Source organism: Saccharopolyspora mangrovi, assembly GCF_035320975.1.
In the GTDB taxonomy this organism is placed as follows: Bacteria; Actinomycetota; Actinomycetes; order Mycobacteriales; family Pseudonocardiaceae; genus Saccharopolyspora; species Saccharopolyspora mangrovi.
The window spans coordinates 57672-115342 of the sequence record NZ_JAWLNX010000019.1; the positions used below are offsets into that span (position 1 = coordinate 57672).

Below are 57671 nucleotides of genomic sequence, written 5' to 3' on the forward strand. Positions count from 1 at the left end.
GCCGAGGGAAAGGTCGGCCTCGCCGACCCGTTCGTCGCCGAGCGGCTCGGTGTACACATAGGACTCGCACGAGCGCGGAAGCTGGTACTCACCGCCGAGCAGATCGACGCGGCCACCGCTCTGCAGTACGGAATGATCAGTGAGGTCGTCGGGCACGACCAGCTCGAGGAACGCACGACCGGCTTCGTCGATTCCCTCGCCGAGATCTCACCGCACTCGCGAGCGCTGTTCAAGCGGTCGCTGAACCGACTACTCCCGCGCTTTGACCGAGAGGTGATGCTGCGTGGGAACACCGGCGCGGACGCGACTGAGGGCCTCACGGCCTTCGTCGAACGACGCACACCCCTCTGGCCGTCGTTCAACCCCGCGTCGGGGTAGGGCACGCGATGCACATCGGCGAACTCGTGCTCGAGCCGCGGTCACCGGAAAGCGTCGGCGACCGATGGTCAGTCGTCTATCGCCGCGAGCAGCCGCTTGACGCGCGCCTTGTTGCGTTCGAGGTGATGTGTCGCTTCGGTGGCCGCGAGTTCGAGGTCGCCGGCGCGCAGCGCCTCCATGATGCTGCGATGGTCACCGATGATGACCGCTGGGTCGTCGAAGATGTGGTCGCGGGCTATCAGGTGCATCAAGTAGAAATGCAACTCGCGAGCGAGTTGCTCGTAAAACGCCTGAATACGGCTGTTGTTCAGCATTCCGACGATCGCCGTGTGAAAACCCAGGTCCGCCGACACGATTCGGTTCGGATCCTTCGAGTCGGCTACGCCGACCAGTTTCACGTAAGCGGTCTCCACGTGCTTGAGCTGATCCGGGCTGGTGGCGCACCGAATGGCCGCCGTCTCCAGAACGACCCGGGACGCGTAGAGCTCCTCGATCGCCTCGGGTGTCGGGGACACCACGACGGCGCCACGGTTGACCTCGTGTCGCACCAGCCCCGCGATCTCGAGGATGCGGACCGCCTCGCGGACCGTGTTGCGCGCGACCCCCAGTTCGGCCGCGATCGCACTCTCCCGCATCCGCTGGCCGGGTGCTATCGCCCCAGAAAGGACCCGGGCGGACAGCGCGTCGGCGAGCTGCTGAGCCGTCGTGGTCCGCTGAAAGCTCAGCCCGTCGATCAATGCCATACCACAAAGTGTAGCGCACTTAATCACTTGCTGTTATCGCACCCCACTCCGGAGGGACTACCGTGCGTATCGTCGACTTCTCGACGCACCTGCCTGGGCCACTGGCCGCGCATTTGCTCGCCGAGCTGGGCGCCGATGTCCTCAAGGTTGAACGTCCGGGCACCGGAGACGGCAACCGCGACCGGCGAGCTACCATCGCCGGGCTCGGCGATTTGCACGTCGCGTTGAACAGCGGAACACGGAGCCTGGCCGTCGACAGCCGGTCCGCCCGGTGGCCGGAGATCGTGGGCGCCTGCGCCCGCTGGGCTGATGCGGTCATTGTCGGCGCGAGGCCCGAGAGCGCGCGCCGTCTGGCGCTGGACTTCGCGTCCCTCACCACGCACAACCCGAGCTTGGTCTACTGCGGGATCAGTGGATACGGGGCAAGGGGCCCATGGAGTTCGCTGCCCGCACACGGTCAGAACGTGGACGCACGCGCCGGCGCCGTCCCACTCAACCAGGACGGGCGCCGCTTCTTCACCAGGCCCGGATGGCGGCCAGTGGGTGCACCTCTCGCTGGTGTCTTCGCCGCGCTCGGCGTATTGGCTGGCCTGCAGCGACGAAGCGAGCGCGGCGACGCACAGTGCGTGCACGTCTCCCTGTGGCACTGCGCGATGTGGTGGAACTGGCGCGAACTGACCTCGCTGGCCAACGACGAAGCACCGTTCCCGGACCACTGCGCGATTGGCCCCAGGTACGCGGTGTACGCCTGCTCGGACGATCTGCCGCTGCTCGTCTGTCCGATAGAGGAGAAGTTTTGGCGGCGGTTCGTTGAGCTCACCGATCTGCCGGCGAGCCTGGCCTCGCGCGGGACGTGGCAGGTAGGCGGCACGGATTTCGGGTATCCGGATGAGGAGAACCTCATCGCCGCGGCGATGACAGCAAAGAGCAGCCAGGAGTGGTCGTCCGTGCTGGCCGACGCAGACATTCCGTTTGCTCCTGTTCTCGACGCGGCCGAGGCGCTGGCCAGCGAGCATGCCGCGGCAAGTGCGCTGTTCCGGACCACGGCCGTCTCCGGCGGGCAGGTCAACCTCGTGTCCGCGCCCTTGACGTGGGGCGGAGACGCCGCTTTGCCGCCGCCTCTCACGCCCCCTCCGGAGCTAGGCGAACACACCGCTCAAATCCTCGCCGAGCTGGGTCTCGTCGCGGACACCGAAGACAACGGCTCGACTGTTTCCCGCTGACAACAAGGAGTGTGCACATGACGATCACCCGGCCACCGTTGATCACAGTCGAAGGAAGTTATCGCGAGATGGGGGGCAGGTTGGGGGAACGCACGGCGGACCTAGTGGGGCAGAGCATCGACAACTACTTCCACCGGTTCCGGGCGGACGCAGGGCTATCCGCTGACGACATCGTGCGGTGGGGCCGGAAGTTCCACGACGCAGCACGACAGTACGACCCCAACATCGCTGACATGCTCGAGGGTCTGGCAGAGGGCGCCGGACGGCAACCATACGAGGTGGGCGCACTCAACGCTCGCACGGAGATCATGTACGGGAGGGAGTACGGCGATGGTGGATGCACCTCTCTGTCCGTGCTACCCCGCTATACCGCCAGCGGTCACACGCTGCTCGCACAGAACTGGGATTGGCACCCTGAGCAAGCAGACGTCACCTTCCTGCTGGCGACGAGGGATGCCTCCGGGTTCTCAGTCGTTTCGCTGACCGAGGCGGGCATGCTGGCCAAGAGTGGGCTTAACTCCGCCGGCATCGGCATCTGCTTCAACGCACTTGCCTCCGACCGCGACAAGGCCGGCGACGGCGTACCGATGCATGTCCTACTGCGCGGGGCGCTCCAGTCCATGACGATGTCGAAAGCGCACAAGCGCTTGCTGCCCATCGAGCGCATTTCGTCCGGGAATGTGCTCATCGCCGACGCCGGCGGCGAATCGATCAACTTCGAGCTGGCACCGGGCATGTTCGGCACCCTCTTGCCCCGCGATGGGCTCATCGCCCACGCAAACCACTTCGAGACCGGGCTCCCACTGCACGACTTCAAGGCAACCAGCAGCGCGCTGACCCAGCTCCGGGCCGCGCACGTACGCCATCTGCTCGAGCCGGCCCTGGAACGCCACATGGTGACAGTCGAAGACATCGCAAACGTACTGCGCGACGACTACTCGCATCCCGACGGGCTCTGCCGCTACCCGGACCCCGACGTCCCGGAGAGCGCGAAGTTCTGCACGGTGTACTCGCTGATCATCGATCTCGACCTGCGCACGATGTGGATTGCGCCCGGACCGCCGAGCGAGAACTCCTACACCCGGATCGAGCTCGACTCGATCTTCGACACCGATCAGGCCGGTCTCGCGGTCGATCTGGCACCCACCACAGTCGGGGCGTGATCACATGCCGAGCAAGGGAAGTGTGTGCCTGACTTTCGACTTCGACGCCATCTCGTTGTGGGCCGCTCGCGGCTTGGTCAGCCCTGGTCCAGTGTCGCGGGGAGAGTTCTGCGCCTACGCCATCGCCCGGATCCTGCGTCTCCTCGATCGACACGGCATCATCACGACCTTCTTCGTTCCCGGGCACACGTTGGAAACCTATCCGGAGCAGTGCGCCGCGATCCACGAGGCCGGTCACGAGATCGGGCTGCACGGCTACCTGCACGAGTCCGTGTCGAGTCTCGACCGGGACACCGAGCGGAGCGTCCTGCACCGGTCGGCCGATCTGATCGAGAAACTGACCGGCACCCGTCCGCTCGGGCACCGAACACCGAGTTTCGACTTCAGCCCGCACACCGTGGAGCTGCTCGAGGAGCTCGCGATCGAGTACGACTCTTCACTGATGGGCACCGATCACGAGCCTTACTACGCCAGAGTGGGGGACCAGCACCAGGACGACGGGCCTTACCTGTGGGGCCGGCGCAGCTCTGTCGTCGAGGTCCCGGCTTCGTGGACTCTCGATGACTATGTCCACCTGGAGTATGTCCGTTTCAACGGCATGGTGATGCCCGGCCTGCAGGACCCTCGCTCGATGTTCGCGCGTTTCCTCGACGAGGTCCGCTACATGGCCGAGCACATCGAGGACGGCGTCACGAACATCACCCTGCATCCCCAGGTCATCGGGAGAGGCGGTCGAATGCTCGCGTTGGAAGAGTTCATTGACCGGTGCCAGGGCTTCGGAGTCGAGTTCCGGACGTGTCTCCACGTCAGCCGGGCGTTCCGGGCACGAGCACTGGCGGCGACCGGGTGACAGCGCGCCGGCAGGATCGACGGCCACGCTGGCATGCGGGGCACCTTCGACGGTCGCCATTGGGCGGTGGTGAACGGCCGCGGTCAGCTGACGACGGAAGCGAGCAGGGCCTTTACTCTTGCCTTGTTGTGCTCGATGTGGCTCGCGGCCTCGGCGGCAGCCTGCTCCAGGTTCCCGGCTCGAAGCGCGTCCATGATGGTTCGGTGGCCACTGACCACAATGGACGACTGTTCGAACTCTCGATCGCGAACGACCAGATACATCAGGTAGAAATGCAGCTCGCGAGACAACTGCTCGTAGAAGGAGAGAACGCGGCTGTTGTTCAACATGCCGATGATGGCGCCGTGAAAGGCAAGATCAGCGGACACTATTCGGTGGGCGTTCCCCGAGTCGGCCACTTCGAGAAGCTGAGCGTAAGCCTTTTCGACTGGCCCGATCTGCTCGGTGGTGGCCGAACGGAGCGCCGTACACTCCAGGATGACACGGGATTCGTAAAGATCATCGAGGACTTCAGGAGTTGGCGAGACCGCCACCGCTCCGCGGTTCACCTCGTGACGCACGAGCCCGCCGAGCTCGAGGATTCGCACTGCCTCCCGGACGGTGTTTCGAGCGACGCCCAACTCCGCGGCCACTGCGGACTCGCGCAGTCGCTGACCTGGTGTTATCGCCCCCGACAGGATCCGCTCGGCCAACCAGTCGGCGAGCTGTTGAACAGTCGTCGTCCTGCGGAAACTCTGCCCTTCTATCAAGGTCACTCCAGAAATGTAGCGCACTTGATCAGCTGATTGCCGCTTGGGTATGGGCGCGCACCCACCTGACGGTCGCTTGAGCAGCCTGCGCGTGGTGACGCTCTTGCTTCGACGGTTCCAGGTCAACCAAAAGTGTAGTACTGTTCAACAGTACGACATCCTGCGTCGAGGTTTCAGCGTTTGCCATTCCCTGTCCATCTCTGATCACTGGAGCGCGAATGAAGAAAGCCTTCTTCGCCAGCATCGTCGGCACACTCATCGAGTGGTTCGACTTCTTCCTCTACGCCGCCGCCGCGACACTGGTCATCAACGAGGCGTTCTTCCCGAATGTCAGCCCGACGGTGGCGTCGATCGCGTCGCTGTCGACATTCGCCGTCGGTTTCGTGGCGCGGCCTCTCGGCGCGGCGATCTTCGGACACTTTGGTGACAGGATCGGCCGCAAGCGAGTCCTCACGATCACGCTGGTCATGATGGGAGTGGCCACGCTCGTTACCGGCCTGCTCCCGACGTATTCGTCGATCGGAATCGCCGCCCCGATCATCTTGGTGATCATCCGCTTCGTCCAAGGTGTCGGTGTGGGCGGTGAGTACGGCGGCGCGGTCCTCATGGTCTTCGAGCACAGCCGCCGGGATGATCGCAAGGGACTGTTCGGTTCTTTCCCGCTCGCAGCCGCATCCGCTGGTTTCCTGCTGGCCTCGGCATGCCTCGCGCTGATCAACGCCGTCGTCACCGATGAGCAGTTCCAGTCGTGGGGCTGGCGCATCCCGTTCGTGCTGAGCGTGCTGCTCCTGGCCTTCGGCTACTGGATCCGGCGCAGCGTTGACGAATCGCCCGAGTTCGAGCATGCCCAGGAGACCAACAAGGTCACGAAGCTTCCGATGGTGGAAATGTTCCGTGACTATCCCCGGCAGGTACTGATCGCCACCGCGATGCCGATCTGCATCGCCGTGAGTTACTCGCTGATCATGGTCTACATGGTCAGCTATGCCGCTGGCCAGGGTGTGGACCGGGGAGACCTCCTTGTGGTCACCACGATTGCCCAGTGCCTTTATATTCCGCTAATTCTGACCTCCGGCTACCTCTCCGACCGGATCGGGCGGCGCGCTCCGATGGTGGTCGGGATGATCGGCACCGGCGTCTGGGCTTTCGCCTTCTGGCCGTTGATCAGCACGGGGTCGTCCGGACTGATCTTCCTCGGTGTCGCTGTCGCCCTGGCTTTCGCCAGTGCCACCTACGGCCCGCAGGCCGCGTTCCAGGCGGAGCTCTTCCCCTTGCATGTTCGGTACAGTGGCGTGACATTCGGGTATCAGCTTGCCCAGGCGATCGCCGGCGGGCTTAGCCCGGTGCTGGCCGTGACGTTGATGGCTGGTTTCGGCACCTGGGTGCCCATCGCCATTGTCACCGCCATTGCCGCCGCGATCTCGCTGTCCGCGCTGTGGCTGAGTAGGAATTCCATGGCCGCTACCGAGGCCGGCTCGCTGTCGGTGGTCAACGCTCGTGAGTGAAAGACGTACCAGTCAGCATGGTTGTACGTGCAGATCGCACCGTCCGGACCGCCTCGGTCCGCACCTGACATTGCACAGGTAGAACGCGGTAGCATCGGCACACACCTGCCCTGGGTCCACACCCAAGGCGTCAGCACCCACTAGCTCCGCCACACCACCCTCACCTGGGTGCAGGGGCACGGTGACGGCGTTCACCGTGCCCCTGCACATCTCCGGCCCCCAGGAACGGGCCGCCTCCGATGCTGCTGGTCAAGAGGCGATCGTGCCTGTCGCGGTCTGGGCGAACGCCCAGTTGGAGTGGACGATGCGCCACTCACTGTCGATCAGTCGGTACGCCTCGGTGGCGTTCCAGGCACGCAGCTGCTGTTCGTCGCCGTTGTCGTCGAGCACGTAGGTGTTCAGGTTGTAGGCCAGGAGCGCGAAGTCCCCGCTGTCGCTGACGTGCACGACGGGGTTGAGGTACTCGCTGCGCACGATGTGCGGGTTCGAGTAGATGGCATCGATGTGCGCGACGACCGCGTCCCTGCCTGCCAGCAGGTCCTCGAGGACGGGATCGAAGTAGCTCAGTTCCTCGGCGTAGTTGTCGAGGTAACCGCGGCTGTCGCCAACGCTGAACCGCTCGTTGAAGGACTTCTCCAGCTCGATGATGGTCTTGCTGATTTCGTCCTTGTTGACGCCCATGACAGTTCCTTTCGTGCATGCCGCACGCCTGCTTCGGTGCGCATGCCGTGGCTGGTTCCTCTTGCTGGTCGGCCTGGTCGCCCACGTGGACGCCCTCGCCGCAGGGTTGCGCGGTTAGGTGAAGTCCGGGGCCAGGGCCGCATGCTGCGGCCGCGGCGACTCGCTCACCGCGGCTCCTCTCCACCTTCGACCAGACTCCGGGCAATCGCTTCGGCGCATGCGGACATCTGATGGTCAGTGGAGGACAGCGCCTGGCCACCACGACCGCGGTCACATCACCAGACCCCGCACCGGGGCTGAATCACCAAAGCCCCCAACGACCCCACCGAACGGCGATGGGGTCGATTGGAACGCCCACGACCGACGCTGCCCCGACTTGGGCATGAACCGATGGCGGTGCATGACCACCGGCGCAACAGTGTTCGCAGAACGCCCGCCAAACCTGGCTGTGCTGGCGAGAATCATCGGCGCTCTGAGCACGTCAACGGAGCCGCACGGTGAACGGGGCCCGTTTTGCCACGGCGAGGCACAGGAGGCCCGATCGACCAGTCAGCGCGATCACCGGGCGCGAGGAACTCGACACTCACCAGGCGTGCGCGGTTGCGGACCGAACACGCCACACACCGAGGAGGTAGCCGATGGAGTTCGGCGTGTGCTATTTCCCCACGGACTACGGCATGGGTCCGGATGCCCTGGCCGCCGCCGCAGAAGAGCGCGGCTTCGAAGCCCTGCTCTTCAGCGAGCACACTCACATTCCCGCCAGCAGGCAATCCTCCTACCCCCTCGGCGGTGATCTGCCAAAGATGTACGTGCACACCTACGACCCGTTCGTGGCTTGCACCGCGGCCGCGGCAGCGACGACCACGCTGAAGATCGGAACCGGGATTTGCCTGGTCGTGCAGCGGGACCCGATCACGACCGCCAAGGAAGTGGCCAGTGTGGACCGTCTCAGCGGCGGCCGGTTCCTGTTCGGAGTGGGAGCCGGCTGGAACCGCGAGGAGATGATCAACCACGGCACAGATCCGCGAACGCGGATGGCGCTCATGCGCGAGCGCGTTGAGGCCATGCGAGAGCTCTGGACGGCCGAAGACAGCGAGTACCACGGAAAGTTCGTGGATTTCGACCCGGTCTGGTCCTACCCGAAACCCCTGCAATCACCGCTCCCGGTACTCGTGGGTGGGATGGGGCCGACCGTGGAGGACCGCGTCTTGGCCTTCGGCGACGGATGGATGGCGGAGTGCGTCACGCCGGAAGAGGTGGACGTCTTCGCCGCTCGCGTGGACAAGCTCCAGCAACGCGCGGCTGACGCTGGACGAGCGCGAGTTCCGATCAGCCTGTTCGACGCGTCAACCGAGGACGGCATGCCCGAGCGATACGCCGCAGCCGGGGTCGATCGGTGCCTCTTCCAGCTTCCCGACGGCGATGCGTCGGAGGTCACCCGGGAACTCGACCGGCTAGCCCATCAGATCGAATCTGCGCGATGACCCCCACGACCGCCGTGGACGCCGAGGAACCGCCGTCGTGTCTGGGAGTCGTGACACGACGCCCAGACACGCGGTGGACGGCGCCACGAGTCCGAATCTTGCTCCGTTCGTGGCTCGGGGAATTAGCTCCTCGCGGCAGAGGCGGCTCGTTGTTCGGCTGAGCCGGGGATCTCACGTCCCTTGATCGACACGCCCTTGGTCTCGATCACGAAGCGCAGCGCGATCATGCCGATCAGGCAGGAACCCATCATGTAGTAGGCGGGGACCAGTGGATCGCCGGTGACCTGGATCAGCGATTCGTTGATGAGTGGCGCAGTACCGCCGAATCCCGAGGCTGCCAGGTTGTACGCCACGGCCATACCCGCATATCTCACGTGCGCTGGGAACATCGCGGGGAACGTCGCCGAGATCGTGCCCAGCTGCAGCACGTAGATCAGCCCGAGCACCGTGAATCCGACGATCGCCCAGACCAGGCCCTGCGCCATCAACAGGTACATCGGGATGGCCAACACGAAGACACCGACCAGTGAGATCCACCAACAGGGCTTGCGGCCGATCCGGTCTGACAACGAACCGGCGAGCGGAATGAAGACCATCGCGACGACCTGGCCGACGATCGCGAGCGTGTTGGTGCTGGCCGAGTCCATGCCGATCGTGCTCTGCAGGTAGGTCGGCATGTAGGTCATCAACGTGTAGTTGGTGACGTTCAGGGCGATGGCCAGGCCGAACAGTGCCAGACTCGGCTTCCAGTACTGGGTGAGCACCTGTTTGAGCGCGCTGGTCGCGGCGGCCTCGGACTTCCCGGTCTGCGCTAGGTCGCGAAACACCGGGGTGTCCTCGAGCTTGGTTCGGATGTAAAAGCCGATCAGCGCGAGTGGCAGCGCCAGCATGAACGGGACGCGCCATCCCCACGCTTCCATGGCGGTTTCGCCGATCAAGGCCTCCAGTCCGTAGACCGCCACAACCGCGAGGGTGATTCCAGCCCACGTGCCGAATTCGAGGAAGCTCCCCCAGAACCCACGCTGGCGGTCCGGGGCGTACTCGGCCATGAAGGTGGCGGCCCCACCGTACTCGCCGCCGGTCGAGAAGCCCTGCACCACACGAAGAGCGATCAACAGCATGGGCGCGTAGACCCCGACGCTTTCGAACGTAGGAAGAACACCGATGAGGAAGGTGGCCAGACCCATCAGGATGATGGTCATCGCCAGCACCTTCTGCCTGCCGATGCGATCCCCCAGCGGACCCCACACGATCCCGCCCAACGGGCGCAGGACGAACGAAACCGCAAGCCCCAGCAGAGTCCCGAGCGTGCCGAATTCACCTGGGAAGAAATTCGTCGTGATCTCGGTAGTGAGGTAAGCGTAGACGCCGTAGTCGAACCATTCCGTGGCATTGCCGATCGCCGAGGCCGCGACCGCCCGACGCAGCGATGACTGCGGTGTTTCCTCCTCATTGCCTGCTGTTTTCTGACCGGCTGGGAACGATGCCATCCGACACCTCCTGTTGCGGAACGGTTCAGTCGCCGAATAGTACGGATGCACAACGAGGCGGGCTTCAAGAGCGCCGACGGTTATTCGGCGAATTGCAAGCACTCTAGGCCCGCGGAAGGGCGGATCACATCAGGAGATGAACAACCACAAGAGCCCATATTGTGACAAATTCAGCAGCACACCGAGGAAAACTTTAGACCGCCATGAAGACGCGACCGCAATCATTCCATTCCGATTACGCGGAAAGAAGTTCTGCGATGCCGTCGCCACAGGAGGGTTCGGCCGACCCGGAGGCCCGGGCTTCGGCACAACCTCAGGGGCGCAGGACGATGCGACCGGGAGCAGTACGTGCGGCGAACCGCTCGTGCGCTGCCGCCGCCTGCCGGAGCGGCATGATGTCGTGGATCACCGGTGCGACGACGCCGCGCTCGATGAAGCGCAAGCAGTCCTCCAGCTCCAGCAGGCTGCACGCTTTCGAACCGACGAGGTGGATCTCGCGGATGATGAACGCGCCGGGCAGAACTTCGACCGGTCCACTATCCAGGTTTCCGACGATCACCACCGTGCCGCCGCGCCGGACCGCCCGGAGGCTCTCCGGAAGCGTGTACCGAGCGGACAGGTCGAGGACCACGTCGGGCTGGAGGCGCTGCTCCCGCACCTGCTGTGCGAATCGCCCCTCCTCCAAAACCAGGACCTCGTCGGCGTAGCCCTTGAGCAGATCGACCTTCGCAGGCGTCGATGTCACGGCGACGACCTCGGCGCCCATGCCGCGAGCGAGTTGCGCGGCATGGATCCCAACACCACCGCCGGCGCCGGTGATCAGCACCCGCTGCCCGGCCTGGGCCTTCCCAAGACGCAGCGCGTGGTAGCCCGTGCCGACAGCGCAGGCCGCAATCGCCGCAGCTGCGAAGCCAACGTTATCCGGGATTCTGGCCAAGCTCAGTTCATCGATGACGCAGTACTCGGCATATCCGCCATCGAGCGTCTCGCCGTAGAGCACACCGGTCTCGCACAGAACTTCTTCTCCTCGAAGACAGGCGGGACAGCTGCGACACGCACGGCGCTGCATGCACGCCACCCGGTCCCCCGCCACGAAGCGCGTCACGTCATCGCCGACACACACGACCGTCCCGGCAATCTCGTGTCCCATGATCGCCCCGAGCAGCCTGTCGGCCTTGCCGGCGCGCCGCATGACGTCCTGACCGCACACGCCGCAGGCCGCGACCTGGACGAGTACCCCGTGCCGGTCGGGCGTCGGCACGTCAACGACGCGCTCGGCGAGCACATCCGAATCACCGAACCGCTCGAGCGGCCACGCGCGCATCGTCCTGCCGGTCATGTCTCGCTCCTCTTCGTCGCTATGCCGCGATATCGGTAGCAACGTAGGTAGAAGCAAACCCGAGCGCGATTGTGATACTCACGAATCTTGGTATGCGCACGGGCAAAGTTCCCATACCGCATCGCCCCACCGGTACGCATGAGTGGAGGGGACCGCACATCGCAGTCGGGGCGACGGATCTCACCACCGGTTGATGCCTCCGTCGTCGATCGCCAGACCCGGCCGATCGTAGGCAAGTTCCTTGATCGACAGTGAGGTGTCCTCACCAGAAGCCAGCTCGGACACGAGCTTGCCGGTGATCGGCCCCGTCACGTTGCCGTAGGAATGGCCCGCGGCCAGAATCAGTCCTGGAACCTGCGGAACGCGGTCAACGATCGGCAGCGAGTCAGCGGTCCCCGGCAGAACACCGGTCCAGGCTCCTTCCACGGGCAATTCCCGGTACTGCGGAAACGTCTCGAGCAAAGCGCCGATGGCGAGGTGCAGTCCGATGGTGGAGATTCGGTGCTCGACCAGGTCGACCCGATCCATCGGACACCCGATGAACAGGTTCCCGTCCTCAGTTCGGCAGATCGACTCAAGGTGCTCGACGCCGCCGTCGGGGTCTTCGTAGGAGGACGTGAAGTACTCGTCGCGGTAACTCGGCAGCTCCCGGATGCACGCGTAGTTCTTCGCAGCCAAGGGCCCGTTGAGGATCTTGTCGAGCCGTTCCTCGATCTTGCCGAACATGACCGCTCCGAGTCGCTGCTTGACGATGGGAACCCCCACCCCGTCAGCGGCCAGCATCGTCGCCCACGATCCGGTGCACCACACGACCTGGTCCGAAGAGATGTCCCCGGCAACGGTGCGCACGCCGACGGTCCGGTCCCCGTCACGCAGCAGCCCGAGGGCCGCGTTGTGCTCGTAGACGCGGACGCCGGAGCGCCTGGCGGCCTGGGCGACGGCGCGGACGAACTTGGGAGTCCGGATCTGGCCGTCCTCCGGGCAGTAGACCGCTCCGAGAACGTTCGGCCCGAGCACAGGAGCAGCCTCGCGCGCGGCCTGCGCGTCGAGCAGTTCCATCTCCATTCCGATCGCCCGGCGCGCTTCGACGAACTCGGAGTACACCCGCCGCTGGTCGTCGGTGACGAAGTAGATCATCGCGCCGTTGCTCTGGTACTCGAACGATGGCCCCAGGTCCGCGGAGAACTCGTCGTAGAGGGCACGACCTGCTCGGGAGAGCTCCAGCGAGTACCCGGCGTTCCGGTTGTGCATCGAGAGGAAACCCATGTTCCGCCCCGACGCGCCGTGGGCGAGTTCGTTCTGCTCGACCAGCACGACGTCGTGACCCTTGCGAGCCAGGAAGTAGGCGGTCGTCACGCCCACGATTCCTCCGCCGACCACAACGACGTCCGCCTTGTCCAGAATCATTCCTTGGCCTACCTCCGCAGAAGCGCCGGACTCGTACCGGGTGACGTCCCGCGTCACGCCGGACCTCCCAGCGGCGACGATGATGTGCTCGGGGAAGGGCTCACATCCGCAGTGCTCTCGTGACCAGGACGGCGCCCGAGGGAAGATTTGCCGTTCCCCGTTCCGACGTTAGGCGCCCGCCTCAGGGAGACGTCAGTGTGAATGTCTACAGCTCCGCGACATCCCGCTCGGAACCATGCCAATAGGCGGCCTCCGCCAGCGGGCCCGCCCCGCCGATGAGGACTGCGGCGGACGATCGAGTTGGACGAATTACAGCGACACGTTCAATCCGCTGGCTTTTCGCGGATAGTTCGGCCGTCGCCAACACGCATACGTTCACATCGTCGGTGAGGGCTCGTGAACACCGCCGACGGAAGGATGTGCACGCATGGCTGAACTGACAGTCGCCACCGCTCAGCTCGAGCTGCGAGCGGAAACGAGCCTCGACACCTACGTCGAGCACGTCGACGCGCTCGTCGAGCGGGCTGCCGCGGAGGGGGCGGAGTTGGTCGTCTTCCCCGAAATGTCGAGTACCGGGCTGCTCGGTTCGATCACCGACCACACGGTGACGACCCAGTCCATCGTCTCCGACTACTGGGACGTTCTCCCCCGGTACATCGATGACATCGTCGATTCCACTATCGCGTCGGCCCACAACCACGGAATCACCGTGCTGGGCGGCAGCCACAACAGGCGAGCCGATGACGGGACCCTGCGCAACACGGCCTACCTCGTCCACCCGGACGGCCGAGTGGAGCAACAGGACAAGATGCACCTCACCCCGCAGGAGCACTCACTGGGCACTCGGGGCGGCGACCAGTTGTTGATCACGCAGATCGGGCCGTTCACCGCCGGTCTGCTGATCTGTGCCGACATCCAGTTCCCGGAGCTCTCCCGGTACCTGGTGCGCAACGGAGTCGACCTGATCCTGTGCCCGTCGCTCACGTGGAACCGTCGGGGCGTGCACCGAGTGCGCACCGGCTGTCAGGCACGCGCCATCGAGAACCAGCTCTACGTCGTGATGTCCCCGCTCGTCGGCCACTCCGGCCTGCCCGCCGATGCGCCAATGCACGCGGTCGGCCGGGCACTGGTTTCCACTCCGGTCGACCGCACGATGGGAATCAACGACGGGATCTTGGCTCTCGGAGCCGAAACCGGAGAGGACCTCGTGATCACCGCGCTCGACCACGATCTCCTGATGGCCTCCCGTGACGAGCCCGAGGCGCCCGGCCTGAAGCTGCAGCGGCCTGATCTCTACGCCGGCCTCATGCCCTAGGCCGGAGGCCATGACCGCCTGAAACCGCCTTGTGGATGACACACGCTCAGAAAGGTCGACATGACCGCACGCGTTGACCAGTCCGAACGCCCCCACGGAGCGCTCTACCTCGACGATCTCGAAGTGGGCATGACCTGGGTGACGCGCGGGCGCACCATCACCGAAACGGACCTGGTCACCTATGGCTCGTGGTCCTGGGACACCCACCCGCTCCATTTCGACGAGGAGTACTCGAAGCGCACCCAGTTCGGTGGCCGGATCTTCCAAGGGCCAGGAGCCCTGGCAGTGGCGTTCGGACTGGAGATGACCCTCGGTTGGAAGATGGGCACCGTACTCGCCTTCCTCGGCATCCGCGAGTGGGAGATGCTCGCACCAGTGCGGATCGGCGACACGATCCGCGTGCGTGAAGAGGTGACCGAGGTGCGCCCGTCGCGCAGCAAATCCGACCGTGGGGTCGTCACCACCCGCGTGGAGATCGTGAACCAGGACGACGTCGTCTGCCAGAGCGGATTCTGGCTCGTCCTCTCCAGCCGCTCCCCCGCGGAGAACACCCCTCGTTGAAGGGGCAGTGGGGCTCGACGGTGTCACCGACGAGCCCCACTGCCGTGTGCACGGTCGGCCCGCGCGCCGGAGTCCGGTACGAACTCCGGGCGTTTGTCGACCACGAGCTCCGGCACGGGCCCGGTCCACTTCTCCACGTCCACCGCAGCGTGCTGCGCCGTCGTCGCCTGCGACAGGCGGGAGGACGGGACGTCCGGGGTGAGGACGTTGGGGTTGCCGTGGCGGCAGAAGGACGGGTCGACGGGGTCGGGGTCGTACCACGCACCTGTGGAGAGCTGCACGATGCCGCGACGCACGTTGTCGGTGATGATCAGACCGGCCAGGCACGACCCGCGTGCGTTGACGATCCGGATGATGTCACCGGCCTCGAGACCGCGTGCCTCGGCGTCGGCTGGGTGCAGGCGGGCAGGCTCCCGGCCGCCGATCTTGCTGCGAACGCTGGTCTCTCCGACGTCGAGCTGGCTGTGCAGCCTGGTCCGCGGCTGATTGGAGATCAGCAAGAGCGGGTGTTGCTCATCGGCCTCGGGCCACTCCTGCGGACGGCGCCACACCGGGTGCCCCGGACAGTCGTCGTAACCGAACGAAGCGATGGTCTCGCTGAAGATCTCGATCCGGCCGGAAGGAGTCTTCACCGGGTGAGCCGCAGGATCCTCGCGGAATGCCGACAGCAGGACCTGATCTGGGTCCGGGACCGGGATCGCGATGCGCTCGCGAGTCCAGAACTCCTCGAACGGTGGCACTGCGCAACCCAGTTCGCCGAGCCGACCCCGCCAGCCGGTGTAGAGGTGCTCCAGCCACTGCGGCACGCTGCGTCCCTCGCTGAAGGACTCCCCCACCCCCAGACGCTCGGCCAGGGCGCAGAAGATCGCATAATCGTCCCGCGCGGATCCCGCGGGACGAGTCAGCGCCGGCATCGGGAAGAAATCCGGGTCGTTGCGGCCGGCGCCGAAATCATCGCGTTCGATGCTCATCGTCGCCGGGAGGACGACGTCGGCATGCCTGGCGGTACTCGTCCAGAACTGCTCGTGCACGATCACCGTCGACGGCTTGCGGAACGCCTGGCGAAGCCGAGCGAGATCCTGGTGGTGGTGGAAGGGGTTGCCACCGACCCAGTAGATCAGGTCGATATCCGGCAGACGCACCGTCGTACCGTTGTAGTCGATCTCGCTTCCCGGGTGCAGCAGCGCATCCGCGATCCGCGCGACTGGAATCGCGCTCGGCTCGGGGTTCTTCCCCTGGGGAAGCGCAGGCGGGCTGGCGACCCGGCGTGGCAGACCGACATCGAAGGTCGATCCGTAGCCGTGCTGGAAACCGCCGCCTGGCAGTCCGATCTGCCCCAACATGGCAGCGAGGGTCAACCCAGCCCACACGGTTTGCTCGCCGTACTGCTGGCGCTGCAGTGACCAGCTCACGTTGATCAGCGTCCGCGATCGGGCCATGCGCCGCGCGAGAACGACGATCGTGTCCGCCGTCGTCTCGCACATTCCTGCGGCCCACTCCGGCGATTTCGGCAACCCGTCGGCGTCCCCGCGCACATACCGCGCGAAGACCGAGTATCCCACGCAGTGAGTGCGGAGAAACTCGCGGTCAACGAGATTTTCACGCTCCAGGACGTGCGCCAGCGCCAGCATCAGAGCCGTGTCCGACCCGGGACGCGGGGAGATCCACTGCGCACCCGCCTCGGCGAAGGTGTCATCCGCGATCGGCGAGATGCTCACGAACTCGCAACCACGCCGCCTAGCCCGCGTGATCGCCTCACGGGTCGTGTGCCGGCCCACGCCTCCCGGCCCGACCGCCGAATTCTTCTCCGAAACACCCCCGAACGCCACGAACAGCTCCGTGTGATCCGCGACCGATTCCCAGGTCGTGGCTTCAGTCATCAGATCCTCGGCCCGGCCGACGACGTGTTGCAGCAACACACTCGAAGCGCCATAGCTGTAGTCACCGAGCCCGGAGACGTATCCACCAAGGGTGTTCAAGAAGCGGTGCAGCTGACTCTGCCCGTGGTGGAAACGCCCCGCGCTCGACCACCCGTACGAACCTCCGAAAACCCCTTCAGAGCCCTTGGTCGAGTACACCCGTTCCAGTTCGGCGGCGACCAGCTCGATCGCCTCGTCCCACCCGATTTCGACGAACGACTCCTCGCCTCGGTCACCCGGGCCGGGTCCGCCCTCGAGCCAACCCCTCCGGACCGCCGGGCGCGTCACTCGGGCCGGGTGGTGCTGACTCGATGCCAAGTTGTGAATGATGCCGCGCGGGTCCGGGTCCTTCCGCCACGCCGTGACCGAGTGCACAGCACTCCCGGTGGTGACCGCCTCCAGCACCCCGAAGTGCGTCAGGTGGATGCGGCGTGGCATCTGCCCTCCGCTCCCCTGTTCCGCACGGGCCTGGTGCTCGGGCTCGCCCGAGGCGCTCACCTTCCGGCCTCCGCAGCTGATCGGTCGTTACGTCGAGGCTCGCGCGCAAGGAGGAACATCGTCGTCGCCAGCCCGGCGATGGCCGTCAAGGTCCACCAGCCCGCGGACTTCCCCGCGCTCTCCGCCGTGACCGCGTAGATGTACGGGAAGGCGATCGCGCCCGCATTGCCGAGAGTGAGGATCAGTCCCAGAGCGGTACCGAAATCTTGCACCGGCACCTCATCCGGGTACTCGCTCGGCGAGACCGTGCAAGGTGCGAAGTACATCGACCCGACGAGCCCGATCCCGGCGAGGACGAACCAGATCGACACCCCTCCAGCGAAGGGGAGCGCAGCGAGCAGGACGACCATGACGGCACCCGGGATCCACAACGTCGGCAGGAAGCGCGGGCTCCGATCGCCCCACACCCCGCCGACGACCGAACCCGGGATTCCCAGGAAGAGCAGGGTCGCCGACAACAGCCCCGCCGACGAGGTGGAGAAACCGAGCTCGGCTTCGGCGTACTCAGGTCCCAGCTGTGAAACCGTGAACAGGATTCCGTAGGCGGAAACGCTGCCGACCCCGATCGCCCAGATCGACCGGGAACGCAGGCAGGCGAGCGTCCCGCGCCAGGAGAAGTGGCCACCGTCCAGCTCGGGCAGGTCCGCGGGAACGCGGAGTGCGCCCACAGCCACCACTGTGACCACGACCCCGACTCCTGCGGCAATACCGACCGCCGGGCGCCACCCGAAAGCCTCGAGCAGCGCGACCCAGGTGTACAGGCCGACCGCAGCCCCGGCTGTGAACCCGAACCCGTTCACGAAACCGCCCACGACGAGCTTGGCCTGTCCCTTCTTCGCCCATGCGGCCGCAAGCGGCAGGGCACTGCCCACGATGATGGACATCGACATCCCGCCGATCAGCCGTGAGAGCAGAAACCACGTGAACCCGTCGGCGACCGAACTCATCAAGGATGACGCGGCGAGCATTCCGGATCCGACGACCGCGACGAGTTTGTAGCCGAAGGCCGCCGCCGCGAACCCCGCAGGAATGTGGGCGATCGCGTAGCCGAGGAAGAACGCGGACACGAGCAGGCTGATCCGGGTCAGATCGAGACCGTACTCCTCGGCGATGGGGCCGAAAGCTGGGACCATCGCGTACATCTGCAGTCCATAGCCGAATGCCAGAAGTACGACGGTCCCGATGACGAGCCACCGCCGCACGTCACGCGTGGCTGTTGTGGTCCGGCTTTGTTGGGACAGTGCCATGAGATACCACCTTCGGTGCGTCTCGTGGTCAAGAAGGACCGGGCAGCTCCGCTGTCAGCCCGCACACAGGTAGTGCAGTTCGCTTCGCGATTGGACGTATCGTTGCCCCGGGATCTCGATGGCGGCACTGGGATGTTCACCATCCGGCTACCGGATTCGGTATTCTCCACGATTGCCCGCGCCCGGAGTCGGCAAGGGGCGCACCGGCATCACAATTCCACGACGCAGTACTGAGTCCTGGCCGCACACCGGCGCTCCGCGCAGTCGCTCGTTGGAATGGCCACAGCGAAGCCGCGTCCGTCCTGCATTCCTCCTATTCCGCGGTTGCCGTGCTCGTTCTAGCGTCGGGTCCGGCTCGTGGCCGCGCACAGGCGGTGCCGTCACGAGCCACGTGCCTGAACCGCTGCGATTCCGCGAAGGAGCCCCCAACATGGCCGTCGCAACCGTCCAGACCATTGCCTTCGACCAATCACGCACTGCGGAGATCGGGCCTGCCCTGCTCGACTACGGCGCGCGAGAAAGTGGGCTGAAGCAGCTCGGGCCGAGCCTCATGACCTTCGCCGAGGAAAGCTCGACGGACTGGTGGACCCTCAAGTACGAAGAGGTCGTCTTCGTCGCCGAGGGAAAGGCCGTCATCACGGTGCGCGGCACGGACTCCGTCGTCGTGGCCGAACCCGGCCAGGCCATCACCATCCCTCGGGATGCGACCGTCCGCTACGGCGGGACCGCCGGCAGCCGGCTCTTCCTCGCGATCACGCCGGTGAACTGGCGTGAGTTGGAGGAGACCGAGAGCTGACCTCACCACGCCCGTACTTTGCGGACGGAGCTTCGTCCGCTTTCGCCGAGAGTCCAGCACACAAACCGGCATGTGGCGCCGATGTACGAGGAGTCGAAGTGAGCACAAACAGCGCTGGTCTGCCTACCGGGGCAGTTCGCGCTCTGGAGGGCGACCTGCGGGCGGCGATCGGTGGCGAGGTCCGGTTCGACGCGGCCAGTCGCGCCATGTGGTCGGCGGACGCGTCGAACTACCGGGGAGTCCCGATCGGTGTGGTCGCGCCGCGGGACGCGGGCGAGGTCGAGGCGGCGATGGCGGTGTGCCGCGAGCACGACGTGCCGGTGATGCCGGTGGGCTCGCGGACCTCGATCGCGGGTCAGGCGGTCAACACCGCGGTCGCGTTCGACCTGCGCACGCACATGAACGCGATCGTGGAGGTCGATCCGGACGGTCGGTCCGCGCGGGTGCAGCCGGGGGTGGTGTGCGATGCGGTTCGCGACGCGGGCACGCCGCACGGGTTGACGTTCGGGCCGGATCCTTCGACGCACAACCGCTGCACGATCGGTGGGATGATCGGCAACAACGCGTGCGGGTCGCACTCGGTGGCCTGGGGCAAGACGGTCGACAACGTTCGTTCGCTCGAGGTGCTCACCTACCGGGGAGAACGGCTCACGCTCGGTCCGCGCGGTGACGAGCAGGGCACGATCCCGGACCAGCTCCGGGCCCTGGGACAGCGGATGGCCCCGGAAATCGAGCGTCACGTGCCGGAGCTGACCCGCAGGGTGTCCGGGTACAACCTCGACCAGTTGGTCCCCGGGAACGTGAACCTGGCGAAAGCGCTGGTCGGCACCGAAGGCACGTGCGCGACGATCTTGGAAGCGACCGTGGACCTGGTCGAATCGCCGCCCGCGCGGGCGCTGGCGATCCTCGGTTTCCCCGACGCCTACACCGCGGCCGATCACGTCATGGTCGTGCGTGAGCAGTCCCCGCTCACGATAGAGGGCATGGACGCCGGCTTGATCGCCGCGCTGCGCGCGTTGCGGCCCCACGAGACCACCAGTCGCATGCTGCCGGAGGGCAACGGCTGGCTCTACGTCGAAACCGGTGGCGAGAGCCGCGCCGCGGCCGAGGCCGCCGCGCACGCCGTGGCCACCGCGATGAAGCCCTACACCACCGGTGCGGTGGTCGTCTCCGAACCGGCCCAGATGGCCGCGCTGTGGCGGGTCCGCGAGGAGGGCGCGGGACTGCTCACCCGCTCGCCCGATGGCGGCGAGGCCTGGCCGGGCTGGGAGGACGCGGCAGTCCCGCCGGAGCGCTTCGGCGCCTACCTGCGCGAGTTCGACGAGGTCCTGGCCCGGCACGGCCGCAAGGGCATCTACTACGGTCACTTCGGCGACGGCTGCCTGCACGTGCGCATCGACTTCGACCTGGCCACCACCCCGGGCATCGCGAACTTCCGGGCGTTCATGACCGACGCGGCCGATCTCGTCATCGCCCACGGCGGGTCGCTGTCCGGCGAGCACGGCGACGGCCAAGCCCGCGCCGAGCTGCTGCCCCGGATGTACCCGCCGCAGATCATCGACGGCTTCGAGCGGTTCAAGGCGATCTGGGACCCCGACAACAGGATGAACCCCGGCCGCATCGTCCGGCCGGCGACGATGGACGAGAACCTGCGCGTGTTCGTCGGCATGCCGATCATCTCCGAACAGCCACAACTCGCCTTCACCCACGACCAGGGCTCCTTCACCCGCGCCACCCGCCGTTGCCTGGGCGTGGGCAAGTGCGCGGTGGACACCGGCAGCGGCGTGATGTGCCCGAGCTGGAATGTCACCCAGGAGGAGAAGCACTCCACCCGAGGACGTGCCCGGCTGCTGTTCGAGATGGCCAACGGTGAGGTCATCACCGACGGGTGGCAGTCCGACGAGGTCGCCGAGTCGCTGGACCTGTGCCTGTCCTGCAAGGGCTGCAAGTCCGACTGCCCGGTCGGGGTCGACATGGCCGCCTACAAGACCGAGTTCCTCGCCCAGCGCTACCAGGGCAAGATCCGCCCGCGCTCGCACTACTCGATGGGCGCGCTCCCGCGCTGGCTGCGCGCCGCCGCCACGCTTCCGGCACCGCTCGTCGACGCGCTCAACCGGCTCGCGCAGGTCCCCGCGCTGGCCCGGGTCGCGAAGAAGGCCGGTGGAATCGACCAGCGTCGTGCGATCCCACCGCTGGCCCGCGAGACCTACACCTCCCGCGCCGCACGCGGACCGCGGTCCTCTCCCGTGCCGGACCTGGCCATCGAGCCCGGAAGCCGAGGCCCGCTGGTGCTGTGGACCGACACCTTCACCAACCACTTCGACCCGGACATCGCCGCAGACGCCGTCGCCGTGCTCACCGCGCTCGGCTATCGCGTCCAGACACCGCCGCGCACCGTCTGCTGCGGCCTCACCTGGACCTCCACCGGCCAGGTCACCACCGCCCGCAAAGTCCTGGCCCGGAGCCTGAACGCGATCGGCCCGGCGCTGGACGACGGCGTCCCGGTCGTCGGCCTGGAACCCTCCTGCACCGCCGCGCTGCGTTCCGACGCCGCGGAACTGCTCCCGGACGATCCGCGGGTCGAGCTCCTGGCCACGCAGGTGTTCACGTTCGCCGAACTGCTCGCCCGGCACACCGAAGAACTCACAGCCGCCGCGGGCGACTCGGCTCAGGAAGTGCTCGTGCAGGTGCACTGCCACCAGCACGCCGAACTCGGCAGCGAACCCGACCGGGCAGTGCTCGACGCGCTCGGCGTGACCGCGACCGTTCTCGACTCCGGATGCTGCGGCCTGGCGGGCAACTTCGGCTTCGAAGAAGGCCACTACGACGTCTCCATGGCCTGCGCCGAACGCGCACTACTGCCCGCGATCCGGCAAGCCGAGCCCGCGGTCGACCTCCTCGCCGACGGCTACTCCTGCCGCACTCAAGTCCGCCAAGCCGGCGAACGAGAACCCGTCCACCTCGCCCAGGTCGCCGTCCGCGCACTGCGCGACAACGGATGAGCACCGATGTGGTCATGTGGTGCTCCGGGTGCTTCAGGAGCGAAACCAGGGCATGCGGTGGGCGTCAGCACCAACCCGGGAATCCCCGGTCCAGAAATACCGACGTGCCGCCGGTTCCGTTCCACTTCGGCGGAACCTGACCGGCGGCACGTCGGATTCCGCGCGTCAGGGAGCGAATGACGCGCCGAGGTTCTTCACGATCCGCTCCGCTTCGGCACTCATCTCGCGGACTACATCACCGGCGGGGCGAATGTCGTGGATGTTCTGCACCGACTGGCCGGCGGGCATCATTCCGCGCTCGGTATCGCCGTCGATGTATCCGGTCTCCACCAGCGGCCCGGCAACCGCGTACTGCAGTGGGAACGGCGCCGCCTGATCCTGTTTGCTCTCCCACTCCCGAGTCCACTCGTTGCGGAACCCTCGCATGGTCTTGCCCGAGTAGGCCTTCGAGATGTCGACCTGGTTCAACGCTCCGTTCACGACCCTCTCCTTGAAACGTTGGTGCCCGAACGCCTCGGGGGTGGCGACGAAACGGGTGCCGACCCACGCACCGACCGCGCCCACCGCCAGTGCTGCGGCCAAGCCGCGGCCATCCGCGATACCGCCGGCAGCCAACACCGGCTTGTCGACGATGTCGACGACACCCGGCACGAGCGTCAGCGTGGAGGCCCTACCGGTGTGCCCACCACCCTCGGTTCCCTGAGCCACCAGGATGTCGACGCCATCCTCGTCCGCCCGCCGAGCCGCACCGATGGACCCGACCAGAGCCATCGTCGTGATGCCCCGCTGCCTGCACTCGTCGATGAACCACTTCGGAGTCCCGAAGGTCACGACAACCGCGGCCGGCCTGGCCTCGAGGATGATCTCGACCTGGCGCGACACGACGCCAGGGGTGAGGAACGCCTTGATGCCGTCCATCTTGGCCTGGTCCTCGGGCGACATGCGGCCGAGCGCCTCACGCACCGGTACCCACGCCGAATCGTCCTCGGTGGTCAGTGACTCCGGCAGGAGGATGTTCACCGCCCACGGATTGCTGGTGCGCGCCTTGATCGACTCGATCTGCCGGTGCAGTTCGTCCGGCATCATCGTGGAGCCCCCGAGGCAGCCGAGACCACCGGCCTCGCTGACCGCGGCCGTCAGATCAGCCTGGGCGACGCGCGCCATGCCGGCCGAAGCGATCGGATGGGTGATGCCCAGTTCCTGGGTGAAGGTCGTGCGAATCATGGTCGTTCTCCCTGCTCGTCGGTCATCGCCGTTCGAACGCTCGGCGGGATGGGTCGCGCACGCGCTTGTGCGGCGTCGACGTTGACGTAGGCCAGTTCAGCGGTTGCGATCTCCCGACTGCCGCTGCTGATCGTGAACTCGAGGTCAAAACTGCTGTTGCCGACACGGTTGCACCTGGCCACGACGTCGAGTACGTCGTCGAAGCGTGCCGGTGAGGCGAATCGGAGATTCGCCGAAACGACCGAGGGATCCATTCCGGCGCGGTTCAGCTCCTGGTAGGTCCACCCGAGACTCCGGAAGTACTCGGCCATGGCCACATCGGCGATTTCGAGATACCGGGCGTTGAACAGGTAGCCCTGCAGATCGACCTCGTGGTACCGGACGCGGTGGCTATGCACTCTCATCACCTCTGCTCGATGCGAGGCCAACCCCCTGCTCTTGCAGATCGGTCAAAACCCGGCGGCGGTCGATCTTTCCCGTGGAGTTCTGCGGCAAGCCGTCGACGAGGAGGAATGCGCTGGGCACCTTGTACCCGGCCAGTCGCGAGCTGCAGAACCGGTCGAGCTCGGCCGGTTCCGCCGCGAGGCCGTCGGCGGGCACGATGACTGCGGTGACGGCCTGACCGTAGACCGAGTCGGGCGGGCCCACGACGGCAACCTCTGCAACCGCAGGATGCTCGGACAGAACGCTCTCGACCTCGCCAGGAGAGACGTTGCTCCCGCCCCGGATGATCATGTCCGAGAGGCGTCCCTCGACGTAGACGTAACCGTCCTGGTCGACCCGGACCAGGTCCTGAGTCCGGTACCAACCGTCGGCCGTCAGCGCTGCTGCTGTCGCCTCGGCGTCGCGCCAGTAGCCGGCGAACGTCGCCGGTGCTCGCCAGAGGGCCTCTCCCTTGTCACCTGGTCGGACGTCGGATCCGTCAGGAGCCACAACACGCATCGCGGCACCCGGGACGACCTTGCCGGACGATCCGCGGGGTGGTGGAGAACCTTCCACCGGATCGCTGGTGATCACGGGGAAGCACTCGGACGACGCGAGGTTGTCGTGCACTTGGCGGCCGGTGCGGGCACGCCACTCGTCGAACAGGTGCTCATTGCGCGGCTCGCCACCGGACACGCAGAACCGGAGGCTCGAGAAGTCCCGTTCCTCGTCGAGCTCGCGCAGGTGCGCGACGAGTTTGGCGAACATGGTCGTGACACCGGCGAGGAAAGTAGCGCGCTCGTTGCTGATCGCATCGACGATCTGCTCGGGTCTCGTCCGCGCGAAGGGCAGCACCTCTCCTCCGGCGAGCAGTGTGGTCATCGACGTGGTGACCAGTCCGAACGCCCACGCCATCGGCAACGAGACGATCGTCCGATCTTGGGAACTGACGCGCCAGACCCGACCGAACTCGTGCGCGGCGGCGAGAAGCCCCCGGTGGCGGTGCATGACCGCCTTCGGGCGGTTCGTGCTGCCGGAGGTGTAGCAGATCAGGGCGAGATCGTCCGGTGCGACCGTTGTGTCTGCCACGCGCGGACATGCCGGCTCAGCGGTCAGCGGCTGGTTGATATCGGCGACCCGCCCTCGGCCCGTGACCACGGCAGACACTGTCTCGATCAACCGTGGTTCGGTAAGGACGAGCGTCGGCGTGCTGCTGTCGAGGCAATGAGCGAGATCGGACTCCCCCGACGAGGGGTAGACGGTGACGAGCACTCCACCCGCCTCCCAGATCGCGAAGGCGCTGAGCAGGTAATCCGGAGAGTTGTCGGCGATGATCGCGACTCGATTCCCCTCGCGGATCCCGCTGCGGCGCAGTTCCCGCGCACGGGCGCCGATTCGTTCGACCAACTCCTGATAGCTGAGGCATCCCGAACGGCCCCGAATAGCCGGTGCCGTCGGCCTCCGCTCCGCATGGGCGCGGATCTCATCCAGGAACGAAGGCTGTCCCACCGCGGAACTCATGCCACAACCCGCGTTGTGATCACCACGGCCATATCGCCGACGAGCCTGGTCTGCATGGTGTTTCGCAGCGCACCGGAGCGGCCGTCATCGGCAGCCCACCCGTGTGCGGTCCCGGCGAGTGCGCTCAGGATTGTCATTCGCCCCTCCACTTCCACGGCAACGTTCGTTGATGACTGTGCCGGGTGAGCGGGAGGACGGGCCATCGGCCGTTCACCGAAAGATCGGTGAATCGGTCGTTATCGTGCCAGGCCGTCAATCCGGCTGGCCGAAACAGAAGCACGGTGTCCGGGCGAACCTCGGACACCGTGCGATCAAACAACCGTGACCAGCTGCACCGACCACGCTTGCTCATGTGAAGCCCGCGGTGACAACGCCCCGCTGCAGCCGTGGAACTCAGTCGTCGTACCAGCAACCCGCGATTTCGGAGAGCGTTGCGAGCCAGACGTCGTCGTGGCTGGTGACCTCGTCCAGGAATCGTTCGAGCATGACCAGGTGATGTGCCCTGCCAATCGTCTGCGGGTGGACTGTAAGCACGTAGACGCCACCCTCGCACTGTTCGCGAGCGAAGCGGAAGGAGTCGATCCAGCGCTGGAGGACCGCCTCGGTCGATTGCATCCCCGTGCTGCGGGGCAGGAACTCCAGGGCCGGGAAGTCGTCGAGGTACCACGACACCGGAATTTCCAGCACGTCCCTGGGCGGCCCGAACGAATTCCCGTTCTCCGGGTCGATTCGCGTGACGAGACGTGGTCGGTAGACCTCGAAGTCACGGCCCATCAGCGAGGAGTCCCAGGTGAACCCGAACTCCTCCAGCAGATCGAACGTCACGTCGCTGACGTCGAAAGCCGGAGACCGGTAACCCTTCGGCCTCACTCCGACGATCTGTTCGTGGAGTCGAATCTGCCGCTGCATCAATCGTCGCTCCTCGTCCGGTTCGAGCTGGACGATCGGCTCGTGGCACACGCCGTGGGCGGCGATCTCGTGCCCGGCGTCGACGATCGAGCGGAAGGCGGCCGGGAAGGTCTGCATGGTGTGCGTGGGCGTGCACCAGGTGGTGCGGAAACCGTACCGGTCGAAGAGTCGCAGCAACCGGGGAACGGCCACCTCAGCGCCGAATTCACCTCGTGAGAGGTGGCTCTGGGATGCGGATTTGAAGGTTCCCGTCCAGACGCTCTGCGCGTCGAAGTCCGGTCCGATCGAGACTGCGAGCCTGGTGCCCGCGGGAAGACGAAGAGGCATTGATCCGCTCCTGGAGACGTGCCGCAGGTGTCATGTGCTCGCCGTCGAAACGTCGCGGTTCGAGCTTCCGTCCCGGCCGTCCGGGGTGGCCGCACTCGGACGGAGTCCCGCCCGGTCCACCGCCAGTTGGGCCGCGAGGGGGTCGGACTCCCCGATGACCCGGCGAGCGAGGATTTCCGATGTCGCTGGGCCATCCGCGATGCCGGAGGAATGCCCGACGTTGACGAAGAGCCCGTCTATCGAGTCCACGATCGGCAGCCGGTCAGCCGTCTCGCCGACGAGGCCGGCCCACAGGCCGGTGACGCCGAGTGCGGCGAAGCGCTGCGTCCGCGCCACTGTCGACTCGATCATCGCGCGAGTCGCGATCATGCTGATGTGCGGGTTGAGGCTGCCGCGTCCGTCGAAAGTGTGCCCGATGACCAGGCTGCCTTCGGTGTTCTGGGTCATGACGTCGTCGTAGACCAACGCATCGTCAGCTGCGTCGATCTCGAAATCAGCGGGATCGAACTGCTCGAGATCGGTCAGCGCGCCGCAACGGTCGACCCCTCTCGGACCATGGATCACCGGGCCACGGGCACTGGCGACCGGTTGGGTGACCAGCTGGCCGACGCGATGGGTCTCGATCGGAAGATCGATTCCCTCGGAACGCAGCGTGACCGACCACGCCCCGGTCGCCCACACGACGGCTCCAGCGTGCACTTCCCCGCGGACCGTGCGGACGCCGGCAACGGTGTCGACCCGCCGCAGCGTCCCGAGCACTGGGGTGTTCTCGAAGATCCGGACGCCTCGCCGCATGCACGCCGCACCGACCGCGCGAGCGAACGCACCCGCGTCCACCTGAGCGTCGTCGGAGCAGAAGACCGCCCCGAGCGCGCTGTCCGGTAGGACCTCGGACAGTTCCCGCGCCTCGCGCCGCGAGACAAGAGTTGCCTCGAGCCCGGCCGCCCTCCGGTCTGCGGCGTAGTGCTCGAGGACCTCGGCCTGCCTCTCGGTCTCGTAGAAGAACAGTCCGCCCTGCCGGCGAAGATCGAAGGTGTTCCCCAGCTCCTCCTCGTAAGCGGAGTAGGACGCCAACCCTCGCCGAGCGAGTTGCAGTTCAGGTCCTGATCTGCGCGGCTGCAGCCAAATCGCGCCGGCGCTGCGGCCGGACGCTCCGTACGCCGTGAAGCGCTGCTCGACGACGACGACGTCGAACCCACGTTTGCGCAGCTGAAGCGCGGTGGTCAGCCCTACCACCCCACCGCCGACCACGGCGATGTCAGCCGTGTCGAGGGTTCCGATGTCCGGCATTGGGCTTTCCTCTCGTGTTTCTCACGGTTTCATACGAGCGCGCAGGTGAGCGGGCAACGCGGGTTCCGGAAAGCGTCGTTCCGGTCAGCTCAGTGATCGGGCCAGCCCGCGGAACGGCGGTCTCGGTCGAAGTCGCGTCCGATCGAAGCCTCATACGTGGCGATCTCGTCCGGGACTACTCGGATGGGCGTCCCAGAGCGAAGCTCTTCGGAGATGTGCGCCACTACTCCGGGAAGGGTGGAGATGGTGGCCAGGCCGGTCGACTCCTCCGGGCTGAAACCCAGGCCGACCATCAGCGCCGCCATCATCCCGACGTCGTTGATGGGGATGTCGGCCTTCTTCTCCGGCCGGGTGAACACGCGGTGCACCTCCTCGTAGAGTCGGCACGCCTCGTCCCACATGCCGGCCTCGACGGCGATCCGACACAGCTCCGCAGCACGCGGATCGACCTTCTTGAACACCGGGTGTCCGAAACCGGGGATATGGGCGCGGGCCTCAGCCCGCTTCGCCACGAGCTGCTCGGCGTAGTCGGTCATGCCCAGACCAGAGGCCCGGTAGCCCTCGTAGGACTCGGTGATGAAGCGCGCCGCGTCCTCGGTGGCGAGCGTGTGCTGACCGACGGCCAGGGTCGCAGCGGCCAGCCCGGCCACCATGCTCGGATTGGCGGACACCACGTGGCGAGCGGCCACGGTTCCTGGCTTCCTCAGCGAGTAGTCCAGGACACCGTTCAGCACCGCGTCGAGGACGCGGGACTCCTGCGGAGTCGGCATCCTACCTCTGACCAGCAAGAACGCGGAGGCCGTGAAGGGAAGGCCTCCGATGAGCTCTTCCAGGTCGTAGCCACGGATCCAGACCTTGTCACCGCGGACTTCACTGATCTCGGACCGCCAGTACGTCGTCAGCTCCGCGCCCATCATGCTCCGATCTCAGCTTTGAGCCTGTGTTCAGCGCGAACCTAAGGGCTGTTGCGCGGCCCCGGTTAGTGGTACTTCACTAATGCATCGCAAACCGACTTGGGAGAATTACGATGGGTTCTCCGGTCCCGCCTTCTTAACATCGTTGCGATCCGCACCTCCGATGACGACCGCGCGGAGCACAGCGAGCTCTGTTCGCGCAGTACACCAGTGGTGCTCGGCGTACCGCCTCGTTGAGGAGGCCCGCGAAGTACGGGCATCGAGACGTCCCCGCGGGAAGGAGTGGAGACTTTGAGCGAACTCGAGCACGGCTGTAGCCTGAGCGGGCTGATCGACATCGACCCAGCAGGCACTCGGCTCGTCACCGCCCTATCGAGCGCCGAGGACCGCTCGATTCGTTCCGTCACGCTCGTCGCCCCAGGTGAATCGATCGAAGGCGCGGACTCCTCGGCCCTGCTCGTCGTCCTTCCGGACTCCCACACCAGTGATCATCTAGGCGCCATCCGAGCGCTCCTGGAGGAAGCCGATTCCGCTTCCATCGCCTGCTGGTTGCCGGATTCGGTCGATGACGAGGAGCTCCGCCGCATCCTCGGCCGGCACGCGATCCTCCGTTTGGGACCAGAGATCGACGCGACCGCGTTCGTCTCCGACGCGGTCCGCGCCCTCCGCCCGGCCGAGCAGGTCACCACGCAGCGCCTGGCCTCGCTGCAACGCTCGATGACGCAAGCGCTCAACGAACCCGAGCCCCTCAAAGCCCTGACCCTCCGGCTCGCAAAAGCGTGCAACGCCGTCGCTGCGATCATCGGAGCGCAGGGCGAGCTGGAGACGGCCAGCGGCCCGTTGCCGCTCACCCAGCTCCTGGAGGAGCTCAAGGGCGAGGCCGACGGGTCACGGCCGTTCGCCGTCGAGGGGTGGCGCGGGGTCGCAGTCCGCGTCACGCCCGATGAGCTGCCGGCCGGTTGGTTCATGATCGCCAGCCGCCGACTGTCGTTCCCCGACCCCTACGCCATCGCCGCTGCGCACATCGCTGCGTCGCTGGCCGAGACCCATCTGCGCGTGGAGCTGCTCATCCGGCGTCAGGAGCGAGCAGTGCGCAGTTCCTTTCTGGAACAGCTCCTCGGGCTGCGCAAGCAGCGCGAGAACCCCGAGCTCTCGGGCAAGTTGGCAGCGCTCGGGCTCAACTTCGAAGGCCGTGAAGTCCGGGTCTTCTCGCTCGGATTCGCCTCCAACCGGGGCTCCGAGGACCACGAAGCACTGCTGGACGCCTTCTACAACCACATCGATGTCGAGCTCACCAGACTCCGCATCCCCCACCTGCTCGCCGTCCGGACCACTGGTCTCGTCGCCCTCGCACAGCTCGACGTCGAGACCGCAGCTCAGGTGGCGTTCACGATCGGTGCATTTCGACAGGGAATACTGCTCGGGGTGGGTCGCAACGTGGAGGCGATCGACGAGATCGTCGACTCCCACAACGACTCGGTCCTCGCGATACGAACGCTGCGGTCGCCACAACGAACCACGAACATCATGTCCTACGAGGACTTCGACTTCGCCATGCGGTTGTTCTCCGATGCGGGGCTGGATCGCATGGGCCGGTGGGCGACGGAGATGCTGGAACCGCTCACCGAGCAGCACATCCTGTTGGAGGGGCTCAAGCACTACTTCGAACACGGATTCAACATCATCGCGGCGGCCAAGTCGTTGCAGATCCACCACAACACGTTGCGATATCGGCTGACCCGCGTCGAAGAAGTCCTTCAGATCAGCCTGCGGGACCCCGCCGCGGTGTCCTCGCTCTTCCTCGCGTTGACGGCCCGATCGATGATCGACCGAACAGAATGGCGCCAACCGACGGCATGGAACCCCGATCGGGCGTCATCGGAGACCTCCGCGCCCTCGCAGGTGGTTCGCAGCACCGGAGCCGCAGCTGCGACTCCCCCACCGCAGACGCTGGGAGTGGTCTTCGGCCCGGAACGCTGAGCGACGTTCGCAGCGCACGTTCCTGCCCACACGACAGCAGATCGGTCTCCAGGGAATCGAGGTTCCTGGAGACCGATGCTTGCGTACAACCTTGCGGACTCAGGCGGCTGTCCAGCCTCCGTCGACCGCCAGCACCTGGCCGTTGACATAGGAAGCACCCTCACTCGCGAGGAACTCCACCACGGAGGCGATCTCGTCCGGGCCGGCGGAGCGGTGAGCGGGAACCAGGAAGTCCTTCAGCTCCTGCGAAGCCACCCCGATACCGCGCTGCTGGTCGACCGTGTCCCCGATGGCTTCCCGCGAGGTGTCCCTGAGGTTGGTGCGCGTCAGGCCTGGCGCGACGACGTTGGCCGTCACCCCGTGTTGTGCTACGTCGACCGCCAGACGACGGGTCATTCCTTCGATCCCCGCCTTGGAAGCTGCGTACGCGAGCCCGTCCGCAGCACCGCGCTGACCGGCGACCGACCCGATGTTGATGATGCGTCCCGACTTCTGCGGGATCATGTGGGCTGCCGCAGCGCGAACGCCGTTGAAGTATCCGGTCAGGTTCACGCCGATGACCTTCTCCCAGAGCTCTGGTGTGGTCTCCTCGACGCCGGCGTACCCGTCGAAGATACCGGCGTTGTTCACGAAGACGTCCAGTCGACCGGATGCGTGCACGGCCTCCTGCACCAAGGCGGACATGGCCTCCCCATCGCTGGAGTCAACCTCGCGCGTGTGCACGGAACCGGCGTATTCGGACAACTCCTTGCTCGCCTCGAACAGCCGCTTCGCCGAGATGTCGGCGAGGAAGACAACGTCGCCGGCGCGAGCGAAGCGTCCCGCGATGGCCTGTCCGATTCCGGACCCCGCTCCTGTGACCACTACACCGCGTCGTTCCACGGCGACCCTCCTCGTTCGATCCTGCGGTCCGCGCAGGTGCAGTTCAGCCGCCCACGAACAATCCGATCGTCGGTGGCGGCCAAATCTGCGCGGCACGCACTTGTCTAAGTCGGTCTTGCAACCGACGTTATCGAGCGGCGTATCACCTGGTTAGTGTGCGACCACCAACAAATCCGCCGTCGCCTGTGAGATTAATGAGCCGCACCACGCCCATGACCGGCTGATCGCGAAACCCGCTCACGGCCTCCGGTTCGACGCTCAGGAGACCGTCTCGTGGACGTAGAACTCGGTGTCCTCGGGTGGCAACGGCTCCTTCTCCAGGATGAGATCCGCAGCCTTCTCCGCGATCATCATGACCGGGGCGTACAGATTCGCGTTCGGAATGGTGGGCATGACCGACGCATCCACGACGCGAAGTCCGTCCAAGCCGTGGACCCGCATGGTTCGCGGATCGACCACGGACTGATCATCTGTACCCATCTTGCAAGTCCCGCACGGGTGGTAGGTGGTTTCCGCGTCCCGTGCCACCCAGTCGAGTACCTCCCGGTCGGTCTTCACATCAGGGCCGGGTGAGAGCTCACCACCGTTGAACGACGCGAACGCCGACTGGCTCAACAGATCGCGCGTGACCTCAACGCCTTCGATCCATTCCCGGCGATCCTGTTCGGTCGACAGGTAGTTGAAGGTCAGCACGGGCGCTTGGAAGGGATCGCTCGCTCGGAGCTTCACGTGTCCCTTCGATTGCGGCGTCTGCGGCCCCAGGTTGATCTGGTAGGAGTGCTCCGTGGGCGCCGGCGTCCCGTCGTTGCGCACTCCGAGCGGCAGCATCGTCAGCATTTGGTTCGGCATCGCCACATCGTCATTGGAGCGGACGAACCCGCCCGCCTCGAAATGATTCGTCGCGGCTGGCCCTTGTCGCCACAGCAACCACTGCGCCCCGATACCCGGCCACCTCTTCGGCTTGAGAATGCCCGCGTTGGAGACCGGCTGGGTGCAAGCGTGCATGACGAACGCCTCGAGGTGGTCCTGGAGGTTTTCGCCGACTCCCGGCAGGTCCTCGACCACCTCGATCCCGTGACGGCTCAACTCATCTCCGTTCCCCACGCCGGAGAGTTGCAAGAGCTGGGGGGAGTTGAACGCACCTCCGCAGAGGATGATCTCGGTTCCGCGGACGAGCGCTCTGCCTTCGCGACGCGATGCGATCTCGACACCGATCGCGCGCTTGCCGTCGAACACCACGCGCGTGACGATCGCACCCGTTTTCACCTCCAGGTTCTCGCGATGTTGGATGGGCTCGACGTAGGCGCGCGCGGCGTCGTAGCGTTCACCGGACTCGATGTTGGAGTCGAACGGCGCGAACCCCTCCTGCCGATAGCCGTTGACATCCTCGACGACCTCGTGGCCGGCCTGTCGCGCTGCCTCGAAGAGCGCGGCGAACAGCGGGTTCTCAAGCTCGTGCCGATGAACCGGGATGGGCCCCGAACGGCCGCGGTAGCGCCCGGACGGATCAGTGCCAACGTACCGCTCGAGCTTCTTGAAGTACGGCAGCACGTGCGCGTAGTCCCAGCTCGCCATGCACGGGGTTTGCGCCCAGCCCTCGTACACGAGCGGGTTCGCGCGCTGGAAGAACATTCCGTTCATGCAGCTGCACCCGCCCATGCGCTTCCCGCGGTAGTGCTTGATCCTGCGGTTGGCCAACATCGGCTCGGGCTCGGACTCGTACTGCCAGTCGTAGAACCTGTTGCCCATGACGAAGAGGAACGCCGCTGGAACCCGCACCGGGTAGTCGAACCGCGAGTGCCGTCGACCGGCCTCGATGACGAGGACTCGGCTTCGCTCATCAGCGGTCAGCCGGTTCGCGAGAGCGCAACCCGCCGACCCTCCGCCCACGATGATGTAGTCGTAGCTGCCAAACTTCATGAGACGTCCTTCTCCTGATCTATCGGTCGACCAAGAGCGATCCAGCCCGGTCGAACAGTTCGACGCGTGTATCAGGGCACGATGACGTACTTCCCGACATGGGTGCGCTTGAGCAGCCGCTCCTGGGCCGTTCGCAGTTCTGAGAGCGGGAAGGCCTCTTCGAGCAGCGGGGTGACGAGACCGGTTTGAACGATCTCGACCAACCGAGTGAAAGTCAGCGCGGTGGGATTCGTGATTCCGTACATCTCCAGATCTTTGTAGATCAGATCGCGAAGATCGATCTTCGTGGTCGGGCCGCCGATGGCGCCCGCGGTCGTGTAGCGACCGCCGCGGCGGAGCATCTTCAGGACCGTGTCGAACATGGCACCGCCCACGACGTCGGCCACCACGTCCACACCTCGCTCACCGACGAGCTCCTCGACCTCTTCCCGTAAGACACCGGAATCGCGAGGCACGAAATCATGTGCTCCTAGTTCTCGCAGGCGGGATTCCTTCGCGGCGCCGGCGATGGCGATCACGTGGGCGCCCCTGGCAAGCGCGAGCTGGATGAGAGCCGTTCCCACGCCGCCGGCCGCGCCCGTGATGGCGATGGTCTCGCCCTTCGAGAGCCCCGCTCGTTCCAGCATCTCCTCCGCCGTGTCGTAGGAGCACGGGAAGGTCGCCAGCTCCGCATCGCTGAGAGGGCTGTCGACCACGTGGGCATTGATCGAAGGAACCGCGACGTACTCCGCGAACCCGCCGTCCCGCTCACTTCCGAGGTATTCCACGAGCTGCGCTCGCGGGGGCAAGTCCTCGTCGCGAACCGACGGATCGACGAGGACCCGCTCACCGATCCGCGCGCGGTCGGCGCCGTGCCCCACTGCCGCAATCCGACCGACCACTGCGGCGCCCTGAATACGCGGGAAGTGAACACTCGCCTGATTCCACGACGATGCGGCACCGTCGTCTCGGCCGTGGACGCCCAGCTCTTCTGAGACGCTCGACTCCACGACGGAGTCGTACCAACCCGTGCGGGTGTTGACCTCGGTGTTGTTCAACCCGCACGCCCCGACGCGAACCAGGACCTCGCCGGCCTGCGGAGTCGGTGTGGCCAGCTCGTCGGTGCTGACCAGTTTGTCGAGCCCACCGTGTCCGGTCAGGACAACAGCCCGCATCGTCGGTGGGACATTTCCATCATCAAGCACGTCCACTGCCGCGGCTCCTCCCTGTGTCGTTCTCGCTGTCAGGACTCACGGGGCCAGGTCAGGATTGACCATGACGTGCTTGAACTGCGAGTACTCATCGAGGCCGTGCCCGGAGAGTTCCTTGCCGTAGCCCGAGTTCCGGAAGCCGCCGAACGGCATCTCCGATGCCACGTTGATGTGCTGGTTGACCCAGACGGTGCCGAAGTCGAGGTCGCGCGTCAGCCGCATCGTCCGACCGAGGTCCGTGGTCCACACGCTCGCGGACAGACCGTAGGCGACATCATTGGCCATCGCGAGCATTTCCTGCTCGTCGCTACCCCGCTGGATCGTGACGACCGGTCCGAAGACCTCTCGCTGGATGATCTCAGAGGACTGCTCCACGTCCGTGATCACAGTCGGTGCGTAGAACCACCCATCGCGGGTCAGCCGCTCGCCCCCCATGCGAATCTTGGCGCCGCAACCACGTGCCCGCTCGACGAATCCGGCGACGCGCTCCAGTTGCGTTCGCGACACGAGCGGGCCCATCGTCGCTTTCGGATCGCTCGGGTCACCAACGCGCAACTTGGCGACCTCATCGCAGAACGCCGAAACGAAGTCGTCGTAGACGGAGTCCTCGACGATCACGCGGCACGCGGCGGTGCAGTCCTGGCCGCTGTTGGAGTAGCCGAACCCGACGAGATCACGCGCGGTCTCCCGCACCGGACTGTCGGCGAACACCAGGACCGGCGCCTTCCCGCCGAGTTCGAGGCTCACGCGCTTCAACGTGTTGGCGGCCGAGGCGGCCACGTCCTTGCCGGTCGCCACATCCCCCGTCAACGCGACCATGCGCACCTTCGGGTGCGCGACCAGCGCCTTGCCGGTCGACGAGTCGCCGAGCACCAGATTGAGGACACCCGGTGGCAAGAACCGATTGGCCAGGTCGACCAGCCTGATCGTCGTCTCCGGAGTCAGCTCGGACGGTTTGATGACGACGGCGTTACCAGCTGCGATGGCGGGGAAGATCTTCCACACGCCCATCAACATCGGATAGTTCCAGGGCGTGATGAGGCCGACCACGCCCAGCGGCTCACGGCGTAACCACGAGGTGCTGCCGTTCGCGTACTCACCCGCGGCCGGCGCGTGCGAGGCCCGCGCCGCCCCCGCGCTGAAGCGGATGACATCCCACCACCAAGGCGTCTCCTCGTGGGTGTGGGTGATGGGCCGCCCGACGTTCTCACTCTCGCGCTGGACGAAGGCCTCAGCGTCTGCTTCCATCGCATCGGCGATCTTCAGCAGAATCTCGGCGCGCTCGACAGGTGGTGTCCGTCCCCACCCCGGGGCTGCGGCTGCCGCGGCCTGCACAGCGGCATCGACTTCCGCGTCCGTGGCGTTGCGGTACGCGGCGATCGGTCGCTCGCTCGCAGGGTTGACGACGACTGATGCCCCCGGTTCGTCAATCTCGGCGATCCAAGCAGCGGCAGCGCTCGTGCGCTCGGATGATGCGGACACGGGATTCCTCCTTGTGTTGAACTCTCAATGTCTTCCGTTCGCGGACGAATTCCAGGAACGGTTGCGCGAGGTGCCGGATTCGCCGGGCTACTGCCGCCCGATCTTGGCGTAGATCTCCGGCCGAGTCCGCCGGAAGATCGCCGCCATGCAGACTCCTGCGAGGAAGAACGAACCGATCAGCAGCAGGAGCACGGTCGCAAGGCTCGCCGACCCGCCGATCAGAATCTCGAAGTTGTCCGCGGCCAGCACCACGCAGGTCACGAGGCCGACGGCCGCGACGAACGGACACGCGACCGTTGCCCAGAAGGTGGCCAGCTCTCCCCCGTGACGACGCATGTACAGCGGGACCGCGATATCGGTCAGCAGGATCGCGACGATCAGCACGAAACTGGCGATCCCCAGCATCGCGGCGTAGAAGCGCATGGGCTCGAGGTTGAGCACGATCACCGGAACGTTCGCCAGCAAGGCCGCAACGCTCGTCGCAACCGAGGCGACGTGGGGAGACCCTTGCCTGGCATGGACCCCGCTGAGCCTGGACGGCAGGATCCGATCCGCGCTCAGGTTGAACACGTACCGGCTCACAATGTTGTGCCCTGCGAGGAGCACTGCGACGGTGCTGGTCGTGACCAGTGCTGTGGACAGGTCGAGGAGGAGCTTGCCACCGAACTGCTGCATGGTGCCCTCGACGGCCGCCGTCGGGTCTGCCGATGCGGTTGCCACCGCCTCATCGATGCCGAGGGCGTTGATGAAGAGCCAGGCTGTGGCGCCGTACAGCAGCATGCCGAAGATCAGCACCGCGTACGTTGCGCGGGGCACCGTGCGAATCGGGTCCCGCACCTCGTCGCGGTAGAGCGCGGTGACCTCGAAGCCACCGTACATTCCGAGACCGTAGAGCAGCGCGATGCCGAACGAACCGTCGAACCAGCGGCTCGGGTCCAGCGGTGCGGCGGACAATCCCGCGGCACCGCCCTGGGCGAACACCGCGACGTCGTAGGCCACGATGACCGCCACCTCGGCAACCAGGAAGACCGCAAGCACCTTGGCCGACAAGTCGATCCGGCAGTACCCGAGAGCGGCCACGGCGCCCCAAACCAGGAACGCGAGCGCCCACCACGGCACATCGATCCCACCGAAGGTGTTCTCCAGGAGAGAGTTGAGCACAACGCCGCCGAATGCGAAGGTTCCGGCGTACCCGCAGAAGTACCCGAACAGGGCGAGAACCCCGGAACCGAGGCCGATCTCGCGACCGAGACCAGCGGTGATGTAGGCGTAGAAGGCACCGGGATTGGGCAGCACTCGCGCCATCCGCGTGAACCCAACCGCGAAAGCGCCGAGGATGAGTCCCGCGGCGACGAACGCGACTGGGATGGCTATCCCGTTGCCGACGGTCAGCATCACCGGAATCACCCCGACGACGATGACCAACGGCGCGTTCCAGGCCATCACGCTGAAGAAGAGGTGAACAGCGCTGAGGTTGCCGCGCAATCCGTCCTCGCCTGGCCTAGCCTCTCGGGGCACCACCTTCACATCGCGTGTCACGTTGTCCCCGCCCTTCCACCGGATGGCTCATACCGACGCGCAGGTTCGTCCGCATCGCCGTCGTTCACTTCTCGAGCGCTGTGATCTGGGGCATAACTCTGCGCTCGCCATCACCGCGTCCTCAACTGTGAAACTCACGACGTGTCACCTCTCGTTTAGGTCGAACTGAAGGAAACCCAACCTGGATCGCACGGAGCACCGCCGCAGTTGCCACCCCGTGCCGAACCGCTGGGGAGCCGTTCCGCATCGTGAACCGCTTGATGAGCCATGCCGAGCTCATCGAACACAAGCAAAGGTCAGGAGATCTGCCGGGAGGAAGATTCACCGTCGGCCGTTCCACGATATGGATCGTTTTCCTGCGACTTTGTCCGATTGCTTGGCTCTGAACACCAGAGCAGAACACAGTCAGACCGGATCGTGGCCCAGATCACGGCACCGGTCTGCTTCGAAGAACCGCGGGACAGCACCCGCCGACACTTCTTCCAAGCTCCTACTCAAGACGAGGGGCAGGAACCGCTATGACACCGACGTCCGCGGCTCAACACCCACCACAGATCCGCATGCGAATTGCGCACCCGAGCTTTCGGCAGGTGCCTCGCCGGCTTCGTCCCCGGACCTTCCCGGCGGTGCCCGCCGTGGAGTCCGGCGAACTCATCTCGCGCTTGACCAGCACGGACGATTCTTCGTGCGACGGTGAAAGCGGTGCCAGGCCGAAACTCGGGCGGTGAATTCTCGCCGTGGACCGGAGCGGTCAACCACGCGGAAGGAAAGAGAAGTCCTTTCGCACGCCTGATGCAACGTGACGATGCCGGTGATCAGGCAACCAAGAAGACATTCGTGTCCGTGAGCTTTCATCCATAGGGACAGCACATGAGCGACAACAGTGCGAGCACGACCACGTTTCGCGGGTCGTCCGCCGGCAAGGCAGATAACGAGCCGAAACTGAGAGGGAATCTCGGAACACTCGGCCTCTTCTTCAGCGTGATGGCGTTCAACGCCCCTCTAGTCGTGGTGATCGGCGTCATCCCGATCATGGTGAGCTCGGGGAACGGGATCGGCACGCCGGCGCTCTTCATCATCGGTGGATTGATCGTGTCCACATTCGCCGCAGGGTATTTGCGGATGTCGGACATCCTTAAGCGCCCAGGCGCCTTCTACTCGTTCATCACAGCGGGCCTGGGGAAGAAAGTAGGGCTAGGTTCCGGACTCGCCATGCTCCTCGCGTACTTCTGGGTGTGCGCGGGATATCTTCCCTACGGTGGTGTAGTGCTCGGTTCCCTCGTGTCGGACACCTTTCACGGGCCTGAACTTCCCTGGTACGTCTGGGCGTTCGCGTTCTGGCTGATCGTCGCGGTGCTCGGGTATCTCCGGGTTGACTTCTCGGCGAAGGTGACAGCTCTCGTCCTGTTCGGCGAACTGATCGTCGTCCTCGCCTACGACGTGGCGGTCTTCGCGAGTGGTGGCGCCGCTGGGTTGAGCACAGCGCCGTTGGTTCCGACCAACTGGTTCGACGGATCGATCGCGATCGGGCTGCTCCTGGCCGGCGGCATGTTCGGCGGCTACGAGGTCACCGTTCTGTTCCGGGATGAGGTGCGCAACCCGACCAAGACGATTCCCCGGGCCACCTACGGCCTGATCGCTTGCGCAGCAGTGCTGTACGCCGTCACGTCATGGCTGTTCATCAACGCGCTCGGGGTTGACAACGCCGTGTCGGCGACAACGGCGGACCCGATTCAGGCGATGGATTCGACCATCGTCGCCTTCGGAAGCCAATTCCTCCTCGACGCTGCCACGGTGCTGGTCAACACCAGTGTTCTCGCAGTTATCGTCTGCGCCCACAACGTCGGCTCGCGCTACCTCTTCAACCTCAGCGCCGACGGAGTGTTCCCGCGTGCTTTGAGCGGCGTGCACGCTCGCCACGGGTCGCCGCACGTGGCATCAATGGTGTTGAGTGCGGCAGCTCTCGCCGTGAACCTGGTGGTGGTCGTCCTGCAGATCGATGCGATGGTCTTCTACGCCGCACTGCTGGGCGTGGCCGCACTGACCGGCATCTCGGTGCAGTTCGTCACCGCCATCGCAATTCCGACCTATCTGGTGCGCAATGGCCACCACAAGCAACACCTCGCCAAGTCGATCGTCCTCCCCTTGATCGCAGCAGTGGGATTCGGCGTCATCGTGGCGCTGTCCATTGTCAACTTCACTCACCTGACCGGCGGCTCGCAACTCGTCTCCAACATCCTCCTCGTATTCGTCTACGGCGTCTTCGCGTTCGGTTTCTTCCTAGCCGTCGCCCTGAAGCGGTGGCGCCCGGAGGTTTACCAGCGAATCGGACGCCAGTGAATCGACGAACCAGCCGAGCGGCAGACGGTTGCTCGGGATCCCCGAGCACACCGGAATGGCCAGGAGACCGCGATCCCGTGAGAACGGAGAAGGGTTCGATGACCAGCGAACGAAGCAATGCCGGAAATTCCGCGTCGAGCGAGGAAGAGTGGTTCGCCGACAAACATGTCTCAAGCGAGGACCGAGCGTCCTACGCGATCGCGGACGACACGCGGCCGGAGTACTCGCTCGGCCCTGACTCCACGCCGCACGAAGGGTTACCGACAGGATCCCTCGCGCTTCGGACGCACATCAGCGGCGTCGCGTACCCGGGTGTCGAGCGCGACTACCGGGTGTACGTTCCGGCGCAGTACGACGGTTCGACACCGGCGTCGTTGCTCGTCTTTCACGACGGGTTGGAGTACCTCGCGGAGGACTTTCGCGCCCACGTCGTGCTCGACAATCTCATCGCCAAGGGCGAGATCCCGCTGACCGTCGCCGTGTTCGTTGAGGCCGGCAAGGAAGGGCCTGGTTACCCCATCTTCGGAGGTTCGGACAACCGCAGCGTCGAGTTCGATTCGATCGACGACGCCTGGGCGCATTTCCTCATCGAAGAGCTGCTCCCGGAAGCGGTGGGCGATCTGAACGTGTCGGCGAATCCGCGTGACCGCGTCATCGTGGGCTTCAGCTCCGGAGGCAACGCCTCCTTCACCGCCGCGTGGCACCGGCCGGACTTCTTCGGCAACGTGATCACACATTGCGGCTCCTTCGTGGACATCCGCGGAGGCCACAACCACGTGCCCCAGGTGCGGCGCAACCCGCGCAAGCCGATCCGCATGTGGCTCCAGAGCGGCCGACGTGACGCGCGAGTGGTCTTCGGCGATCTCGCGATCGCCAACCAGGACATGGGGTCGGCGCTCGAATACCGCTACTACGACCACAAGTTCGTTTTCGGCGAGGGCGGCCACACCCTGCGTCATGGCGGTTCGGTGTTTCCCCGGACGATTCGCTGGATCTGGCGCGACCACCCGTCCAGCGCCAACACGTACTGAGATCTGCACCAACGAGTTCAAAACTCGGCGGAGGCGACCCATCCGCTTCAGCAATGCGCGTGGGTCGCCTCCGGCAATCTGTGAAACCAACCCCACAGGAATGGTGTATGAGCGGCACTGACCTGCCTCTGACGACGTCGGACGACGTGACCATCCGGTACGACGACGAGGGCGACGGCCGTCCCGTCGTACTCGCTTCCGGGTTTTCGGATCAGAGTCCCACCTGGTTCTTCCAGCGCGACGCACTGGTGAACGCCGGTTACCGCGTCATCAGGTTCGATCACCGGCTGCACGGCCGCTCGGACGCGCCCACACATGGGCAAAGGATGACTCGTCTCGGATTGGACCTCGGTGAGCTGGTGACCGCGCTCGACCTCCGCGACGTGGTGCTGGTCGGCCACTCGATGGGCGTGTCGGTCAGCCTGGCCTACTTCTCGATCGCAGCTGACGTTTGGGACCGGGTCTCGGCGTTCGTCGCGATCGACCAGTCGCCCAAGATCGTCAACGAGCAGGACTGGCAGTGGGGAGTGCGCGGCATCACGGACGCGAATGTCTACGATGCAGCTCACTTCCGATTCGAATGGTTCAACAATGGCCGTGAGCCTGAAGAACCCGAGCACGTGCGGAAGCTCCTCGCATCGGTCACACCGACGTTCGAGGAGTTTCCCATGGCAACGGTGCGCCGCCTGCTCATCGACCACTTCGTGGCCGACTGGCGTGACGTGCTGCCCCGTATCCCCGTCCCCACCTGGGTCGTCACCGGGCGGCACTCGCCCTTCTACGAGCTCGACGGCATGTGCTGGTTCTCCGAAACCGTCCAGAACGGCAGCCTCAGCGTCTTCGAACAGAGCGGGCACAACCCCCATCTGAACGAGTACCAGGCGTTCAACGCGCAGCTGCTCGAGTTCATCGCGCAGCACTGACAGAGCTGAGTTGCGAGGAACGCACATCAGCGGAACGCGAAGACGGGGCCGGTGAGCACGGCCCCGTCTTCGCGATGCGCGCCATCTGATGGACGACGCACCCCTCAGTCGTGCTTCACATGCACCGCGCGCTGAGCCCGCCGTCGACCGGCAGCAGTGCGCCGTTGACGTAGGAGGCCCGGTCGCTCAGCAAGAACAGCGCGGCGTTGGCGACGTCCCAAGGCGTGCCCATCTGTCCCGTCGGACTCGCCGCGTGGCGGGCGGCGAGCTCCTGCTCGAGGTCAGCGCCGGCACCTCTGACCTGACGGCCGATCGGTGTGTCGATCAGCCCGGGAAGCAGGGCGTTCGCCCGGATACCGCGTGAAGCGTAGGTGAGCGCGAGCGAGACGGTCAGCTGGTTCACGGCTGCCTTGCCGGCGTTGTACACGGGGTACACGTACCCCGTGTCTCGAATGCTCGCCGTCGACGACACGTTGACGATCGCACCTCGTCGACGGGCGAGCATGTGGGGCAGCGCATGGCGGATGGTTAGGTAGCAGCTCGTGGCGTTCAAGGCCATTCCCTTGTCCCACGCCGTGCGTTCGAGATCGACGATCTCTCCGGGGATGGTCACACCCACGTTGTTGTGCACGGCCAGGGGCGGCTCCCATTCGGCGGCGATCGTGGAGTAGGCGCGTTCCACATCGGCCTCCACGGTGACATCCGCTTGGACGCCGAGCGCCGTCCCGCCCTCCTCGATGATCTGCTGGGCCACGTGCTCAGCGGCGTCAGCATCGACATCGATGCACGCGACTGCCGCGCCGGCACGTGCGAAGGTCAACGCAGCCGCTTGCCCGTTGCTCAGGCCTTCAGCACGCGATCCGGCTCCGAACACTGCGACCACCACGCCACCGAGTTCACCGGAGGCGGAGCGGCTCGGCTCCTCGTTCCCCTGAGCAGTGGGACCGTCGAATGTGAGATCTTGTGGCATTGAGAACTCCTTTCTGTGATCTACTGGGCCGTCTCCGTGATGGGCCGGTCAACCCAGTTCATGAGGTTGCGGAGCTTCTTGCCGGTGAGCTCGATCGGGTGCTCGGCGCTCTTCTTCCGAAGTTCTTCGAGCTCCTTGTTGCCGTTCTCGACATTCGCGACCAGCCGCCTGATGAAGGTGCCGTTCTGGATGTCCTCCAGGACGTCGCGCATGCGTTGTTTGGTTCCCTCGTCGATGACGCGAGGGCCCGACAGGTAGCCACCGAATTCGGCTGTGTCGGAGCAGGAGTAGTTCATCCGCTCGATGCCGCCCTCGTACATGAGGTCGACGATCAGCTTCAGCTCGTGCAGCACCTCGAAGTAGGCCATCTCCGGGGCGTAGCCGGCCTCGACCATCAAGCCCGCCTTCACCAGTTCCTCGGTGCCACCGCAGAGCACGGCCTGCTCACCGAACAGGTCGGTCTCGGCTTCCTCCTTGAAGGTGGTCTTGATGATGCCGACGCGACCGCCACCGATGGCACTCGCGTAGCTCAGCGCGAGGTTCTCCCCCACGCCCTTCGGGTCCTGCTCAACAGCGATCAGGCAGGGAACACCCTTGCCGTCGAGGAACTGACGACGAACGAGGTGTCCCGGCCCCTTCGGAGCGACCATGCCGACGGTGATGTTATCGGCCGGCTCGATGAGGCCGAAGTGGATGTTCAGGCCGTGCCCGAAGAACAGAGCGTCGCCGTCCTTCAGGTTCGGCTCGATGTCCTCGATGAAGATCTTGGCCTGCGACGTGTCCGGCGCGAGCAGCACGATGACGTCGGCCCACTCGGAGGCTTCCGCGGCGCTGAGCACCTTCAGCCCCTGCTCAGCTGCCTTCTCCCGCGACTTGCTGCCCTCACGGAGACCCACGACGACCTCCACTCCGGAATCGCGCAACGACAGCGCGTGGGCATGGCCCTGGCTTCCGTAGCCGATCACCGCAACCTTGCGTCCGGCGATGATCGACAGATCAGCGTCGCGATCGTAGAAGATGTTCTTTGACACAAACTGTCCTTTCAGTATCCGCTCGCGTCGGCGGGCGAGTTTGGCAGCGCGCTGCAGGCGAAGCGCGGCGTTCGGCTGAACTCAGGCGGAAAGCATCCCCGCGGCGGTGAAACCACCGTCGACGGGAACGACGTGACCGTTGATGTAAGCCGCCGCATCAGTGGCGAGGAAGCCGACGGCGGCGGCGACCTCGTCGGGCGTGCCGTAGCGGTGCGCGGGGACGTGGCTGTTGTAAGCCTCCCGCATCGCCTGGGTGTGGACTTCGCGAGACAGCGGCGTTTCGATCGGGCCCGGTGCCACGGCATTGACGGTGATGCCGTGCGGTGCCAGCTCGACGGCCATCTGCTTGGTCAGGCCGATCAACGCTGCCTTGGAGGTTCCGTAGGCGGCACGGCCCGTTCCCGCGCGGAGACCGCTGGTCGAGGCGATGTTGATGATGCGCCCCCACTCGTTGTCGAGCATCAGCCGGGCCGCGTGCTGGCCGCACCGGAACGCGCCGGTGAGGTTGATGTTCAGCGTGGCCAGCCAATGATCGTCGGGGTAGTCGACGAAGGGATAGGTGCGGGCGATGCCGGCATTGTTGACCAGGATGTCGCAGCGCCCGTAGGTGTCTCCGAGCCAGGCGAACGCCTGGGCGATCGATTCGGCGTCTCCGACGTCGAGCTGGAGGGCTTCGGCGGCGGCACCGCGATCAGCGAGGCTCTTCGCGAGCCGGGTCGCGGCATCGTGGTTGAGATCGGCGAGGATCACGTGGGTGCCCTGCTCGGCAAGGCGTTCAGCGATGGCTGCGCCGATGCCCGCTCCGGCGCCGGTGACGAACGAGATGCGCTTACTCATCTTTCCTCTTCATAGTTGTGCGAACCGGATCGGCGCTCAGCGCTTAGTCGACTTTCTGGGCACGCGTGCGGCGCGCATCGACGACCATGACGACCGCAGCGGCGAAGAGGATTCCGACACCCACGATCCAGAACCCGGATGCGGTGTCGCCCGGGGCCGCGACGAGACCGATGAGCAGAGGGCCGACGAGCCCGCCGAAGTTGCCGCACAGGTTGACGAATCCGACCGAGGCTCCCGACTGGTTGCGGGGCACGATCTGCATGACCCAGGTCCACCACAGCGCCAGGGCCGAGTAGATGGATCCGGCGGACAGCACGAGCATCGCGAAGCTGAAGACGGCCCCGAGATCGATGAAGTGGTGGCCCAGCATGGCCGCGCCGCTGAGCGCGATGCAGGGGGCGATGAAGTACCCGAGCGAGCGACCGGTGCTGACAGCGGTCTTGGTGACGACGTACAACGCGACCGTTCCGCACAAGAACGGGATCGCCGTCAGCAAGCCGACCATCAGTGATCCGTGACCGGTCAGTTCACCGATGACGGTGGGCAGCCACAGGGTGAGCGCGTAGATGCCCATGGCCCAGAAGAAGTAGACCAGCGCCAGCAACCACACGGTGGGACGGGCGAACACCTGCAACAAGGTTGATTCGTCGGTGGTGGCGACGGTCCGGGTCGCCACGATGTAGTCGCGTTCCTCCGAGTCCAGGCGGGGGTTGTCCTCGGGACGCTCGGTGACCGCGAAGTGCAGCCAGACAGCGACGAGGATCGCGGGGATGGCCTGGATGACGAACATCGCGCGCCAGTTCGTGATCTCGATCAACCAGCCTGACAGCGGCGCCATCACCGCTGTCGAGAGCGGCACGGTGTACATGGTCAAGGCCACCGCGAGTCCGCGTTCCCGCGAGGGGAACCAGTTGATGAACATGACCGCGAACGCGGGGAAGATCGCGCCCTCGGCCAACCCCAAGACAATGCGTGCGGCCACGAGCAGCGGGTAGTCGTGCACGGCACCGGTCAGGCCGGCCGACAGGCCGATGACGACCATGCAGACCACGATGATGCTCTTGGCCCGGCCCTTGTTCGCCCAGGCGCCCGCAGGTATGCCGCTGAGGACGTACCCCCAGAAGAAGGTCGAGAACACCACGCCCATCGCAGCCGCGCTCAACTGGAGTTCGCCGGCCAGGTGCGGGGACGCGACGCTGATGTTGGTGCGGTCCATGAAGCAGATGAAGTAGGTCACGAACAACGGCACTCCGATGCGCGACCAGCGGGCCTGCCGGAGATCGATTCGGGGTGGTCGTTCGTTCACGATGGTCGCCATGTCTCGGTCCTGCCTGTTGAGCGACGTTGCTTGGGACGGCGGGAAGCCTCCACAGAACTGCGGCTCGTGAGCTGAGTCACGATGTCGGGCCACTGTCGCTCCGCATGCAAACGGGGTCAATCAATTGTGTAAACACCGAGGAAATCGGTCCACATTACAGAATGTTTGACCTGAGACTCTTGCCACTCCTATCGTGGCTGACGTGCGTGAGCAGGCTCGTTCCCGCCACGTAAGATCACAAACCAGCCTCAAGGGATCCACAATGCGGAACGATGTTTCCCAGCCGGCCGCGACCGACCGACTGTCGCCGCCGGGTACGCAGAGTGTTCGTCGCGCGCTCAACCTGCTCTCGATGATCGCCGGGCGCGAACGCATGGGCGGGCTGTCGCTGGCCGAGCTGGCGTCGGAAACGGGGTTGAGCAAGCCCACCGTGCACCGGCTGCTGGCCGAGCTGGTGCACAGCGGCTACCTCGAGCAGTCCGAGAGCCGGCGGTATCGGCTGGGGCCCGAGTCCTACACCATCGGGAGCGCCGCCGAGCGCCGCCACGGGCTGCAGCAGCAGGCGCTGGCGTCGGTCGTGCGTCTCGCGCAGGTCTCCGAAGATGCCGCGTTCATCTCGGTCCGGCGCGGAACGCACTCGGTTTGCCTGCACCGCGAGGAAGGCACCTGGCCCATTCGCAGTCACGTGCTGCAAGCAGGAGACCGATATCCACTCGGTGTTGGCGCGCACGGTCTGGCGTTGCTCGCCGCGATGTCACCCCAAGAAGCGTCCGCTGTCACCGCGGCCAACGCTGCGGAGCTCGCCGAGACCTATCCCAACATCACGCCCGACTGGATCCTCGAACAAGCCGACCGGATCCGTCGGCGCGGCGGTGTCGCGGTCAACGAAGGCACCGTGGTCCCCGAATCGTGGGCCATCGGAATCGCGGTCCCCGACGCCAGCGGCGAACCGGCGATGGCGTTGAGCATCGCGGCCATCAGCTCGCGGTTGGGCCCGGACAGGCAGGCCCGGCTGGCAATCCTGCTCAAGGAAGAAGCCGCTCGTCTGGGTCCGACGCTGCGCCGCAGCGAAGCGTCGGACCTGCGAGCGGACTGATGGATCAACTCTCACCTCGAATCACACCTCTCACCTCAACTGGAGGCGACATGGCCGATCGAACGTCCATCATCGGATGGGGCCACTCGAAGTTCGGCAGACTCGACGAACCCGATGTCACCGCCCTCATCGGCTCAGTGGTCCCAGAAGCGCTCAGCCATGCGCAGGTCGGCGCCGACGAGATCGACGGTCTGTTCGTCGGTGTCTACAACAACGGCTTCTCCGATCAGGGCTTCCAGGGTTCGCTGGTCTCGCTGACCAGTCCTGAACTCCAGTTCACCCCCGCGATGCGCGTTGAGAACGCCTGCGGCACGGGCAGTGCCGCGGTGTACGCCGCGTGCGATTTCATCGACTCCGGCCGCGGTGACGTGGCGCTGGTCATCGGCGCCGAGAAAATGACCGGCGTGGACACCTCGCGAGCCGGCGAGATCCTGCTGTCCGGCTGCTACCGGCCCGAAGAGTCGGACGTCTCCGGCGGATTCGCCGGTGTCTTCGCCAACATCGCCCGCGAGTACGCCGACCGCTACGGCGACCCGAGTTCAGCGATGGCGGCCATCGCCGCGAAGAATCACCACAACGGGATGACCAATCCCTACGCCCAGCTGCACAAGGACCTCAGCTTCGAGTTCTGCAACCAGGTCTCGGACAAGAACCCCTACGTGGCGGCCCCGCTTCGCCGCACCGACTGCTCGCTGATCTCCGACGGGGCCGTGGCGCTGGTGATCACCAGCGCGGATCGCGCCAAGGCCGCGCCCCGACGAGTCTCATTCCGCGCCCGTGCGCATGCCAACGACTTCCTGCCGTTGTCGCGGCGCGATCCCATCGAGTTCGCCGGTGCGCGCCGGGCTTGGAACCAAGCGCTGGAGCAGGCCGCGACGACCACGACCGACCTGGACTTCCTCGAGACCCACGACTGCTTCACGATCGCCGAACTCATCCAGTACGAGGTCTTCGGGCTGGCCGAGCCTGGTCGCGGACGTGAAGTGATCGACGAGGGCATCGCGCTGCCCGATGGGAAGCTGCCCATCAACAGGTCCGGAGGGCTCAAGGCCAAGGGGCACCCCATCGGGGCCACGGGTGTGTCCATGCACGCCATCACCGCCATGCAGCTCACGGGCGAGGCGGGGACGTTCCAGCTGCCCGGGGCGAATCTCGGCGGGCTGTTCAACATGGGTGGCACAGCGGTCACCAACTACGCATCCATTCTTGAGAGGTGGTAACCGCATGACCACACGATCGACGCCCCACGCGCAGCGCACCACCAACTTGGCGACCTTCTTGACCCAGACCGCCACCCGGCTGCCCGATCGTCCGGCGATCATCCGGGGTGAGAACACCTGGACGTGGTCGCAGCTCAACGGACGCGTCAACGCGCTGGCCTCGGCACTGCGCGAGCAAGGAGTCCGCGCCGGCTCCAAGGTTCTGCTGCACAGCGCGAACTGCATGGACTCGCTCACGGTTCTCTACGCCACCTGGCGGTTGGGGGCGATCATCGTGCCCACCAACCACAAACTGCTGCCCGACGACGTCGTCCCGCTCGCTCAACTCGTCGCCCCGGACCTGGTCATCCTCGATGACTCGTGCGAAGCGCACGCACGAGCGCTGGACGGCTACGAGATCTGGTCGATCGGTGACGAGCAGGACGCCACCGTGGAGTTCGGCAGTGCTCGCGTGCCGCAGTTGATCGACAAGCACAGCAGCCGCGGAGAGTCGGTCGTTGACGAGCCCGTCTTCGTGAACTCACCGGCGTGGTACTTCTTCACCTCCGGTACCAGCGGCCGCCCGAAGGCCGCCGTGCTCAACCACGATCAGATGGCCTTCGTGGTGACCAACCACATCTGCGATCTGATGCCGCACCTGACCGACCGCGACGCCACGCTCGTGCTGGCTCCCCTCTCCCACGGCGCCGGCGTGCACGCCCTGACCCACGTCGCTCGCGGGGCCGCGATCGTGCTCACCACCAGTGAGACCCTCGACGTGCACGAGGCGTGGGAGCTCATCGACCGCCACGCCGTGTCGACGATGTTCACCGTGCCCACGATCCTCAACAAGCTGGTGCAAGCCGCCCCACCCGGGCACGATCCCGACGAATGCAGCCTGCGCTACGTCGTCTACGCAGGCGCGCCGATGTCTTCGCGGGACCAGCGCACCGCTCTCGACACCCTCGGCAGGGTTCTCGTGCAGTACTACGGACTGTGCGAGGTCACCGGCAACATCACCGTGCTACCGCCAGAGCTGCACGGCACCACTCCCGAGCCTGATGGCATTCCCACGGCCGGATACGTGCGCGCGGGCATGACGATCAGCATCCAAGATGACGACGGCGGTGAGCTCGAACCCGGCCAGCGCGGCGAGATCTGCGTCTGCGGGCCCGCGGTCTTCGCGGGGTACCTCGACAACCCCGCCGCCAACGCCAAGGCGTTCCGCGACGGCTGGTTCCGCACCGGAGATCTGGGCTACGTCGATCAGACCGGTCTGCTCTACATCACCGGCCGTGCCTCGGACATGTTCATCTCTGGCGGTTCCAACATCGACCCGCGCGAGGTCGAGGAGAAGTTGCTCAAACACCCCGATGTCATCGCAGCGGGCGTGGTCGGCGCACCCGATGCCACGTGGGGCGAAGTCGGATACGCCCTGTGCGTTCCCCGCCCGGAGTCGTCACTGACCATCGACGAGCTGCTGACCTGGTGCCGCGCGAACATGGTCCGCTACAAGGTCCCCAAGCGAATCGAGTTCGCCACGGCGCTGCCGACTTCCGGGTACGGCAAGGTCACCACTGCCCTGCTCAAAGAAGAGTTCCTCAATCGGGGCTCCTGGCCTACCGAGGTCTGACCATGACAACCTTTCCATCCGGAGTGCTGCCCGAGGTCCGCTACCTGACCCAGCCAGGTACACCGCTGCCCCGCCGGGTCGACGTGCATCCGACGACCCTCCACCCGGTCAGCGTCGAGTTGCCGGCCGGGACTCCCCTGCTGGAAGCTCTGCAGCAGGTGGTGTTCGACCAGGGCTACACCAGTGCGTTCGGTGAACTGCGCGGCGGAGTGTTCACCGCGTTCAACTACTACATCCCGGCGGTGTGCGAGGCCGGCACCAGTGTTGCGACCTTCAGCGAGCCGTTCACCGGCAGCAGTCCAGCGGCGTTCATGCGCGGCGGACTGACCATCGGCCTGCGCGACGGCGAGGTCTTCACCCACTGCCACGCTCAGTTCGTCGATGCTGACGGGATCATGGGAGCGGGTCACCTCATCCCGGAGTCGGTCATCGTCGGCCCCGGCGTGACCGCGGACCTCTACGCCACGCGCGACGTCGCGATGACCGTGCTGCCCGACACCGAGATCAACTTCCCGGTGTTCCAGCCGCAACCCGCCACACCAGCACAACCCTCAACCGGCGCGTCCGGCGGCCTGCGCTCGATCGTCGCCCGGATCCACCCCAACGTCGACATCACCGAAGCGATCGAAGACCTCGCCGCTCAACACGGGTTCGACACCGCCGTCATCCGCGGCAAGATCGGCTCCTTCGTCGGCGCCACCCTGACCCAGGGCGACCAAGTCGTCAGCGCTCCCGGCCCCGCCACCGAAGTCATGTACCTCGACGGCACGGTCCGCCGCGACGCAACGGGGGCGCACCGCGCCGAGCTGACCTGCGCGGCCGCAGCCGTCGACGGCAACGTCTACAGCGGTGCGCTCGTCAGAGGGCACAACCCCGTCGCCATGACCTTCGAACTCGCCCTCTCCGAACCAGCGGAAGCCTCGCAGTGATCACCGACCCCACCGCGATCGACCGGGTTGTCGATCGCCTTCCCGCCGACATCATCACCATCGACCCCGACGTCGTGGCCACTTACGCCGCCGATCAATCGCGGTTCACCGACCGCGCGCTACCGCTCGCGGTGGCGATGCCTCGAACCACCGATGAAGTCGCGGCTTGTGTTCGCGCAGCTCACGAACACGGCGTCGTGGTCGTGCCGCGGGGCGCCGGAAGCGGACTCAGCGGTGCGGCCAACGCGCCCGCGGGCTCGATCGTGCTGAGCCTGCACCGCATGACCGCCATCCGCGAGCTCGACACCGAGAACCGCGTCGTCGTGGTCGAACCCGGCGTCATCACCGCCGAACTCCGCGACCACGTCAGGCGAGCCGGGCTGTACTACCCACCAGACCCCGGCAGCGTCGAGTTCTGCACGATCGGCGGCAACGTCGCCACGAACGCCGGCGGCATGTGCTGCGTCAAGTACGGCGTCACGGGTGATTTCGTGCTCGGGCTCGAATGCGTGCTCGCCGACGGACGCATCATGCGAACCGGGCGACGAACGGTGAAAGGCGTCGCGGGATTCGACCTGACCAGCCTTCTCGTCGGATCTGAGGGCGCTCTCGCGGTCATCACCGAGATCACGTTGCGACTGCTCCCGGCACCGGCCGAACCCCGCACGCTGGTGGCGTCGTTTCCCACCCTCGACAGTGCCGGTCAAGCGGTCCGGACGATTTCCGGGGCGGGGATCACCCCTTCCCTGCTGGAGATCCTCGACCGCACCACCGTCAGGGCCGTTGATGACATGACGCGCATGGGGCTCGGTGACGACACAGCAACGCTGCTGCTGATCCAGCACGACGGAGCCGATGCTCCCGACGCGCTCGTCGGCATCGAAACGCACTGCACAACAGCCGGTGCCAGCGAGATCGTGGTCAGTTCCGACCAGACCGAAGCCGACATGCTCCTCGAAGCGCGGCGCCAAGCGCTCCCCGCGCTCGAGCGACTCGGCGACTGGCTGCTCGACGATGTCTGCGTGCCGTGCTCACGCATCACCGATCTCATCGCCGCGATCGAGCACATCGCGGATCGGACCGGGCTGACGATCGGGGTGTTCGGCCACGCCGGAGACGGCAACCTGCACCCCACCATCATCTACGACGACATCGACGCCTCCAGTCGCGATCTCGCTTTCGAAGCGTTCAACGCGATCACCCAGGAGGCGCTCGACCTGGGCGGCACGATCACCGGTGAACACGGCGTCGGTCGTCTCAAGGCCGGGTGGCTGCGAAGCGAGCTCGACCCCGTGAGCCTCGCTGTCCATCACTCGGTGAAGCACGCCTTCGATCCCACGGCAGTGCTCAATCCGGGCACGGGACTGCAAGCTCACGCTTGAGGCTCCGACGCCCCTCGCACGGCAGCACGACCCGCTGGAGTTCCCCGTTCCAGCGGGTCGTGCTGTCCCCGACCTCGACGAGGAAACACTGATGATCATCGCTCTAGATGACGCCCGCACGCCCACGATCGCACCGGACGCCTGGATCGCATCCAGAGCGGTCGTGGTCGGAGCCGTGACCGTCGGAACCGAGTCCGGAGTCTGGTACAACGCCGTCGTCCGCGCCGACGACGAAGCCGTCGTCATCGGGCCGCGGACCAACGTGCAGGACGGATCCGTCATCCACGCCGACCCGGGCAGCCCCGCCACCATCGGCGGAGGTGTCTCCATCGGCCACAACGCCACCATCCACGGATGCACCATCGGGGACAACGTTCTCGTCGGAATGGGCGCCACCGTCATGAACAACGCTGAGGTGGGCGAGGACAGCCTCGTCGCAGCCGGCGCGCTCGTGCCGGAACGAACGGTCATTCCCCCGCGCTCCCTGGTCGCGGGGATACCCGCCAAGGTCCGACGCACCCTCACCGACGACGAAGTCGACGGCATCCGCGCGAACGCAGCCCACTACGTGACCAAGCGCAGCGAGCACGCAGCCGCGAAACAAGGGTGATGGTCACTCCACGCCGCGGAGCTCGACCTGGACATCTCAAAACGAACTCACGGTCGCGGCATCGGCGCTGGCATCGCCGCTCGCCGCACCGATGAAGCGATGATGCGGCGCGATCGGGGGTTTGGGATGGATTGCACTCGATCTTCGATGGTGGACTGCGGGTTCGTCACATCCGCTCAATGACGCCCACGCTCAAACAGATAGGAATGCCATGCGCGGCCAAAACCTCACGATGATCACCTCTGACAACGTTCGCATCACGTTCGACGATGAGCGTGATGGGCTGCCGATCGTGCTCCTCCACGGCTACGGCTGTCGGCGCGGGCACTGGGAGTACCAGAGGGAGGCGCTCCTGGAAACCGGCTACCGCGTCGTGGCCGTCGATCTTCGAGGCCACGGCGACTCGGACACCCCCAAGCACGGACAGACCCTGGCACGACTCGGCCAGGACGTGCGCGAACTGCTCGAGCAGCTGGACCTCGACGACGTCACCATCGTCGGCCACTCGATGGGCGTTTCCGTGGCGCTCGCGATGTTCACCGTCTCGGGTTTTGATCGGATCACGCGATTCGTTGCTGTTGACCAGTCGCCAAAGATCATCAATGACGAAGATTGGTCATGGGGAGTCAAGAACGTCACGTGGAACAACGTTGACGACTGCGTGCACTGGCGCTTCAAGTGGAGCAACGAAGAGCTGGAGCCCGCTCTTCCTGCGGGGTCTGCTATGGCCGAGGAGTCGTGGGAAACATTTGATCACCAAGCGGTGATCAAGCTCTTCGTTGACCACTTCGTCGCTGATTGGCGCGACACCCTGCCCCGCCTGCCCATGCCCACCTGGGTGGTGACGTCGCGCTTCACGAACTACTACCACCTCGAAGGCATGGAGTGGTTCGCGAATGAGGTCCCCGACGGCCGGCTTTCGGTGTTCGAGCACAGCGGTCACAACCCGCACGTGAGCGAAGCGAGCGAATTCAACCGATGCTTGCTCGAATTCCTGGGCCACGACTGACAACGTGCCCGACCCTGGTACACCGACGTCAGCTGGTGGCGGGTTCCGCCTCGGCTGCGCCGTCCTTCTTGTCGTCGCCGCGCTTGACCGCATTGAGCAGCAGCTGGGCGACGTCGACGACCTCGACGGATTCGTTGGCGACCTTTTCGCTCTTCCGAGCGGTCAGGCCGTCGGAGAGCATCACCTTGCAGAACGGGCAACCGGTGGCGATCTTCGAGGGGGCGGTGCCCAGGGCCTCGTCGACGCGCTCCTGGTTGATCCGCTTGCCGGTGCGCTCCTCCATCCACATGCGGGCACCACCGGCGCCGCAGCACATGGAGCGGTCCGCGTGCCGCGGCATCTCGCGGAAGGTCGCACCCGCAGCGCCGACCAGGTCGCGCGGCGGCGTGTAGACCTTGTTGTGCCGTCCCAGGTAGCAGGGGTCGTGGTAGGTCACGTCCTCGGCGACCGGGGCGACCGGGGTCAGGCGCTTCTCGCGGACCAGCTTGTTCAGCAGCTGGGTGTGGTGCACGACCTCGTAGTCACCGCCGAGCTCGGAGTACTCGTTGGCGAGGCTGTTGAAGCAGTGCGCGCAGGTCGCCACGATCTTGCGCTTGCCCGGCGCGCGGCCCTCGAACACCGAGTTGAGGACCTCGACGTTCTGCTGGGCCATCATCTGGAAGATGAACTCGTTGCCCGCACGGCGGGCCGGGTCACCGGTGCAGGTCTCCTCCGGGCCCAGCACCTTGTACTTCACGCCCGCCATGTGCAGCAGCTCGGCCACGGCCTGGGTGGTCTTCTTCGCGCGGTCCTCGAACGCCCCGGCGCAACCGACCCAGAACAGGTACTCGTCATCGGCGGCGAGCTCACCGTCGAAGACCGGCACTTCGAAGTCCAGGTCCTCGGTCCACGCGAGGCGGTCCTTGGCGTTCTGGCCCCACGGGTTGCCCTTGTTCTCCAGGTTCTTGAACATCCCGCCCAGCTCGGTCGGGAAGTTCGACTCGATCATCACCTGGTAGCGGCGCATGTCGACGATGTGGTCGACGTGCTCGATGTCGACCGGGCACTGCTCGACGCAGGCACCGCAGGAGGTGCAGGCCCACAGGACCTCGGGGTCGATGACGCCCATCTCCTCCGGACCGCCCACGAGCGGGCGCTCGGCCTCGGCCAGCGCCAGCGCATCGATCTTGCCCAGCCGGGCCTCGGCGTCGTCACCGGTGATGCCGACCTCGTCACCGGCCATGTCCTTGCTGCCACCGGCCAGCAGGTACGGGGCCTTGGCGTAGGCGTGATCGCGCAGCTGGGTGATCAGCATCTTCGGCGACAGCGGCTTACCGGTGTTCCACGCCGGGCACTGCGACTGGCAACGACCGCACTCGGTGCAGGTCGTGAAGTCCAGCCAGCCCTTCCACGAGAAGTCCTCGACCTTGCCGGCGCCGAACACGTCGGTGTCCGGGTCGGCCTCCTCGAAGTCCAGCGGCTTACCGCCCGACATCATCGGCTTGACCGCACCAAGCGCGACGTCACCGTCGTCCTCGCGCTTGAAGTAGATGTTGAAGAACGCGCTGAACCGGTGCCACGCCACACCCATCGTGGGGTTCGAGGCGATCACGATGACCCAGATCATCGCCGAGAGGATCTTGAACGTCGCGAACAACGAGATCGCTGCAGTGCTCGCCGGCAGCACGCTACCCAAGGCGTAGGTCAGCGGAGCCGACCACACCGGTGCCTCGAACAGGCCAGCAGCCTGTTTGAAGGCACGCAGCCCGATGATCCCGAAACCCTCCAGCACCACCACGGCCTCGACGAAGTACGCCTGCCAGAAGTTCGAACCCTGGAACCGCGACACCCGACCCGCCCGCCGCGGATGCTCCCGCTGCCGCACGCCGATCAACCAGAAACCGCCGAGCACCGTGGTGATCCCCAGCAGCTCCACGACCAGGTTCCACGGACCGAACCAGCTCAGCACCGGCGTCTCGAACGCCGGCCAGAACACCTCGAAGTACGCCTCCAGAACGCTGAGACTCAAGCCAACGAAGCCGACCATCACCAACCAGTGCGCCACACCAACATGGCCCCACTTCAGCATCCGGGTGTGCCCGACGATCTCCTTCAGCGCAGTGGCGAACCGAGCCCCGAACGGGCCGAATCTGGACGGGTCAGCTTGTCCGAGCCGGATCGACGAGATCATCCGCCGCACGGTCCTGACCGCCATCGCCACCGCGATGACGGTGATGGCCAGGCAGACCATACCCAGGACGAGCTGCAGGGTGCCCATGTCGCTTGCCCTTCGTTGAGAAGCATCGGGTTTCGAAAATGTGCCATTGCGTCCTGTGTGGACGCTTCGTTGGTCGAGTGGAACCGGTGGACGGCGCTATCGCTCTCGGCCACCGGTTCCAAGTCCGTTCAGCGCTTGCGCTTGGTGGCCTCTTCGGTGAGTTGTGGGGCGACCTTGAACAGGTCACCCACGACGCCGTAGTCGGCGATCTCGAAGATCGGCGCCTCCGGGTCCTTGTTCACCGCGACGATCGTCTTGGACGTCTGCATGCCCGCCCGGTGCTGGATCGCACCGGAGATGCCCAGCGCGACGTACAGCTGCGGCGAGACCGTCTTACCGGTCTGCCCGACCTGGAACTGGTGCGGGTAGTAGCCCGAGTCCACCGCGGCACGCGAGGCACCCACAGCGGCACCGAGGGTGTCGGCCAGCTTCTCCACGACCTCGAACGACTCGGCCGAACCGACACCACGACCACCGGAGACCACGATGCTGGCCTCGGTGAGCTCGGGACGGTCGCCGGCCTCGGCCGGCTGCCGACCGGTGATCTTGGCACCGGAGGGAGCCGGGACCTCGACCTGCTCGACCGCGGCGGCACCGGAGGCCTGCTCGGCCTCGATGGAGCCGGGCAGCACGGTGACCACCGGGGTGCCCTTGGTGACCTTCGCCTTGGCGTCGTAGGTACCACCGAACAGCGAGTGCGAAGCCACGCCCTCACCGTCGATGTCCACGACCTCCGACAGCAGACCGGTGTCCAGGCGGATCGCCAGCCGACCGGCGATCTCCTTTCCATCAACCGACGCCGGCACCAGCACCGCCGCCGGGTTCGCCGAACCCGCCAGCGCGGCCAGCACGTCGACCTGCGGCGTCACCAGGTACTCGGCGGCCTCCGCGGACTCTCCCGCGTAGACCTTCGCCGCACCGTAGGAGCCCAGCGCCTCGGACAGCTTGCCCGCCGTGCCCGGCTCACCGACGACGACCGCCGACGGCTCACCGATGCGACGGGCCGCGGTCAGCAGCTCGTACGTGACCTTCTTGACCTCGCCGTCCACGTGATCGACGAGGACCAGAACCTCAGCCATGAATCAATGCCTCCTCGAAAACCGTGAACGACTCAGAGCAGCTTCTCGCCGGCCAGGAAGTCGGCGACGCCCACGC

The 57671-nt window shown here is 65.8% G+C and carries 47 protein-coding genes (2 of these 47 cut by a window edge); 21 read left to right on the forward strand and 26 right to left on the reverse strand.

Going from position 1 to position 57671, the window contains the following annotated elements:
• Positions 1–378, forward strand: partial view of an enoyl-CoA hydratase/isomerase family protein gene (locus tag R4I43_RS24205; RefSeq protein ID WP_324268044.1) — the 3' portion only. Its footprint begins 363 nt before the window's first position; the window shows 378 of its 741 coding nt (coding positions 364–741); the start codon falls outside the window, past its left edge; it ends in the stop codon at positions 376–378.
• Between the two features lie 68 nt (positions 379–446).
• Here R4I43_RS24205 and R4I43_RS24210 read toward each other — a convergent pair whose 3' ends face one another.
• Entirely contained in the window at positions 447–1121 is a 675-nt protein-coding gene (locus R4I43_RS24210; protein ID WP_324267988.1) for a GntR family transcriptional regulator, read from the reverse strand.
• 62 nt (positions 1122–1183) lie between these two features.
• Between R4I43_RS24210 and R4I43_RS24215 the strand changes: the two genes are divergently transcribed.
• From R4I43_RS24215 to R4I43_RS24225, 3 genes are all read left to right on the forward strand, one after another.
• Complete coding sequence (locus tag R4I43_RS24215) at positions 1184–2344, forward strand: CaiB/BaiF CoA transferase family protein (RefSeq protein ID WP_324267989.1); 1161 nt, start codon at positions 1184–1186, stop codon at positions 2342–2344.
• Positions 2345–2361: 17 nt separating this feature from the next.
• Positions 2362–3507, forward strand: coding sequence for a C45 family peptidase (locus tag R4I43_RS24220; RefSeq protein ID WP_324267990.1), 1146 nt, complete (start codon positions 2362–2364; stop codon positions 3505–3507).
• Positions 3508–3598: 91 nt separating this feature from the next.
• A complete protein-coding gene (locus R4I43_RS24225; protein ID WP_324267991.1) occupies positions 3599–4357 on the forward strand; it encodes a polysaccharide deacetylase family protein in 759 nt (252 codons plus the stop codon).
• Between the two features lie 83 nt (positions 4358–4440).
• Here the strand turns inward: R4I43_RS24225 and R4I43_RS24230 are convergent, their stop codons facing one another.
• Positions 4441–5112: a GntR family transcriptional regulator gene (locus R4I43_RS24230; protein WP_324267992.1), complete on the reverse strand. Its 672-nt coding sequence runs from the start codon at positions 5110–5112 to the stop codon at positions 4441–4443.
• A gap of 212 nt (positions 5113–5324) precedes the next feature.
• Between R4I43_RS24230 and R4I43_RS24235 the strand changes: the two genes are divergently transcribed.
• Complete coding sequence (locus R4I43_RS24235) at positions 5325–6611, forward strand: MFS transporter (RefSeq protein ID WP_324267993.1); 1287 nt, start codon at positions 5325–5327, stop codon at positions 6609–6611.
• Between the two features lie 249 nt (positions 6612–6860).
• On the opposite strand, the gene R4I43_RS24240 is transcribed toward R4I43_RS24235, so the two are convergent.
• Entirely contained in the window at positions 6861–7292 is a 432-nt protein-coding gene (locus R4I43_RS24240) for a YybH family protein (RefSeq protein WP_324267994.1), read from the reverse strand.
• Positions 7293–7930: 638 nt separating this feature from the next.
• On the opposite strand from R4I43_RS24240, the gene R4I43_RS24245 reads away from it, so the two are divergent.
• Positions 7931–8776: an LLM class F420-dependent oxidoreductase gene (locus tag R4I43_RS24245; protein ID WP_324267995.1), complete on the forward strand. Its 846-nt coding sequence runs from the start codon at positions 7931–7933 to the stop codon at positions 8774–8776.
• Positions 8777–8898: 122 nt separating this feature from the next.
• On the opposite strand, the gene R4I43_RS24250 is transcribed toward R4I43_RS24245, so the two are convergent.
• The 3 genes from R4I43_RS24250 to R4I43_RS24260 form a co-directional block, all read right to left on the reverse strand.
• The gene (locus tag R4I43_RS24250; protein ID WP_324267996.1) at positions 8899–10266 is read right to left on the reverse strand and encodes an MFS transporter; all 1368 of its coding nucleotides are present in this window, start codon (positions 10264–10266) and stop codon (positions 8899–8901) included.
• A gap of 313 nt (positions 10267–10579) precedes the next feature.
• Complete coding sequence (locus R4I43_RS24255; RefSeq protein ID WP_324267997.1) at positions 10580–11605, reverse strand: alcohol dehydrogenase catalytic domain-containing protein; 1026 nt, start codon at positions 11603–11605, stop codon at positions 10580–10582.
• Between the two features lie 180 nt (positions 11606–11785).
• Positions 11786–13012: an NAD(P)/FAD-dependent oxidoreductase gene (locus R4I43_RS24260; RefSeq protein WP_324267998.1), complete on the reverse strand. Its 1227-nt coding sequence runs from the start codon at positions 13010–13012 to the stop codon at positions 11786–11788.
• A gap of 427 nt (positions 13013–13439) precedes the next feature.
• Here R4I43_RS24260 and R4I43_RS24265 point away from each other — a divergent pair, with 427 nt between their 5' ends.
• Positions 13440–14327, forward strand: coding sequence for a nitrilase-related carbon-nitrogen hydrolase (locus tag R4I43_RS24265; protein ID WP_324267999.1), 888 nt, complete (start codon positions 13440–13442; stop codon positions 14325–14327).
• 60 nt (positions 14328–14387) lie between these two features.
• Entirely contained in the window at positions 14388–14888 is a 501-nt protein-coding gene (locus R4I43_RS24270) for a MaoC/PaaZ C-terminal domain-containing protein (RefSeq protein ID WP_324268000.1), read from the forward strand.
• Between the two features lie 23 nt (positions 14889–14911).
• Here the strand turns inward: R4I43_RS24270 and R4I43_RS24275 are convergent, their stop codons facing one another.
• Positions 14912–17245, reverse strand: a complete 2334-nt coding sequence (locus tag R4I43_RS24275; RefSeq protein WP_324268001.1) for a molybdopterin-dependent oxidoreductase — start codon at positions 17243–17245, stop codon at positions 14912–14914.
• A gap of 56 nt (positions 17246–17301) precedes the next feature.
• Entirely contained in the window at positions 17302–18552 is a 1251-nt protein-coding gene (locus R4I43_RS24280; RefSeq protein ID WP_324268002.1) for an MFS transporter, read from the reverse strand.
• A 430-nt stretch (positions 18553–18982) separates the two neighbouring features.
• On the opposite strand from R4I43_RS24280, the gene R4I43_RS24285 reads away from it, so the two are divergent.
• Entirely contained in the window at positions 18983–19348 is a 366-nt protein-coding gene (locus R4I43_RS24285; RefSeq protein ID WP_324268003.1) for a hypothetical protein, read from the forward strand.
• Between the two features lie 206 nt (positions 19349–19554).
• Positions 19555–22350 (forward strand): FAD-binding and (Fe-S)-binding domain-containing protein, encoded by a 2796-nt coding sequence (locus R4I43_RS24290; protein ID WP_324268045.1) that lies wholly within the window; start codon positions 19555–19557, stop codon positions 22348–22350.
• A gap of 165 nt (positions 22351–22515) precedes the next feature.
• On the opposite strand, the gene R4I43_RS24295 is transcribed toward R4I43_RS24290, so the two are convergent.
• From R4I43_RS24295 to R4I43_RS24320, 6 genes are all read right to left on the reverse strand, one after another.
• Entirely contained in the window at positions 22516–23574 is a 1059-nt protein-coding gene (locus R4I43_RS24295) for an NAD(P)H-dependent flavin oxidoreductase (protein ID WP_324268004.1), read from the reverse strand.
• Positions 23571–23978, reverse strand: coding sequence for an acyl-CoA thioesterase (locus tag R4I43_RS24300; RefSeq protein ID WP_324268005.1), 408 nt, complete (start codon positions 23976–23978; stop codon positions 23571–23573). Before R4I43_RS24300 ends, R4I43_RS24295 begins: the two co-directional genes overlap by 4 nt.
• Positions 23965–25518, reverse strand: coding sequence for a class I adenylate-forming enzyme family protein (locus R4I43_RS24305; protein ID WP_324268006.1), 1554 nt, complete (start codon positions 25516–25518; stop codon positions 23965–23967). Before R4I43_RS24305 ends, R4I43_RS24300 begins: the two co-directional genes overlap by 14 nt.
• Before the next feature lie 393 nt (positions 25519–25911).
• On the reverse strand, positions 25912–26754 hold the full coding sequence (locus tag R4I43_RS24310; protein ID WP_324268007.1) for a polysaccharide deacetylase family protein: 843 nt from the start codon (positions 26752–26754) through the stop codon (positions 25912–25914).
• A 30-nt stretch (positions 26755–26784) separates the two neighbouring features.
• The gene (locus R4I43_RS24315) at positions 26785–28044 is read right to left on the reverse strand and encodes an NAD(P)/FAD-dependent oxidoreductase (RefSeq protein ID WP_324268008.1); all 1260 of its coding nucleotides are present in this window, start codon (positions 28042–28044) and stop codon (positions 26785–26787) included.
• Positions 28045–28133: 89 nt separating this feature from the next.
• The gene (locus R4I43_RS24320) at positions 28134–28961 is read right to left on the reverse strand and encodes a citryl-CoA lyase (protein ID WP_324268009.1); all 828 of its coding nucleotides are present in this window, start codon (positions 28959–28961) and stop codon (positions 28134–28136) included.
• Positions 28962–29249: 288 nt separating this feature from the next.
• On the opposite strand from R4I43_RS24320, the gene R4I43_RS24325 reads away from it, so the two are divergent.
• Positions 29250–30938, forward strand: coding sequence for a PucR family transcriptional regulator (locus R4I43_RS24325; RefSeq protein ID WP_324268010.1), 1689 nt, complete (start codon positions 29250–29252; stop codon positions 30936–30938).
• Positions 30939–31037: 99 nt separating this feature from the next.
• Here the strand turns inward: R4I43_RS24325 and R4I43_RS24330 are convergent, their stop codons facing one another.
• The 5 genes from R4I43_RS24330 to R4I43_RS24350 form a co-directional block, all read right to left on the reverse strand.
• Positions 31038–31820, reverse strand: a complete 783-nt coding sequence (locus R4I43_RS24330; RefSeq protein ID WP_324268011.1) for an SDR family NAD(P)-dependent oxidoreductase — start codon at positions 31818–31820, stop codon at positions 31038–31040.
• Between the two features lie 258 nt (positions 31821–32078).
• Positions 32079–33740 carry a choline dehydrogenase gene (locus tag R4I43_RS24335; protein WP_324268012.1) on the reverse strand — a complete coding sequence of 554 codons (1662 nt, stop codon included), beginning with the start codon at positions 33738–33740 and terminating at the stop codon, positions 32079–32081.
• A 71-nt stretch (positions 33741–33811) separates the two neighbouring features.
• On the reverse strand, positions 33812–34894 hold the full coding sequence (locus tag R4I43_RS24340) for an alcohol dehydrogenase family protein (protein ID WP_324268013.1): 1083 nt from the start codon (positions 34892–34894) through the stop codon (positions 33812–33814).
• Positions 34895–34969: 75 nt separating this feature from the next.
• Positions 34970–36412: an aminobutyraldehyde dehydrogenase gene (locus tag R4I43_RS24345; RefSeq protein WP_324268014.1), complete on the reverse strand. Its 1443-nt coding sequence runs from the start codon at positions 36410–36412 to the stop codon at positions 34970–34972.
• An 87-nt stretch (positions 36413–36499) separates the two neighbouring features.
• Positions 36500–37930 carry an APC family permease gene (locus R4I43_RS24350; RefSeq protein ID WP_324268015.1) on the reverse strand — a complete coding sequence of 477 codons (1431 nt, stop codon included), beginning with the start codon at positions 37928–37930 and terminating at the stop codon, positions 36500–36502.
• Between the two features lie 891 nt (positions 37931–38821).
• On the opposite strand from R4I43_RS24350, the gene R4I43_RS24355 reads away from it, so the two are divergent.
• The 3 genes from R4I43_RS24355 (at position 38822) to R4I43_RS24365 (ending at position 42245) form a co-directional block, all read left to right on the forward strand.
• The gene (locus R4I43_RS24355) at positions 38822–40291 is read left to right on the forward strand and encodes an APC family permease (protein ID WP_324268016.1); all 1470 of its coding nucleotides are present in this window, start codon (positions 38822–38824) and stop codon (positions 40289–40291) included.
• 98 nt (positions 40292–40389) lie between these two features.
• Positions 40390–41322, forward strand: a complete 933-nt coding sequence (locus R4I43_RS24360) for an alpha/beta hydrolase (RefSeq protein ID WP_324268017.1) — start codon at positions 40390–40392, stop codon at positions 41320–41322.
• Positions 41323–41429: 107 nt separating this feature from the next.
• Positions 41430–42245, forward strand: coding sequence for an alpha/beta fold hydrolase (locus tag R4I43_RS24365; RefSeq protein ID WP_324268018.1), 816 nt, complete (start codon positions 41430–41432; stop codon positions 42243–42245).
• Positions 42246–42360: 115 nt separating this feature from the next.
• Here the strand turns inward: R4I43_RS24365 and R4I43_RS24370 are convergent, their stop codons facing one another.
• From R4I43_RS24370 to R4I43_RS24385, 4 genes are all read right to left on the reverse strand, one after another.
• On the reverse strand, positions 42361–43131 hold the full coding sequence (locus R4I43_RS24370; RefSeq protein ID WP_324268019.1) for an SDR family NAD(P)-dependent oxidoreductase: 771 nt from the start codon (positions 43129–43131) through the stop codon (positions 42361–42363).
• A 104-nt stretch (positions 43132–43235) separates the two neighbouring features.
• Positions 43236–44303 carry a ketol-acid reductoisomerase gene (gene ilvC / locus R4I43_RS24375; RefSeq protein WP_324268046.1) on the reverse strand — a complete coding sequence of 356 codons (1068 nt, stop codon included), beginning with the start codon at positions 44301–44303 and terminating at the stop codon, positions 43236–43238.
• A gap of 24 nt (positions 44304–44327) precedes the next feature.
• A complete protein-coding gene (locus tag R4I43_RS24380; RefSeq protein WP_324268020.1) occupies positions 44328–45083 on the reverse strand; it encodes an SDR family NAD(P)-dependent oxidoreductase in 756 nt (251 codons plus the stop codon).
• Positions 45084–45126: 43 nt separating this feature from the next.
• A complete protein-coding gene (locus R4I43_RS24385; RefSeq protein ID WP_324268021.1) occupies positions 45127–46401 on the reverse strand; it encodes an MFS transporter in 1275 nt (424 codons plus the stop codon).
• Positions 46402–46603: 202 nt separating this feature from the next.
• Here R4I43_RS24385 and R4I43_RS24390 point away from each other — a divergent pair, with 202 nt between their 5' ends.
• The 7 genes from R4I43_RS24390 to R4I43_RS24420 all read left to right on the forward strand — a co-directional run bounded on the left by R4I43_RS24390 (position 46604) and on the right by R4I43_RS24420 (position 54259).
• On the forward strand, positions 46604–47497 hold the full coding sequence (locus R4I43_RS24390) for an IclR family transcriptional regulator (protein WP_324268022.1): 894 nt from the start codon (positions 46604–46606) through the stop codon (positions 47495–47497).
• A gap of 50 nt (positions 47498–47547) precedes the next feature.
• Complete coding sequence (locus R4I43_RS24395; protein WP_324268023.1) at positions 47548–48717, forward strand: acetyl-CoA acetyltransferase; 1170 nt, start codon at positions 47548–47550, stop codon at positions 48715–48717.
• 4 nt (positions 48718–48721) lie between these two features.
• On the forward strand, positions 48722–50329 hold the full coding sequence (locus R4I43_RS24400; RefSeq protein ID WP_324268024.1) for an AMP-binding protein: 1608 nt from the start codon (positions 48722–48724) through the stop codon (positions 50327–50329).
• A gap of 2 nt (positions 50330–50331) precedes the next feature.
• Complete coding sequence (locus R4I43_RS24405; RefSeq protein ID WP_324268025.1) at positions 50332–51258, forward strand: PPC domain-containing DNA-binding protein; 927 nt, start codon at positions 50332–50334, stop codon at positions 51256–51258.
• A complete protein-coding gene (locus R4I43_RS24410) occupies positions 51258–52640 on the forward strand; it encodes an FAD-binding oxidoreductase (RefSeq protein ID WP_407691306.1) in 1383 nt (460 codons plus the stop codon). The genes R4I43_RS24405 and R4I43_RS24410 overlap by 1 nt, the downstream gene beginning before the upstream one ends.
• A gap of 91 nt (positions 52641–52731) precedes the next feature.
• Positions 52732–53250 (forward strand): gamma carbonic anhydrase family protein, encoded by a 519-nt coding sequence (locus tag R4I43_RS24415; protein WP_324268027.1) that lies wholly within the window; start codon positions 52732–52734, stop codon positions 53248–53250.
• A gap of 232 nt (positions 53251–53482) precedes the next feature.
• Positions 53483–54259, forward strand: a complete 777-nt coding sequence (locus tag R4I43_RS24420; protein ID WP_324268028.1) for an alpha/beta fold hydrolase — start codon at positions 53483–53485, stop codon at positions 54257–54259.
• 28 nt (positions 54260–54287) lie between these two features.
• Here R4I43_RS24420 and R4I43_RS24425 read toward each other — a convergent pair whose 3' ends face one another.
• The 3 genes from R4I43_RS24425 to R4I43_RS24435 all read right to left on the reverse strand — a co-directional run.
• Complete coding sequence (locus tag R4I43_RS24425) at positions 54288–56516, reverse strand: (Fe-S)-binding protein (protein ID WP_324268029.1); 2229 nt, start codon at positions 56514–56516, stop codon at positions 54288–54290.
• Between the two features lie 128 nt (positions 56517–56644).
• On the reverse strand, positions 56645–57595 hold the full coding sequence (locus tag R4I43_RS24430) for an electron transfer flavoprotein subunit alpha/FixB family protein (protein ID WP_324268030.1): 951 nt from the start codon (positions 57593–57595) through the stop codon (positions 56645–56647).
• 32 nt (positions 57596–57627) lie between these two features.
• A protein-coding gene (locus tag R4I43_RS24435; protein WP_324268031.1) for an electron transfer flavoprotein subunit beta/FixA family protein crosses the window boundary here: on the reverse strand, positions 57628–57671 show its end. The gene runs 739 nt beyond the window's last position; 44 of the gene's 783 nt are visible here — the last part of the coding sequence; the start codon falls outside the window, past its right edge — the gene reads right to left on this strand; its stop codon occupies positions 57628–57630.

Bases quoted from the DNA above. Each gene is read 5' to 3' on its own strand.
- R4I43_RS24210 (WP_324267988.1), bottom strand. From the start codon at position 1,121: ATGGCATTGATCGACGGGCTGAGCTTTCAGCGGACCACGACGGCTCAG.
- R4I43_RS24220 (WP_324267990.1), top strand. From the start codon at position 2,362: ATGACGATCACCCGGCCACCGTTGATCACAGTCGAAGGAAGTTATCGC.
- R4I43_RS24235 (WP_324267993.1), top strand. From the start codon at position 5,325: ATGAAGAAAGCCTTCTTCGCCAGCATCGTCGGCACACTCATCGAGTGG.
- R4I43_RS24240 (WP_324267994.1), bottom strand. From the start codon at position 7,292: ATGGGCGTCAACAAGGACGAAATCAGCAAGACCATCATCGAGCTGGAG.
- R4I43_RS24245 (WP_324267995.1), top strand. From the start codon at position 7,931: ATGGAGTTCGGCGTGTGCTATTTCCCCACGGACTACGGCATGGGTCCG.
- R4I43_RS24250 (WP_324267996.1), bottom strand. From the start codon at position 10,266: ATGGCATCGTTCCCAGCCGGTCAGAAAACAGCAGGCAATGAGGAGGAA.
- R4I43_RS24255 (WP_324267997.1), bottom strand. From the start codon at position 11,605: ATGACCGGCAGGACGATGCGCGCGTGGCCGCTCGAGCGGTTCGGTGAT.
- R4I43_RS24260 (WP_324267998.1), bottom strand. From the start codon at position 13,012: ATGATTCTGGACAAGGCGGACGTCGTTGTGGTCGGCGGAGGAATCGTG.
- R4I43_RS24265 (WP_324267999.1), top strand. From the start codon at position 13,440: ATGGCTGAACTGACAGTCGCCACCGCTCAGCTCGAGCTGCGAGCGGAA.
- R4I43_RS24270 (WP_324268000.1), top strand. From the start codon at position 14,388: ATGACCGCACGCGTTGACCAGTCCGAACGCCCCCACGGAGCGCTCTAC.
- R4I43_RS24275 (WP_324268001.1), bottom strand. From the start codon at position 17,245: ATGCCACGCCGCATCCACCTGACGCACTTCGGGGTGCTGGAGGCGGTC.
- R4I43_RS24280 (WP_324268002.1), bottom strand. From the start codon at position 18,552: ATGGCACTGTCCCAACAAAGCCGGACCACAACAGCCACGCGTGACGTG.
- R4I43_RS24285 (WP_324268003.1), top strand. From the start codon at position 18,983: ATGGCCGTCGCAACCGTCCAGACCATTGCCTTCGACCAATCACGCACT.
- R4I43_RS24290 (WP_324268045.1), top strand. From the start codon at position 19,555: ATGTGGTCGGCGGACGCGTCGAACTACCGGGGAGTCCCGATCGGTGTG.
- R4I43_RS24295 (WP_324268004.1), bottom strand. From the start codon at position 23,574: ATGATTCGCACGACCTTCACCCAGGAACTGGGCATCACCCATCCGATC.
- R4I43_RS24300 (WP_324268005.1), bottom strand. From the start codon at position 23,978: ATGAGAGTGCATAGCCACCGCGTCCGGTACCACGAGGTCGATCTGCAG.
- R4I43_RS24305 (WP_324268006.1), bottom strand. From the start codon at position 25,518: ATGAGTTCCGCGGTGGGACAGCCTTCGTTCCTGGATGAGATCCGCGCC.
- R4I43_RS24310 (WP_324268007.1), bottom strand. From the start codon at position 26,754: ATGCCTCTTCGTCTTCCCGCGGGCACCAGGCTCGCAGTCTCGATCGGA.
- R4I43_RS24315 (WP_324268008.1), bottom strand. From the start codon at position 28,044: ATGCCGGACATCGGAACCCTCGACACGGCTGACATCGCCGTGGTCGGC.
- R4I43_RS24320 (WP_324268009.1), bottom strand. From the start codon at position 28,961: ATGATGGGCGCGGAGCTGACGACGTACTGGCGGTCCGAGATCAGTGAA.
- R4I43_RS24335 (WP_324268012.1), bottom strand. From the start codon at position 33,740: ATGAAGTTTGGCAGCTACGACTACATCATCGTGGGCGGAGGGTCGGCG.
- R4I43_RS24340 (WP_324268013.1), bottom strand. From the start codon at position 34,894: ATGCGGGCTGTTGTCCTGACCGGACACGGTGGGCTCGACAAACTGGTC.
- R4I43_RS24355 (WP_324268016.1), top strand. From the start codon at position 38,822: ATGAGCGACAACAGTGCGAGCACGACCACGTTTCGCGGGTCGTCCGCC.
- R4I43_RS24360 (WP_324268017.1), top strand. From the start codon at position 40,390: ATGACCAGCGAACGAAGCAATGCCGGAAATTCCGCGTCGAGCGAGGAA.
- R4I43_RS24365 (WP_324268018.1), top strand. From the start codon at position 41,430: ATGAGCGGCACTGACCTGCCTCTGACGACGTCGGACGACGTGACCATC.
- R4I43_RS24380 (WP_324268020.1), bottom strand. From the start codon at position 45,083: ATGAGTAAGCGCATCTCGTTCGTCACCGGCGCCGGAGCGGGCATCGGC.
- R4I43_RS24385 (WP_324268021.1), bottom strand. From the start codon at position 46,401: ATGGCGACCATCGTGAACGAACGACCACCCCGAATCGATCTCCGGCAG.
- R4I43_RS24395 (WP_324268023.1), top strand. From the start codon at position 47,548: ATGGCCGATCGAACGTCCATCATCGGATGGGGCCACTCGAAGTTCGGC.
- R4I43_RS24400 (WP_324268024.1), top strand. From the start codon at position 48,722: ATGACCACACGATCGACGCCCCACGCGCAGCGCACCACCAACTTGGCG.
- R4I43_RS24405 (WP_324268025.1), top strand. From the start codon at position 50,332: ATGACAACCTTTCCATCCGGAGTGCTGCCCGAGGTCCGCTACCTGACC.
- R4I43_RS24415 (WP_324268027.1), top strand. From the start codon at position 52,732: ATGATCATCGCTCTAGATGACGCCCGCACGCCCACGATCGCACCGGAC.
- R4I43_RS24420 (WP_324268028.1), top strand. From the start codon at position 53,483: ATGATCACCTCTGACAACGTTCGCATCACGTTCGACGATGAGCGTGAT.
- R4I43_RS24425 (WP_324268029.1), bottom strand. From the start codon at position 56,516: ATGGGCACCCTGCAGCTCGTCCTGGGTATGGTCTGCCTGGCCATCACC.
- R4I43_RS24430 (WP_324268030.1), bottom strand. From the start codon at position 57,595: ATGGCTGAGGTTCTGGTCCTCGTCGATCACGTGGACGGCGAGGTCAAG.